Origin of the sequence: Brucella lupini (genome assembly GCF_002252535.1) — a bacterium.
GTDB classification, from domain to species: Bacteria; Pseudomonadota; Alphaproteobacteria; order Rhizobiales; family Rhizobiaceae; genus Brucella; species Brucella anthropi.
Genome location: NZ_NNRN01000006.1, coordinates 1 through 57,671, shown reverse-complemented (window position 1 = coordinate 57,671; position 57,671 = coordinate 1). Strand labels below are relative to the sequence as shown.

Below are 57,671 nucleotides of genomic sequence, written 5' to 3'. Positions count from 1 at the left end.
ATTCCTGTCATGCCGACCCTGCACCCGGCCTATCTTCTGCGAACGCCGGCACAAAAGCGTTTTGCATGGCGCGATTTTCTGGCTGTGAAGCTGAAATTGGCCGAATTGATGAGTTGAAATCTTTTTAGTTCAGTGGCATCGGCAGGCGACGCAGGCGGCATTGTCACCAACATGCCGCAAACTTGTTCTATTTCGCCGCTTGCCAAACCGCCTTTCGGCGACAAGTAGCCCTAAATTCAGTTTCCCCATGGGATTTCACTGTGGAGTTTTTCATGGCTGGCCAGCTCCTGCCCATAGCCGCTTTGCTTGCAAGCACCTTTCTGATGCTGCTCGCCGGTGGCCTCGCGGGTATTCTTCTGCCCCTGCGGGGCGGCATGGAAGGCTGGTCGACCACGACCATCGGCTGGATGGGTACGAGCTATTCCCTCGCCTTCACGATCGGCTGCATTGTGGTGCCGCATCTGGTGCGGCGCGTCGGGCATGTTCGCGTCTTCTCTTCGCTTGCGACGTTGCTTTCGATGGCGCTGCTTTTCCACGCACTGGTCGTCAATCCTGTCGCATGGATGATCTTCCGTGGCGTTGCGGGCTTTTCGCTCGCAGGCAGCTATATGATTATTGAAAGCTGGCTGAACGAGCGCGTAACCAATGAATCGCGCGGTCGCATCTTTTCGATCTATATGATCATCACTATGCTCGGCCTGCTCTGCGGGCAGTACATCCTGCCGTTCGGCGATGCGGGAACGCAGACGCTCTTCATCATTTGTGCCATCATCTATGCAAGCGCACTCCTTCCAACCGCCCTTTCAAGCGCGCAGTCACCCAATCCGCTGACGCAGGTTTCGCTCGATTTGAAGGGACTTTATCGACGGTCACCTGCTGCGGCTGTTGGCTCGCTGATTGCAGGTATCGTTGCGGGCACCTGGAACTTCCTCGCCGCGATTTACGGTGAGATGAATGGCCTCTCCACCTTCGGCATCGCCACAATGCTTGCCTGCGCCATGATCGGTGGCGCTATCTTCCAGTACCCGCTCGGACGAGGATCGGACTTTGTCGATCGTCGCTATGTCATGGTGATCGCCGGTGTCATCGGCTTTGCTTTGTCGATGGTGATGGTGCTGTTCCATCCCACCTCGCCCTATGCGCTTTACGCAATGATGTTTCTGTTCGGTTCGGTGATTTATCCGATCTACAGCCTCAACGTCGCTCACGCCAATGACTACGCAGATGCCAGCGAATTCGTGAAGGTCTCCGGCGGGTTGCTGATTATTTACGGCGTGGGCAGTGTCATCGGGCCTGCCCTTTCCGGCCCGTTGATGGATCTGATTGGCGCATCGGGCTTCTTCGTAACCATGGCCATCGCCTACGGCTTATACGGCCTGCATGCCTTTTGGCGCATCCGTCGCTTCGAGCGCCCGGCGATCAGCGACCAGAAGACCGAGTACAAATTCCATACGCCGGACGGCCAGTCCACGCCGGAGACCATGCAGCTCGATCCCCGTGCAGAAGGCACACCCGGTCAAAGCTGAATTCATTGCGTCTGCGGTGCGTTGACTTTGTGGGGCGCAATCGAAAGCTTGTGCTCGCGGTAAATGATGAAACCGCCTGCCGCCATGACGATGGCACTACCGGCCAGCATTTCGAAGGTCGGAATATCGCCGAACAGCAGAAAGCCGATGGCTAGTCCCAGCAGCATCGACGTGTATTCGAAGGGCGCGATCGTCGACATCGGCGCATGGCGATAGCACTCGGTCAGAAGAATCTGGCCGACGCCCCCGGCAAAACCAGCACCGACCAGCATGGCAAGCTGCGACCAGTTCGGCACGATCCAGCCAAAAGGAAAGCTCACCAAGGAAATGACGCTCGCGGATATGGAAAAGTAGATCACGATGGTCGAGGTGCGTTCCGTCTGCACGAGGCGACGTACAAGCATCATCGCCACCGCAGACAAGATAGCCGCACCAAGAGCGGCGAACGCACCCATGGCCTCGTCATGCCCCATACTACCGCCGGAAAAAACCGTCAGCCGCGGCCAGATGATAACCATCACGCCACCAAGCCCGATGAGAACCGCGCTCCAGCGATAAAACCGCACGACTTCATGCAGGATGACCGCGCCAAGAATGACGGTAATCAGTGGTGAAGCGTAGTTGATCGCGATTGCTTCGGGCAGCGGCAGCTTGGTGAGAGCGAAAAAGCTCATCGACATGGAACAGACACCCACCAGTCCGCGCCAGAAATGGCTGAAACCGTTCTGGGTGCGGAACACGCCAGAAAGCTGCCCGCGCCACCCCAGATAGAGCAATATAGCGAAGATTGCGAAGAACGACCGGAAGAAGATCAACTGTCCGACAGGCACGCCTTCAGCCGCCTTCAACAAGGTGGACATGGCGACAAAAACGGCAACAGAAGCGATTTTGAGACCGATGCCGAGCATCGGGTTGGTTTCAAGATGGGCAGCCTCGACAGGCGCGCTCGCATGAGCGTTCACAACGCAATTCCTTAAAAACACAAAGCGCAGGTTCGCCCAAAATATTCGAGCGCCTGTTTTCTTATTCCTGTTTGTGAGACAGCACCAGTAGCACAAAGGTCCCGCTGAAAATTATTTGGCAAAGCGCCTGTCGTTTGTTTGTCGCATTATCCGACGCATCGAAGCGGGAATAGAAATCAATCCAGTGAACTGATTTCCCCGCGCAGACGCTTCGCAGTTTTGCTGGAAATGCTCCGGTCATAAAAGGCCAGTTGGTTGTTCTGGAATTGAGTTTCCCTTGGCGACAATTTTAGGTACGAATCCAACATCGTGAGTTCAATGAGAGTTCAGGGAGAGAGTTTCGCTATGCGTACTGAAACCGGCCAGACATTCCGTCTCGAAGATTATCGTCCGACCCCATACGCCATACCCGAGACGAAACTGGACTTCTCCCTGGAACCGGAAAAAACCATCGTCCGTGCGACCCTCACGATTGAGCGTCGCGATGGCACTGCAGCTGGTACGCCATTGATTCTCGATGGTGACGAACTGAAACTTGTCAGCATCGCCATCGACGGGAAGCAGCTCACCGACAACAGCTATATCGCAACGCCCGATCAGCTCGAAATCAGCGACCTGCCAGAAGGCAAGCGCTTCACGCTTGAAGTCGTGACGGAAATCAATCCGACCACCAACCGCCAGCTATCCGGCCTCTATCGTTCAAGCGGCGTCTATTGCACGCAGTGCGAGGCAGAAGGCTTCCGCCGCATTACCTATTATTATGATCGCCCGGATGTTCTGTCAGTCTATACCGTGCGGGTTGACGCTAACGAACAAGCCGCTCCTATTCTTCTGTCCAACGGCAATCCGGTCGAGAGCGGATCGGTCGAAGGCACGCCGGACCGGCATTTCGCCATCTGGCATGACCCGCACCCAAAACCATCTTATCTCTTCGCGCTCGTTGCCGGATCGCTCGGCGTCGTGAAGGATCACTTCACCACGAAGTCAGGACAACCGGTCGATCTGGCGATCTATGTCGAGCATGGCAAGGAAGGCCGCGCACTCTACGCGATGGATGCATTGAAACGCTCCATGCGCTGGGATGAGGAGAAGTTTGGTCGCGAATATGATCTCGACGTCTTCAACATCGTTGCCGTTTCCGATTTCAACATGGGCGCGATGGAGAACAAGGGGCTCAACGTCTTCAACGACAAATATGTGCTGGCCGACCCTGAAACCGCTACCGACGTTGACTATGCGGGCATCGAGGCGGTGATTGCACATGAATACTTCCACAACTGGACCGGCAACCGCATCACCTGCCGCGACTGGTTCCAGCTCTGCCTCAAGGAAGGCCTGACGGTCTATCGCGATCACGAATTCTCCGCCGATGAGCGCTCGCGCCCGGTTAAGCGCATCGCCGAAGTGAAAATTCTCAAGGCGCAGCAATTCCCGGAAGATGCCGGGCCACTCGCCCATCCGGTACGCCCGCGCGAATATCGCGAGATCAACAATTTCTATACGGCGACCGTCTATGAAAAAGGTTCGGAAGTCGTGCGCATGATCCGCACAATCATTGGGCCTGAGCTATTCCGCAAGGGCATGGACCTCTATTTCGAGCGCCATGACGGGGAAGCCGCAACAATCGAGGATTTCATCAAGGTCTTCGCCGATGTTTCCGGTCAGGACTTTTCACAGTTTGCGCTCTGGTACGATCAGGCCGGAACCCCGAAGGTGGAAGCTGCTTTCTCCTACGATGCTGCGAAGGAAACCTTCTCGATTGAACTGGCACAGTCGCTGGGGGCAACGCCCGGACAATCGGTCAAGAAACCGATGCATATCCCGATCACCTACGGTCTTATTGGGTCAGACGGCGAGGATATGGTTCCAACATCCGTCGAAGGTGGGGACGTGCGCGGCGACGTCATTCATCTGCATCGTCCGTCCGAAACGATCGTCTTTCATGGCATCAAGGAACGCTCTGTTCCGTCGCTGTTGCGCGGGTTCTCGGCTCCCGTAAACCTGTCGGCGCCCCTATCGGACGATGATCGTGCATTCCTGGCCCTGAACGACAGCGATCCGGTCGCCCGCTGGCATGCATTGACCGGAATTTTCAACCAGGCTCTGCTTGAAGGCGCCAAGCGTATCCGCGGTGGTCATGCACCGGCAGTTGACGATAAAATCATCGAACTTGCCGGAAACGTTGCTTCCGACGAAACGCTTGATCCAGCCTTCCGCGCGCTCTGCCTCACGCTGCCGAGCGAAAGCGATATCGCGCGCGAAATGGGCAGCAATGTCGATCCGGATGCGATTCTCGCCAGCCGAAACCATTTCGTGGACGCCATTGCCGCCCGTTATGCTGGCGATTTCACCACGCTCTACGATGCCCTGAAACAGGACGGCGCCTTCTCGCCAGATGCAGGCGCGGCAGGCAAACGTGCCTTGCGGAACGTGCTGCTCGATTATCTGAGCCGTCACGAGAAAAGCCAGAAACGGGCCACCAGCCAGTTCGCCAATGCGGATAATATGACCGACCGCTTCGCGGCACTGGCCGTGCTGGTACACCGCTTTGGTGATACGAACGAGGCAAAGGACGCACTGGCAAGTTTCGAACGCCAGTTTGGTAAGGATGGTCTTGTGATGGACAAGTGGTTCAGTGTGCAGGCGAGCCGTCCCGGCGACGAAGCCTTGCAGGCCGTGCACGATCTTACGAAACACGCCCTCTTCTCGCTCGACAATCCAAACCGCGTCCGCTCGGTGATTGGTTCGTTCTCGGCATCCAATCCAACCGGCTTCAACCGCAAGGATGGTGCGGCCTACGAGTTCTTTGCAGATACGATCCTGTCCATCGATCCGGAAAATCCACAGCTTGCCGCACGGCTTCTGACGGCGCTTCGCTCCTGGCGTTCGCTTGAAGATACCCGCCGCGAACATGCAAGGGCAGCGCTGGCGCGTATTTCGGGCGCGGGCAAACTGTCTACCGACCTGCGCGATATCGTGGACCGCACTCTCGCCTGATTCGCGACCTATCCTGATCGTTGTGATGATTTGCTCGCTCCGACTGCTTAACCGGCAATCGGAACGAGCCTTTTCATGCTGATGAACGCAGAGGCGGTGGACAGTCAGCTTTCGTGAGTCTTTTCATGCCTTTAGGCGAATCAGATGCAATATCGATTCCACTTAAGAGCTTGAGATTCATGAATAAATCGGCTGATGAAAACCCTGATTTTTACGCCTCGTTAACGAATTCGCTGGACAGCGCGAATCACTTTTGATTCATTGATGACATTCGGAGGTGGCGTATTCCGAATCGCTTCACTCGCAGGGAATTCACGAGGGACCATTATATGGCGAGCACCGACGCGTATGGCGCGCCGGCGGGGACGCATTGCGAATCCGGTCGGAAAAGTAGGAAAGGCAAGCTTTCGGGCCATGTCAGTCTTCTTGCTGGTCCGGCCTATGGCAAGTTCATCTCAATCGAGCCTATCCTGCGACGCCTCGTTCCAGCGCTCATCATTATCTTTCTGATTATTCTCGGCGTAGCGCGCGTCTTTTCGATGCTGGCGTGGCGGGAAGATATCGAGCAACAGCATAAGGCATTTCTGTCGGCTGCAACCGCCAATCTTGCACAGATGATCGAACGTGTTGCCAACGGCACCGACGCGGGCGCACAGATCGCCGCGAAGGATATTCAGGACACAATAGCCGAGTTTCGTTCGCGTGGGCTGTCCTCGTCCGGCATGACGCTTGCCGTCATCGACCCGCAATCCTCCGTGGTCGCAATATCCGGCCCGATATCCGATCTGTCCGGCAAGCCGGTCGATACGATCCTTACCGAAGCGCAGCCGCTATTCCTGTTTGCAGAACGTGCAGGCGTGCTGAAAGTCATGCTGCAAGGCGAACCGGCTTTTGGCGCCTTGTCCAAGCCGATGACCCTGCCCTATTCCGTTATCGCCGTCGAACCGGAAAGCACGATCTTTGCGGAATGGCGCCGGGCAGTGTCGCTCAATGTGACGCTCTTCGCAGGCACAACCGGCGTGATGTTCGCCATCCTTTACGCCTATTTCAGCCAAGCGGCGCGAGCTCGCGAGGCCGACGACCTTTCCGGCCAGATCCAGCGCCGTATCGATCTGGCGCTGGGGCGCGGTCGCTGCGGCCTGTGGGATTGGGACATGGCACGCGGTCGCATTTACTGGTCGCGCTCCATGTATGAGATGCTGGGCTACGAAGCGCAGGATGCAGTGCTGCCTTTCGGCGATGTGGCTGCAATCATCAACACGGAAGATGGCGACCTCTATTCCATCGCCGAACAGGCTGCCGCGGGCGATATCTCGCACGTTGACCGCGTCTTCCGCATGCGCCATGCCGATGGTTCATGGGTGTGGATGCGCGTTCGCGCCGAAATCGCCAGCGAAGGCGATCTTCATCTGGTCGGCATTGCTTTCGACGTCAGCGAACAGCACCGCTTTGCGCAGCAGACGGCCGAAGCCGACATGCGCATCCGCGAAGCCATCGAGAACATTTCTGAAGCCTTCATCCTGTGGGATTCCAACAATCGCCTCGTCATGGCGAATTCCAAGTTCAGTGAATATGCTGGCCTTCCCGTCTGGACGTTGAAACCCGGCGTGCCGCGCAACGAGGTCGATGCCCATACGCGCCCGTTCACCTTCGAGCGCCGCATGGCCAATGAACACAATCGCGCCGGTGGCCAGACCTTCGAACGTCAGCTCAGCGACGGACGCTGGCTTCAGGTCAACGAACGCCGTACGCAAGATGGCGGTCTGGTTTCCATCGGCACCGACATTACCCAGCTCAAGCTGCATCAGGAACGTCTGGTCGACAGCGAACGCCGCCTGATGGCGACCATTCACGACCTGTCGATTGCGCGCAAAGGCGAACGTGACCGCGTGCGCGAGCTGTCCGAACTTGCCCGCAAATACGGTCAGGAAAAGGAACGCGCCGAGGCTGCGAACCGTGCCAAGTCAGAATTCCTCGCCAATATGTCTCACGAGCTGCGTACGCCGCTCAACGCGATCATCGGTTTCTCGGAAATGATTCAGGCAGGCACATTCGGTCCGCTCGGTTCCGACCGCTATGAGGAGTATATCAACGACATCCATACGAGCGGCAACTTCCTGCTCAACGTCATCAATGATATTCTTGACATGTCGAAGATCGAGGCCGGCCATTTCTCGCTGGACCGTGAGCAGATCGATCTCTGCCCGCTCATCAATGAAACGGTACGTATGATTTCGCTGCAGGCGGATGAGAAGAATATTGCGGTCAATACGCGCATTGAAGAAGCAATGCAGCTCTATGCCGACCGGCGCGCGATCAAGCAGGTGCTGATCAACCTTCTCTCCAATGCGGTGAAGTTCACATCCTATGGCGGACAGATCACGGTGCGGGCACGCAAGACCGGCTCGGCTCTTTTCATGACGATTCAGGATACCGGCGTCGGCATCCCGAAATCGGCAATCAAGAAGATCGGCCAGCCCTTCGAGCAGGTGGAAAACCAGTTCACCAAGACCCATACCGGCTCCGGCCTCGGACTTGCCATCACCCGTTCACTGGCTGAGCTTCACGGCGGCTGGCTTCGCATTCGCTCGACCGAAGGCGTTGGCACCGTGGTTTCGGTCTGCATCCCTGATCGCAAGCGTGGTCACGTTGGACATGGTGCGGAAATCCACGCGGCCTGATTAGAGCGGTTCCAGTTAAAACGGAGTCGCCGGAACTGCTCTAAATATTCAAAAGCTTCTCGAAACTTGTCCGCACTTCAACGGCGACTTCCGCCAGGTGATGCTCGACACGTTTTATATCGGGCATGTCAGCCGCACGGCATAGCAGGTCGATCATGCCAGGTATGAATTCTTCACGCTTGGCATCGCCTCCAAGACACAGACGGATCGTCTGGCTCAGATTGGTATAAAGGCGATGGGCGCCGACAAGATTATCGGCAAGCGCCGGATCAACAAAGGACGGGTCGAGGGCTGACAGGATTTCTTCTGTACCCAAGGGACGCGGCTTCCGGTCGAGTTTGTTGGCCAGCACGGCAAACTGAGCGATGAATTCCAGATCGACAATGCCACCGGGCTTCAACTTGAAATCCCAATCATCGGCAGGTGGCTTTTCCTGATAGATGAGGTCGCGCATCTCGCGCACATCCTTGGCAATCTTCTTCACATCGCGAGAGGCGACAAGAACCTCGTCAATCTCGCTTCTGATATGATCCATAAAGGCCTCGTCGCCATGGATCGGGCGCGCGCGTGTCAGGGCCATATGTTCCCATGTCCATGCTTCGCTGCGCTGATATTTGCCAAAGGATTCGATATGGGTCGCAACCGGCCCCTTGTTGCCGGAAGGGCGCAGCCGCATATCGACTTCGTAGAGCACGCCTTCCGCCGTTGGCGCGGAAAGTGCCGCAATGAGCCGCTGGGTCAAGCGGATATAATATTGCGAGGGAGCCAGTGGCTTTTCGCCATCGGATTCGTCCGTCTCCTTGTCGTGATCGTAAAGCAAGATCAGATCCACATCGGAACCCGCAGTGAGTTCACGACTGCCGAGCTTGCCCATAGCCAGAAGAGCCACCTTGGCGCCCTTAACCTTACCGTGGCGTCGCTCCAGTTCGGCTTCGACAACCTCGAATGCCCTACCGATCATCAGTTCGGCCAGATCGGAAAATGCGCGACCAGCGCGAACTCCGTCAATGGCGCTCGTCAGCAAGCGGATACCGATCAGGAAGCGATGCTCGGCAGCGAAGATGCGCAGCCGGTCCAGCACTTCCTCATAATCGGTCGCAGGTCCCAGAAACACGCGAAGGCGTTCTTCCAGATAGGCGCGTGTCGGCATTTCCGAGAAAATCGCCGGATCAAGCAAACCGTCAAAAACATGCGGGTTACGGGTGATGATTTCAGCAAGCCGAGGTGCGGCGCTCATGATCATAACCAGGAGGTTCAGGAGACGGGGATTGGATTGCAACAGGCTGAACAGCTGGATGCCCGCGGGCAAGCCCTTTAGAAACCCGTCGAAACGCAAGAGTGCTTCATCCGCACGCTTGGTTTCGGCAAAGGCTTTGAGCAGAGCGGGCGTAAGCTCGGTCAGACGCTCGCGCGCTTCTGCCGATTGTGTGGCACGATAACGCCCGAAGTGCCACGTGCGGATCACGCGACATATATCGCTCGGGCGTTCATAGCCCATGGATGCGAGCGTCTCCAGCGTGCCCGGATCATCCACATCGCCGGTAAAGACCAGATTGCCGGATGAGCTTCCAAGTTCGGGAGCCTGCTCGAACAGGGCCGCATAGTGCTTTTCAACGACCTTGAGCGCATCGAGAAAAACATCGGAAAAGGCCGCCGGATCAGCATAACCCATCATATGAGCGACACGCGCAAAGCCTTCATCGTCTTCCGGCAGAATATGCGTCTGCTCATCGGCAATCATCTGGATGCGATGCTCGACGTCACGAAGAAAATAATATTCCTTTGCCAAGGCATCGCGCGCCTTCTCGGTGATCCAGCCCCGCTCCGCCAGTCGTGCGAGCATCGGCACCGTCTGGTTGCCGCGCAATTCGGGAAATCGTCCGCCAGCGATGAGCTGCTGCGTCTGAACGAAGAATTCGATTTCGCGGATGCCGCCGCGTCCGAGCTTCACATTATGCCCGCGCACGGCAATATCGCCGTGGCCCTTGTGGGCGTGAATCTGGCGCTTGATCGAGTGCACGTCTGCAATGGCTGCATAGTCGAGATACTTGCGCCAGACATAGGGGGAGAGCTCCGCCAGCACCTGCTTTCCGGATTCGCGGTCCCCCGCAACGGGCCGGGCCTTGATCATGGCTGCGCGTTCCCAGTTCTGGCCGCGCCCTTCGTAATAATGAAGTGCTGCACCGACAGGAATGGCCAGCGGCGTGGAACCGGGGTCGGGACGCAGGCGAAGATCGACCCGGAAGACATAGCCATCACCGGTACGGTCCTGCAGGATGCGGACAAGGCGGCGCGTCAGCCGTGAAAAAGTTTCGACGCATTCATACGGATCACCGATAGCCGGTCTGGTTTCATCGATGAAGATGATCAGATCAATATCGGACGAGTAATTGAGTTCCCGCGCGCCGAACTTGCCCATGCCGAGAACAATCCAGCCACTGTCCTTGTCGGGCTGGTTTCGGTCAGGAAGTTTGATCTTGCCCGCACTATCAGCGTCAAGCAGCAGAAACCGGATGGCAGCGCCGGTGCAGGCCTCGGCCAGATCGGTGAGCCAGCCTGTCGTTGCTTCCGTATTGAAAATGCCAGCGAGATCACAAAGTGCGATCAGGACATGCGCCTCGCGTTTCAAAACGCGCAGGCTGGTCATGAGGGAGGCTTCCGTCACGTCCGCGCTTGCAGCACTGGCGGAGATTTCCGCCAGAATATCCTGTAGTGCAGCCTCCGGCGCTTTGGCGACGATGCGATCAAGAATACGCGGATGACGGATCAGCGCTTCGCGAATGAATGGAGAAAGATCGAGAACGGCGGAGAAGAAACTTACAGCTTCCGCCTTTTTCAACAAGGCAACGACACCTGTAAGTTCCTCTTCTCCGGCGCGCGCCGCAAGATCGGCCAGGAAGGTTTCCGCCCTTGCGGGATCGAGCGGCGTCAAAGCACGGATCTCTCTCTCGAAGAATCGTGCCGTTGCGTTATCTGCCGCCATGATCCCCTCTTATGTCATGCCATTATTCGACCTTGTCCGATGGCAACGGGAACTCCAGCACGGCGCGCAGGCCCGGATCATTGCCTTCAAGACGAAGTGCGCCACCGTGCAATTTCATCACAGCCTTGGCAAGACTTAAACCGAGTCCCGAGCCGGGCTGTGTGCGGCTTTCCTCAAGACGGACAAAACGTTCCGTTGCCTGTTCGCGTTTTTCTTCAGGAATACCGGGACCGTTATCGGCAACGATGATGCGGACCCAGTTCGGATCACGTTCCATCGAAAGACTCACGGTCGCGGTCCGCTCATCGCCACCGGCATATTTAATTGCATTGTCCACGAGATTGGAAATCGTCTGCCCGACCAGTTCGCGATTGATATGAAGCGCAACTTCATCGAGATCGCCAAGTGTCAGGTTCACGCCCACGTCCTCGGCAACGGGCTCATACATTTCGGCCACGTCGCGAAGGATCGGCGCTACCGGCATATTCTCCAGACTTTCGGACGAATAACCTGCTTCAAGACGCGAAATCATCAGGATCGCGTTGAAGGTCCGGATCAGTTGATCCGACTCGCCAATGATATCTTCAAGCGCTTCACGATATTCAGGCCCCGCCTTCTTGCCGGAAAGAGCTTCTTCCGCGCGGTTACGCAGACGCGTCAGCGGCGTTTTAAGATCATGTGCGATATTATCGGAGACCTGTTTCAGCCCCTCGTTCAGTTCCAGAATTTTGCCGAGCATGACATTGAGATTGCTTGACAGGCGATCGAACTCGTCACCAGAACCATTGACCGGAAGCCTCCCTGTCAAATCGCCATCCATAATGCGCTGCGACGCCCGCGAAACCTCATCAATGCGCTTCAATGCACGGCGCCCGACTACCAGCCAGATCAAGAGCGCGCCAACACCCATGATGCCCAGCGCCAGCATCAACGACTGGCGAATAACATCGCGGAACCGTTCTGGTTCACCCAGATCGCGACCGACCAGAAGCCGCATGCCGTTCGGCAAGGCAATCACGACTGCAATGGCGCGATGTTCCGTTTCCGTGCCCTGCTCGCCATAGCGCCGATATTTGAACCCGCGCTCGATAACGCCATCGGTGTCCAGAACACCGGGTTCTACGCTTTCAACATTGCCTGCAAGGATGCGGCCTGTCGGGTCGGCCACCAGATAGAGGTAAGCACCTGGCTGGCGTGAACGATAGTCGATTGTGCGCACGAGCTGCGGGATGCCGCCACGCGCATAGCTTTTGCCGATGCTGCCGACTTCTTCGCCCAGCGACTGCTGGGTCTGCGCTGCCAGCATGGAGGCAGATAAATTGGTCATGTAGAAAACCAACGCTATCGCACCCACGATGAAGAGCAGCAGATAGAGCGTTGATAGTCGAACAGCGGTTGTGCGCATGAGCGCTGAGAAGCGGCTCATCAATCCACCTTGGCGGCTGCAGATTGTTTCGCTCGCCCTGCCTTCAACATGTAACCGGCGCCACGCACAGTATGAAGCAGCGGACCGTCAAAGCCCTTCTCGATTTTCGAACGCAGCCGCGAGATATGCACGTCGATCACATTGGTCTGCGGATCGAAGTGATAATCCCAGACGTTTTCAAGCAACATCGTGCGCGTGACGACCTGTCCGGCATGGCGCATCAGATATTCGAGAAGACGAAACTCGCGGGGCTGAAGCGTGATATCTACATCCTGACGGCGCGCAGTATGCGCAAGCCGGTCAAGCTCCAGATCACCGACGCGGTAGATCGTGTCCGCCTCACGCGGGCTGGAACGACGCTGCAGGACCTCGACGCGAGCCAACAGTTCGGAAAATGCATAGGGTTTGGTCAGGTAGTCGTCACCACCGGCGCGCAAGCCCGTGACGCGGTCATCCACTTCGCCGAGCGCGGAAAGGATCAGGACCGGGGTTTCCATACCCCTGGCGCGCAGACCAGCCACGACGGACAAGCCATCGCGCTTTGGCAGCATACGGTCGACTACGAGGACATCGTAGCTTCCATTCTCGGCCAGCGTATAGCCGGTTTCGCCGTCTCCGGCGATATCGGCGGAATGTCCGGCCTCGGTGAAGGCCTTCTCCAGATAGCGGGCCGCTTCGCGGTCATCTTCAATAACGAGAATCTTCATGGCGCTACTTATAATACCGTTTGATGATAAGGCGATGCCAGGCGGAGAACCGCCTGGCATCGAATAGCTAAGAGCCTTAAGGGGCTGCCGGTCATCATCCCTGATCGATCGGCAGGGCCACAAAGCGGCTCTGATCGTTGCTCTGCAATTGCAGCAGCACTGCCTTGCGACCCGACTTGGCGGCTTCGCTGATGGCGTTGTTGATATCCTTGGCGCTCTTCACCGTCTGGTTATTGACGCTCATGATGATATCGCCGGAACGGATACCGCGATCGGAGGCATCGCTGTCGGGATCGACATCGGTTACCACTACGCCGTTACCGTCTTCGGACGGGGTCACGGTCAGGCCATAGGAGTCGAGGGCCTCGTTCTGACCACCGCCATTGTCGCCCAAGGCGCTGGCTGCCTTGCCGAGATCGCCCGGCATCGCTTCAATGGTGATATCGACTTCCTCGGCCTTGTTCTTGCGCCAGACGGTGAGTGCCGCCTTTTCGCCAGGAACAATGCCAGCAACCTTGCGTGCCAGATCGCGCGGATCCTGCACGGTTTCGCCATTGACAGCCGTGATCACATCACCGGACTGGATGCCCGCCTTGGCAGCAGGACCGTCCTTCTGCGGCGACGCAACGATTGCACCCTTCTCTTCGGCAAGGCCGAGCGAAGCAGCAATATCCTTCGTCACCGGCTGAATCTGAACACCGATCCAGCCACGTTCCACCGAGCCCTTCTTGATGAGCTGGTCAACAACCTGCTTAGCGGTCGAGGCTGGGATTGCGAAGGCAATGCCCACGCTGCCGCCCGAAGGCGAGAAGATGGCGGTGTTGATGCCGATCACCTGACCAGACAGGTTGAAGGCCGGACCACCGGAATTACCCTTGTTCACAGCCGCGTCGATCTGGATGAAGTCATCGTAAGGACCGGCGCCGATATCACGGCCACGAGCCGATACAATACCCGACGTCACCGTGCCGCCAAGGCCGAACGGGTTGCCGACAGCCACGACCCAGTCGCCGACGCGAATCTTGTTGTCATCGCCAAATGCAACATAGGTGAACTTCTGCTTCGGATCGTTGACCTTCAGCACCGCCAGATCTGTGCGCGGATCGGTGCCGATCAGCTTCGCGTCAAGTTCCGTGCCGTCATCCATGACAACGCTATATGCATCGCCATCGGAAACGACGTGATTGTTGGTTACGACATAGCCGTCTTCGGAAATGAAGAAGCCGGAACCCTGAGCGACCGGACGTTCATGACCGGGGCGCGGGCCACGCTTGCCGGGGCCGCGGCGATCCGGGCGAGCGTCGGGACGTGCATCGCCACGCGGGTCCATGCCGAAATCACGGAAGAAGCGCTTCAGCGGATGATCGTCCGGAAGCTGATCAAACCCGGGAGGGCCCGAGAACTGGCCACTGCCACCGCGATCAGCAGTTTGCTGCACGTCCTTCTTTACACGAACGCTGACGACAGCCGGACGAACCTTCTCAACAAGATCGGCAAAACCCGCAGCCTGCGGTGGTGGCGTTACCTGCACGGCTTCCGCGCGGGCGTCATTGAGCGCACCGAGCGGGCCGGTCGCGACAAAACCACCGGCGAGAACAGCCGATAGTGCAATCGCGGCAACGCCTTTGCGATAGTTGGAAATCCTGGCTCTGGACATTTATTTCTCCTTACGAGCAGCAATCCGGCCGTCCCTGATCCTTCAGGAAACGTGGACCTGTGAAACCTTTATAGAGCGTAAGATAGTCAGGGCTACCTTACCGCTCCGTTTCCACAACATGAAAGTTTCGTAAGGTTACGAATAACAACCGCAGGCGACCAGCGCTTATTTTCCGTCCAGCAGACGCGCGAGTTCCACCTTTTCGCTTTCGGTGAGCGGTTTAGGCGCTTCGCCTGCCTGTTTGCGTCCGCGAAAGGCAACAACCAGCGCGACCGCACCGATCAGAAGCACGGCGACAGGAAAGCCCCACAGAAGCACTGTGCGCGCATTGAGACGCGGCTTCAGAAGCACGAATTCGCCGTAACGGTCGACGATGAAATCCATGACCTGTTCGTCGCTATCGCCTTCTTTCAGCCGGTCACGGACGAGAACGCGAAGATCGCGGGCAAGCTCGGCATTGGAATCGTCGATGGATTCGTTCTGGCAGACCATGCAGCGCAGTTCGCCGGAAATGGTTCGCGCGCGCTTTTCAAGCGCCGGATCGGACAGGACTTCATCCGGATTGACTGCGAACGCCGCCGTCCCTTGAATAGCCAGAGCAGCACCGAGCAGGAGCGCCGCAAATGCCGAGCGCTTTCTCATGCTGTGGCCTCCGCTTCTTTCGACGCAGACTTGCGACTGCGCGAAGGTGCGCCAACCCGCAGGCGACGATCTGCAAGGGAAAACAGCGCACCCACCATCATCACGAGAGCGCCATACCAGATGAGTGTCACGTCAGGCTTCCACCAGATGCGAACGACGGCTGATCCATCGCCCGATTCATCGCCAAGCGCGACATAGACCTGACTGAACCACAGGGTTTTGATGCCCGATTCAGTTGTTGGCATCTGGCGTGCTGGGAAAAAGCGCTTGGACGGCTCAATCTGCCCGAGACTGCGCGAGCTGGAATCGAGCAGCGTGAAAGTGCCCCGGTTTTCGGTGAAATTCGAACCGGTCAGCGGGCGCAGGCCGTCGAAGCGAAGTGTGTAATTCTGCACCTTGGCCGTGTCGCCCGGACGCATGATCAACACATTCTCAGTGCCAAACGTGGTCACGCTCACAATACCGAGCAGCGTTACGCCAAGCCCGATATGGGCGAGCGCCGTGCCAAAGACCGAACGTGGCAAACCCTTGAAGCGCGCAACTGCCTTGCCAGCGGATACCTTGCCGATGCCAGACTTGAGAACAAGATCCGTCAGGCTGCCGAAAATCAGCCATACGGCAAGCCCGATACCGCAGGCAGCGAGAACCGATTTCGCCGATGTGCTCCACAGAACGATCGCCGCAGCCAGAAGCGAGAGCGCGAAAGCTGTCATCAGCCGCTGCGACACGCCGTAAAGATCACCGCGTTTCCAGGCGAGCAGCGGGCCGAAGGGAACCGCAAAAAGAAGCGGGATCATCAGCGGACCGAACGTCATGTTGAAGAACGGTGCGCCGACGGAAATCTTGTCGCCGGTCATCACTTCCAGCAGCAGCGGGTAGAGCGTACCGATCAGCACAGTTGCGGCAGCGGTCGTCAGAAACAGATTGTTGAAGACGAGCGCGCCTTCGCGCGAAATCGGGTGGAAGATGCCGCCTGCCGTCAGGCTCTGCACGCGAAATGCGAAAAGCGACAGCGATCCGCCAATGAAAATTGCAAGGATCGCCAGAATGAAAAGACCGCGCCCCGGATCGGTGGCGAAGCTGTGAACCGAGGTCAGAACACCGGAGCGGACAAGGAATGTACCAAGCAGCGACAGCGAGAAAGTGAGGATCGCAAGCAGCACGGTCCAGATTTTCAGCGCCGAGCGTTTTTCCATCACGAGAGCCGAATGAAGCAATGCGGTGCCGACCAGCCACGGCATGAACGAAGCGTTTTCGACCGGGTCCCAGAACCACCAGCCGCCCCAGCCAAGCTCGTAATAGGCCCAGTAAGAACCCATGGCGATGCCACCAGTCAGGAACATCCAGGCCACGAGGGCCCACGGACGTACCCAGCGCGCCCATGCAGCATCGAGACGCCCCTCGAGCAGTGCCGCTACGGCAAAGGAAAAGCATACCGAAAAACCGACATAGCCGAGATAGAGCAGCGGCGGATGGATCGCGAGACCGATATCCTGAAGGATCGGATTGAGATCACCGCCCTCCATCGGAGCCGGAAAAATGCGGGTGAACGGGTTCGAGGTGAACACAATGAATGCCAGAAATGCGACACCGATCCAGCCCTGCACGGCAAGGACATTGGCGCGCAATGTTTCAGGCAGATTGCCAGAAAATGCAGCGACCAGCGCACTGAAAAAGGTGAGAATGAACACCCACAGCAGCATTGAGCCTTCGTGATTGCCCCAGACGCCCGTGATTTTGTAGAGGAGCGGCTTTTGCGAATGCGAGTTCTCAACCACGTTCAGGACCGAGAAATCCGACACGACATAGGCATGGACAAGCACCGCCGATGCAAGGCAGATCAACGCGAAGACTGCAATTGCCGTCGGCGCCGCGACTGACATGAGCTGCGTATCCCGGCGATGCGCACCAACCACCGGCACGATCGATTGGACAATCGACAGGGCCAGTGCCAGAACCAGAGCGAAATGGCCGATCTCGACACTCATCTGCAGTCTCCATCAAGCATCTGCCGGACCACCGGTCCGATACGAAATGCCCTAGTTTTTATTTGCCTTCCCAGACGCCCTTTTCCTTCAGGCTGTCGGCAAGGTCCTTGGGAACGTAATTCTCATCGTGCTTCGCCAGCACATTATCGGCGCGGAACACGCCATCGTCTCCGAAGCGCCCTTCGGCGACAACGCCCTGTCCTTCGCGGAAGAGATCGGGCGGAATACCCTCGAACACGACCTTCACGGTCTTGATCGTATCGGTCACTGTAAAGCGCAGCTCGCTGCCCTCGCGGCTGACGGACCCTTCCTCGACGAGGCCACCGAGACGGAACCGCGAGCCGGAGGCCATATCCTGTTCCGTCAGGTCGGCAGGTGTACGGAAGAAGCGAATGTCCTGACTAAAGGCCATCAGCATCAATCCAACCGCTACGGCCAGAACCGCCAGTGCGCCGCCGATCAGGAACAGGCGCTTGCGCTTTCTTTGGCTGACGGTTCGGGCAAAATTACCCGCCGGTTTGGCACCACGTGCGTTGTCTTCTGCGGTCGCGCTCATTTTTGTGCGTTCCCTGTCTCCAGTCCAAGACCGGCTGCGAAACTCTGCAAGTTCGTCCGGCTTTCGCCCTGAAGGGCTGCCACGCCGCGATTGAGAGCGTCCAGCGCTGCATCGCGACGGTTGAGGATCATATAGGAGCGCACGAGACGCTTCCAGCCTTCGACATCCCCACTATTCTGGCGAAGACTTTCATCAAGACGTTGAACCATGCCTTCGATCATCGCCTGCCGGTCCTCCGGGCTGAGCGACGAAGCGGCATCGACATCATCCGCTGTCGGCCCTTTCGGCTGCTGTTCACCGCTGGAAGCAGGGTTACGAAGCCGGGCGATAGCCTGTTCGATCTGACCGCGCCACGGCGCATCGGCCGGCGCCTTGTCGAGGAACGCCTGCAGGCGATTGGCGGCTATATCCATACGACCGTCCTGCATCTCGCCCTGTGCGAGGTAGAACTGCGGGCGAACATCATTCGGTTCGAGATCGGCAGCTTTCTTGAAAAAGCCTTCAGCCTCGGCGGTCACGGTGCCGCCCGAAGCGGTTGCCAGTGCTTCACCCAATCCCAAAACGCGTGGGAAATTCTCACCGGCGATGCGAATGGAGCTGCGATAGGCATTGACGGCATCAGCGGCGCGACCAAGCCGCAGATAGATCGGCGCCAGCACGTCCCATCCACGCACATCGCCCGGATTTTGCGCCAGATGCGCTTCGGCACGCGCTACCAGTTCATCGACAGAGCCGCGATTCGCACTGGCCGAAAGCCGTTCGGCGAGCGGCATGGAAGGCATGTCCGGTTTGCCGAAAAGCGGATAGATGCCCCAGGCGATCAGCGGCACTGCAAGCACGGCGATGAAAGCCAGCATCCGGCCCGGCACTGCCTTGCCCGCGGCTTCCGCAGCTTCCTTGCCGGACTTTTCAGCATTCAAAATGCGACGCGAGATTTCGATGCGTGCCTGTTCGGCGCTCTGCGGGTCGATCATGCCGCGTGCAGCGTCGGCTTCGACCTCGCGCAACTGATCCCGATAGACCTCAAGATCGTTCTTTTCAGCGGGCAAGAATGCCTGCTTGCGCCGCGTGAGAGGCAACAAAACAGCCAGAGTGGCTGCCAATGTCAGTAATGCTGCAATAAGCCAGAATCCCATGGCTACGACTTAAGCGCAGCCAAGGGAAAAACCAACTACTACCTGCAGTAAGTTGCTACCTAGGGCAATTCGCCGCAAAGGTAGGACGCGAGAGTTAGGTCAGAGGAGTCCAGCTGCCGTCTGGATTGCGACATGCTGTTCCACGGGAAGTCTGCTGCGACCCGCCGATGTTGAAGCTGTGCGAATACTGGCGGCAATTCTGAGAGCCGACCTGATAAGGCTGCGCCGCCGTCACGTCGCCGGAATTCGACCCGCTCCCGCTCCAGGATACGGCCTTGCCTGCCGGTGAATATTCAAGCGCACGATATTCAGCCTCAAGGGCCTTCTTGCGGTCGGCTGCGTTCAGCTGATTTGCGGCGCTGCCAAGGAGACCGTTTCCAAGAGACGTCAACAGGCTGGTTTCGGGCTTCTGTTCCGTAGAACCACCGCCCAGCGAAGCAAGACCAGTGCCCTTGCCGGTCGTGCCACAGGCTGACAATGCGAGCGCCACGGCAAGCATCATCGAAGCGACTGAAACTGGGTGAGAAAACCTGGATACCATCATCATAACAACCGGCCTTCATAAACAATTAGCATGCACACTATATCGGCATGTGACTTTTTCAGTTTATCTTCTAGTTGGCTTTCGACCAAAAACAACCTTCAATCTTCCGTCAGCGGCAACACGATCCGAACACCCAATCCACCAAACGCACTCTTGCCCAGATGCAGGCTGCCGCCATATTCGCGAACGGTATCCTGCACGATTGCCAGCCCAAGCCCCGTTCCCGGTTTTGTTTCATCGACGCGGCTGCCGCGCTTCAGCGCTGCCTCGATATTGTCTGATGCCAGACCTGGACCGTCATCTTCTATCAGGACTTCAAACTGCCGTTGCTCCCCAGAAATAGGGGCAAGCCCGATATTGATACGTTTGCGGCCCCATTTGCCCGCATTCTCCAGCAGATTCCCGACGATCTCTTCCAGATCTTCCCTTTCGCCAGCAAAGACCGCATTGGGCAGTTCATTCCTGAAGTTAACGCTGAAAGCCGGATTGAGTTTCGCCGTGACGCGCTGCATGCGTTCGAGAACCGGCGTCACAGGTGTACGGAACACCACACTGTCACGCTGCGCGGCAATGCGCGCGCGCTGCAGATAGTGCTGTATCTGCACCTGCATCGCCTCGCTCTGTTCCTGAACAATGCGTCCATGTTCACCACCCATGCTCCGTGCTTCATTGACCAGCACGGAAAGCGGGGTTTTGAGAGAATGGGCGAGATTGCCGACCTGCGTTCGCGACCGTTCGACAATACGGCGATTGTTTTCGATCAGCGCATTCATTTCACTGGCGAGCGGCGCAATTTCGACAGGCAGCGACGCATCGAGCTTGGACGAACGTCCCTCGCGAATATCGGCCAGCGCTTGACGCACCTTGTCGAGCGGACGCAGGCCGAACAGGATCACAGCGGCATTGATGAGGATACTGCCGATGCCGAAAATCGCCAGATAGGTCGCGAGGCTGGTTCTGAAATCGGATATCTCCTTCAGAACCTCGCTGAGATTGCCCATGACACGAAAACGCGCAACGCGATTGGCAGTATCCAGAACCACTTCGGTTTCAACGATGAAGAGCTCCTCGCCGTTGAGGCCGGGCAAGGTGTAGCTACGCATGAAGGAACTGTCGAAGGGTGCCTGCGAGACCGGCATTTCCGGTACGATGCGCCCTATCAGCGATGGCGATTGCAATTTTCCGGTCAGGTTCGGCGTGACGGGATCGACGGACCAGTACCAACCGGAGAGCGGGCTGGAATAGCGTAATTCGCCCAGTTCCGGGCGCCCCTGCAAGGAGCCCTCGCCCGACGTGCTGACGGCACCGACCAGACTGAACAGGTGGGCGGTCAACAGGCGTTCAAAATTGCTGCGCGCAGCTTCGCCATAAAGTGAGCCGATGAAAGTCGCCACCACCACAAGTGCCACGATGACCCAGATCGTCGAAAGAGTAACGACGCGGACTGCGAGCGAACGTAGCGGAGGAAAGACGCTAAGAAGCTTCAGCTGTCATCGCCTTTCGTTTCGTCCCCGCCCTCTTCAGAGCGGATGCGATAGCCCATGCCGCGCACGGTCTCGACCAGGTCGACACCCATTTTCTTGCGCAAGCGACCGACAAAGACTTCAATCGTATTGGAATCGCGGTCAAAATCCTGATCGTAGAGATGTTCGACCAGTTCAGTACGCGAGACCACCTCATCCATATGGTGCATCAGATAGGACAGAAGCCGATATTCGTGCGAGGTAAGCTTGAGCGCAACGCCGTTGACACTTGCCTTCGACGTTTTCGTATCAAGATAGAGCGGCCCGCAGACGAGTTCCGACGAAGCATGTCCCGCAGCGCGGCGGATCAGCGCGCGCAACCGCGCAAGCACTTCCTCGATATGAAAGGGCTTGGCCACATAATCGTCGGCTCCGGCGTCAATACCGGCAACCTTGTCGCTCCAGCGATCGCGGGCCGTAAGCATGAGAACAGGCATTGTACGCCCGCTGCGCCGCCAACGCTCCACGACGCTGATGCCGTCCATACGCGGCAGGCCGATGTCGAGCACCACAGCATCATAGGGCTCCGTATCGCCGAGATAATGCCCTTCCTCGCCGTCATAGGCACGGTCGACCACATAACCGGCAGCAGCCATTGCTTCGGAAAGCTGCCGGTTCAGGTCCTTGTCGTCTTCAACGATCAGGATACGCAAGCGGACATTCTCCCTCAATCTACGAAAAACAGCGGCAAAAGCTGTAGTTATTGAGCGGGAACAGCCACTTCAACGCGGCGTGGACGCTCGCCATCGCGGCCTGGCACAAGCACCACGACCACGCACATGGGACGCCCGTTCTGAGTCGTGGCGGTGGCCTTGGCAAGCTGACCGCCCTGCTGGGCAGCCACCTGTTCGCCGACCGCCGCACAATCTCCGGCGGCAGCGACAATGAGATTGGATTTCTGCGGCGCAGTCATCGGCAAGGCACCGGCATCGACCGGCAGCAAGCCAATACTAACCGCTAGAAGCGCGAAAACTTTGAGTGCAGAATTTTGTTTCATCATGCCGCCTTATATAGCGCCCCACAGCTGAACGATGCATGAACAACCATTCCTCTTCCGGGCCCAAAGGAAAATTCAGCCCCTGACTATCACGCTTTGTGAAATTATGAAATGCGTGAAGTGCCTTCTATACGACCGATTACCGTAACAATTCCGACAATTGCGGTCGCCTGTTGTAGCAGAATATCCGTTAAAGCATCCTGATCGATCAAGACGGTTGCGGTTCCGGAAGCACTAGAGAATGATTAAAAAACGAAACGAAACGAAACCAGTTGAACCAGGATCGACCAAGGCCATCCTCTATCTCAACCAATGAGCCTTTCTTTCTGGGGAATTATTGTCGACATGCGGAGGACGACTGAACCTACATGTCCGTTCCTTGCCCAGACCCATACAACACTAAACAGGAATGCCATGGACGAGATCGGTCTGTCTTCTGACATATCGACAAGTGTCTAGGTCTGACTGCTTTTTGCTTCCTCTATAGCAAAACAGCTAGGGGGACACTTGATTCCCGAAAGGTGGCTGCCAAACTCTTCTTGAACACCGAGAACAGTATTTTACGATTTCATCCATCGTCAGGATTCGTCATCGTTTCTTTTTCTTCAGGAAGTAGCCCGGGTATAGGCGCATGTTTCAGTCGTTCGGACAAATGCTGAAAAACCCCGAGAACCGACCACGCCGCCAAGCTTGTAACCGCGGATCCTATCAACATCAGTTCCTCCCGGCCAAGCAATCCTCCAAGAACCAATACTTCTGAAATCTTGACGCCTGCTGCGCCACCGAAAACAATGCCACAGATCACGCCGACCGCGAAACGGATCGCAGCTTCTCGCTTTCCTCGCGGAGCCATATAGGCGAGCGACATAAAAGAGCCTGCCATTGCACCCGCCATCTTGGCGAACCAGATCCACGTAACCTCAGAGGTAAATATTGCATCCTTAAGGTCAATCATGATGGTTTCCTTTCATGTTGCAGACCCAGATGCCAACCGCATCGCATTTTTTCTGTCTATGAAAACTACTCCGCAAGTGTACTGCCCCACTGAACTCCGCCTCATGAGTTTAATCGGGAGTTTTGTTGCACTTGCGGCGCGGCGCGAGATCATCTTTTCGTTGTCCAAAGAGAAGAAGACCCAAATTGGCCAATGTCTCATTACGATTTTTGCGGCAAAAACTTTATCCTCGACCAGTGGCCTCAAAAGACATCACCCTGAAAAGCCTCCACAGCTTTTCAGGGTGATGTTTGCATGCGTCGAAGGGAGATAAACCTGATTAGTCAGAACTCTTTGATTGTATATGAAACCTAGCAAAGCAGCGTTACGCAATCAAGGATTGTTTTCCTATAATTGATTTTATTCCTGACGCCAAAAAGCTGCGAGCGCCTTAACCATTTCACATGAGGTGTGGCTTATTTATCTGCTATGATGGAACGGTAATTTCGCCTTTCTCCGAAACCAACCATGCCGAAGTCAGTGTTCATGCGTAAAACGGCAGATAAAGACCCCGAAAGCGAGAAGCGCAAACCCTTCAGGGCGTCGCGCCTGATCGGGCTTGACGCATGGATCGATTCCACTCTCTACAGCCTGCGCTACAATCTCGGCGAGTGGTGGGAAAATATCACCATTTTCTCACGGCGTTTTCGCGTGCGCGGCTTCCGGCGTTTCGTGGTCGAAGTTCTCGATGAAGGGTTTACGCTCGGCGTTGGCGGTGCGGTGTTGATGCTCGTCCTCGCCCTGCCTGCCTTCGAGGAAACCAAGAAGGATTGGCGCGCGCAGGACGATTATGCCGTTACCTTCCTCGATCGCTACGGCAATGAAATCGGCCAGCGCGGCATTCTGCATCGTCAGGCCGTGCCCATCGACGAATTGCCGGATCACGTCATCAAGGCTGTGCTCGGCACCGAGGACCGGCGCTTCTTCGACCACTACGGCATTGATTTCTGGGGCCTGACTCGCGCACTCAGCCAGAACATGCGCGCCAATGGTGTCGTGCAAGGCGGCTCGACCATCACGCAGCAGCTTGCCAAGAACCTTTTTCTCTCCAACGAGCGCACCATCGAACGCAAGATCAAGGAAGCCTTCCTCGCGCTCTGGCTGGAAAGCAATCTCAGCAAGAAGGAAATCCTGCAGCTTTACCTCGACCGCGCCTATATGGGCGGAGGAACCTTCGGTATTGCTGCCGCTTCGGAATTCTATTTCGGCAAAAGCGTGAAGGATGTCTCGCTGGCAGAAGCCGCGATGCTGGCCGGCCTTTTCAAGGCGCCCGCCAAGTTTGCGCCGCATGTCAATCTGCCCGCAGCGCGTGCGCGTGCCAATGTCGTGCTTTCCAACATGGTTGAAAGCGGCTTCCTGAGCGACGGACAAGTGGCCGTTGCACGCCGTCATCCGGCAAGCGTCATCGACCGCGCCAAGAATGAGAGCCCGGATTACTTCCTCGACTGGGCTTTCGAGGAGGTGAAAAAGGTCGCCGCCAAAATTCCACAGCACACATTGATCGTGCGCACGACGCTCGACCGCAACCTGCAGAAGGCGGCAGAGGAATCACTGGAGTATCATCTGCGCCAGTTCGGCAAGGATTATAATGCTGCAGAAGCTGCGACCGTGGTCATTGCCAATGACGGGTCCGTCCGTGCGCTTGTTGGCGGGCGGGACTACGGCGAAAGCCAGTTCAACCGCGCCACCAAGGCATTGCGGCAGGCCGGTTCGTCCTTCAAGCCCTATGTCTACGCGGCAGCGATGGAAAAGGGCCTGACGCCCAGCACCATCGTTTCGGATGGTCCGATCAGCTGGGGTAACTGGTCGCCTCGTAATTACGGCCGCAGTTTTGCCGGTCGTGTGGACCTGACGACCGCACTTGTCCGTTCATTGAACAGCGTACCGGTGCGGCTGGCGCGCGATTATCTGACCACAACCCCCATCGTAGCCCTCACCAAGGCGATGGGCGTGGAATCGCCGATCTCGTCACACAAGACCATGGTGCTCGGCACATCGGAAATGACGGTGATGGATCAGGCCACCGGCTTCAACGTGTTTCCGAATGCGGGCATGGCCGGTAACCGTCATGCATTTACGCAGATCGTTTCGTCGGAAGGCAAGGTTTTGTGGGACTTTGGTCGCGATGCACCGAAGCCGCACAGGGCGCTGTCGGAAAAGGCCGCACTCGAAATGAATTCCATGCTGGTGCAGGTGCCCGAACGCGGCACCGGACGCCGGGCGGCATTGCCGATGACGCGGGTGGGTGGCAAGACCGGCACAACACAGAACTATCGCGATGCATGGTTCGTCGGCTTCACCGGTAATTTCACGGCGGCTGTCTGGTTCGGCAATGATAATTTCACGCCGATGAAAGACCTGACCGGCGGCATCCTGCCAGCCATGGCCTGGCAGCGCATGATGGCCTATGCGCACCAGAATATCGAGTTGAAGCCAATACCCGGCGTTACTCCGCCTTTCCCGGCGCCGCCCAAGAAGAGCGAGCCGCAAGTGGCAAATGCCAAGCCGGAAGAAACCATGGCAGCACCGCCGCGCATACTCTCGCCCATGTCGACAAAAGTTATCAAAGAACTGCATGACCGCTTCCTTGCGGCTCCGCCTCTGCCTAAGATCGCCGAACGCACGAAAATATCGGTACTCTGAGGGGCGATGTTCAAAAGGATATTCAACTCGGCGATTGTGCTTGTGCTGGCGCTTGGCGGCGGCATCTGGAGCGTCGACAAGGTTCTCGACCGGTTTGAAGGTTTCGGAGAACTTCGTGTCGGGGTCTGGAGCGCCTATCCGGCGGCAGGCACACCCGATGCCGACCCCTATTCCAAGGCCCGCGCGGCCCGCAAAGCCTATCTGGCGCTTGGAACGGCGGAAGGTCTTCCATTCTATGCGCGCAGCGACAATAGCGGGCGCACCCTCAGGCGCGGCTGCACCTATCGCCTGAGCGGCTTGACGCCACCGGCCCGATTCTGGACCGTCTTTCCCGCCTCGCCCGATCTCGAACCGATCACGCCGCGCGAAGGATTGCAGGGAGCGCTGCATTCCCGCGAAGTCCTGTACGACGATGACGGCAGCGTCACGATCACCATCGGCCCCGATGCAGCGCCGGGCAATTGGCTGCCAGTGGAAGGAAGCGGCGATTTCGTTCTCGTCATGACGCTTTACGACACGCCAGCGGCATCATCTTCCGGTCTCTCCGATCTGGTGATGCCAGGCCTCGCCCATATCGCGGGTGCAAGCAAGGGGGCGTGCCGTGGCTAGAATTTTGCGCCTCGTTCTCCTCGGCATCGTGGGCGCTGCGATTGTTCATATCGCGGTTCTCTTCCTCGTCCCCTTTTATTCAGACAAGAATGCATGGTCGCGGATCGAAGCTGGAAGCGAGCCATATCGTTTCCACAGGCTGGACAAAAAGACCGGTCCGGTCAGCGACAGTGACCCGCTGGTGCAGCAAGCCACCTGCCGCTTCGATCTTGCCGATGGTCCCGTGCACATCACGACCGGGGCAAATGTGCCCTATTGGTCGCTCTCGATCTATGCGCCCAACGGAGACAATCTCTATAGCCTCAACGACAGCGTTTCCAACGAACGCAAGCTCGATCTGATCCTTGCCGATCCCATCGGCATGGCAAGTCTGCGCTCGGATGGTTCGCATGCCGATGCACGTTCCATCCTGATTGAGCAGAATATCGGCGAAGGTGCCGCCGTGCTGCGCGTTTTCGTGCCTGACGCGACGTGGAACACGGAAGTGCGGCGCTTCTTTGCGGAGGCGGAATGCGCGCCGTTTGAAGGGCTCTAGATACCCGACCCAAATGCTGTTTCTTTATGGCACGGTTAATGAGTTGCTAAGGCTTCAACGCTACTATCCGGAATACCGACCCATGCGGGGTGCATTTGCGCATCAACCGGCTGCCGCCGGATGCGTGATCTGCAATTTGGGGCGGGTGAGTTGTGTGCCTACCGGAGTATTCTGCGTGACAAATGAACAGTTCCGCGCCCTGGAGGATATTTCAGGCCACCGGAGCCCGTCGAATTCAAAAGCGGGGAGCAGCAAGGCGGACGACCTTCTGGCGGCCGCGATTTCGGCGTTTGCGGGTATCACGCGCCCCGGACGGCAGGATATGCAGCAGCTTGAAGATCTTGCCATGCCGCTTCTCCAATGCGCTTCCACTCGCGGCAAGCGCCATGCGGCCAATGCGCTGGCACAATTGGAGGACGCACCGCGCCGCCTTATTCTGACGCTGGCCGACGACCCCGTCGAAATCTCCGCACCGATCCTGTTGCGCTCTCCCCTTCTGCGCCCTTCCGACCTCATCGAGATCATCGGCAAGAACGGTCTTGCCCATGCGCGCGCCATTGCGCGACGCCAGTCCGGTGACGTTCTTTTGCAAGGCGTGCTGCGCAGTTTCGCCGATCCGGTCATCGATCGCACGCTGACCCTTCAGGAAAATCTCGCCAATATCGAGGCCGAACCGCTCGAAAGGCCGGATGTACCTGACCTTTCTGCGGCCAGAGCGCCGCTGATGAAGGAAGACAGTTCCGAACGACTGGCGCGCGCGCTGCAACAGCCTTTCTTCGAGGCTGGCGCAACTACCGGCTCACAGCATCTCATCGATACCGCACTGCTGATCGACAGCCAGTTTTTCCGCAATGCGCTGGCCGATACGCTCGACCTGTCCTTTGAACGGTCCGACGCGATCATCGGACAGTGGCCGGATTCGCATCTGCCGATTGCACTCAAGGCGCTCGGATTGTCGCCTGCAGAATGCTATCTCGTCATGACTGCCATTCTGGGGCCTATCGACACCAACCGCGACAGCCTGCGTGAGTTTGTGCATATTTATCGCTCCATCGACCGCGAAAAAGCGATGGCGCTCGTGCGGCGCTGGAAGGCGGAAGACATGTCGGCCATGCTGCGTGGGAAATTGCGTGAAATGGCCGAGGACGACACGCCACTCGCCGACGCCGCCAATTCCGATCACCCGTCGCTTCAGCGATTGGTGAAATAGAGTTCATCAGGAAGAAGTTTTAGAAGGCTTCTCCGTCCTGCGAAATCGAGAACAGTGCCGACGCATCGGCTATATCTTCCAGTTCGACCAGCCACAGGTCGGGGTCGAAGCGGGTTTCCCGCGCCATACGGTCACTTGCCGCCATGTCATCGGCATCGTGCAGAATGCGCAGAAACATGCGCTCGCCGTCATTATCCTCTTCATAAGAAGTTTGCGGCGCAGGCGAATATAGATCGCAGGTGCCGAAGCGTGAGCTTACCTTGATGAAGATTGCGCCCGCCTCCGGCGATCCGCGACGGGCAAGATAGGCAAAGCCGCCCTCGCCCTGAACCTTGCGGATCAAAGCCGAAACCCAGAAGTCGGATGTCAGGCGCATCGGAAACCCATCAGCTTATCAGGCCGATCTCGCGCATCTTGGTGATGAGCGTCGCATCGATTTCGCCGGTTACCGGCATACTGAACAGTTTCTGGAATTCGCGCACCGCTTCCTGTGTCGTCTTGCCCGGCTGTCCGTTCACCGGCACGGTGTCATTGCCGAATGCTTTCAACCCGGCCTGTACGCGGATGATATCCTGCGAACTCACTTTCACCGATTGCACGGCGGGCGTTGCCGCCACCTGCTTTTTCGGTACGGGCTTTTCATAGGAAGCGAGAGCGGGTTTCGGTTTTGAAACCGTTTCCGTCTTCAAAACGGCGGGCTGCGGGCGCGGCGTCGGAACCGCTACCTCGATGACTTTTGCCACATCGTCCTGAGCCGGGGCACTGTTTTGGGCATCGGCCTGCAACTGCGCCGGAATATTTGCTTCCTGCACGCCGAGCTTCTGCTGCAAAGCGCGCCAGCGTTCCACCGCTTCGCGGGTCTGCGGCCCGGTGAAACCATCCACCGGTCCCTTGTAAATTCCAAGCGTCGAAAGACGTTGCTGCAGCCGTGCGATTTCGAGATCGGCGTTGGGCGCAAGTGCCGGCAGCATGTCATCAACCGATGCGCTCATGTTCAGCCGGTCCGCCGACAGGCTGGCGGCTTCCAGCGGCTGGGCAGTCTCATTGTTTGCAGGTTCGGCAGAGGCGGTCTCGGTGGGCTTCGGGGCATTGTCACTTGCCGCCGCCGTGCCCGGCAGGACTGCACGTGGAGTCGGCTTGAACACAAAGTCCGGTCTTGTGCTGAAGAATACGGCCTTGTGCGCCTCCGGCTGATACCAGAGCGCGTTAGCCGAGACGAAACTCATCACCACCAGAAACGCAGTTGCCCCGCCAGTCAGGACGGGGTTGCGCACGATGAAATCTCCGGCAGCAATTGCAAGTGCCGAAGCCGATGTGAAGAAAAAGTGGAGGAGCCGCGAGCCGAGACTACGCCGTTTTGCGGGTTTGCGCATCTTTCTGCTCCCGGATTTGGCTGTTGTCTTCGTCGTTCTGCCAGTCATTACGCCTTTCCCCCTGGTGACGGTGCATGTCGATCACCATGCCAAGCTCTGGGCCAAGTTCCTGATATTCGTCTTCTCCCATGACAACCTGCGGGCCTGCCACCGGAAGGCGGATCGTGACGATCGTGCCTTCGCCGGGGCAACTCTTGAGTTGCATGCTACCCTGATGCAGTTCCACCAGCCCCTTGACCACAGAAAGTCCGAGGCCACTTCCCTCCTGCGCGCGCGTATAGTTATTGTCGGCGCGCACGAATGGCGTGCCGATGCGCTGCATATCTTCCGGCTGGATGCCGATGCCCGTATCCGACACGCTGATTTCCAGCATCGCGCGTCCGCTCGCCATCACGCGGGTTGCATCGATGGTGACGCAGCCGCCGCTTTGTGTGAACTTCACCGCATTACCGGCCAGATTGAGCAGAATTTGCTGGATGGCGCGGCGATCCGCCACCAGCTCACCAATGCCTGCGCCGACGCGGTGGCAGAAGGCAACGCCTTTCTTTTCAGCCTGCGGCAGCATGACAGCGGTGCACATTTCAGCCGCGTCACGGAAAGCGAAGTTCTGCGGGTCGATGCTGTAATTGCCGGTTTCCAGACGCGAATTGTCGAGAACAGCATTCACGAGTTCCAGCAGATAATGACCGGACTGGTGAATGAGGCCCGCATATTCGCGCTGCTTCTCATTGGCCAGCGTGCCGCCCATTTCATGCGACAGCATATCGGAAAAGCCGATGATCGAATTGAGCGGCGTGCGCAGCTCATGGCTGACGGCTGCAAGCAGACGGCCCTTGCCGATGCGCTCCGATTCCAGCTCCGCTTTCAATGTTGCAATCTCGTCCAGAAGCTTCTGCTCGCCTTCGAGCGAGCGGCCAACGAGCGTGATAGCGCGAGCGCTTGCGGCACCTTCGAGACGATAAGTGCGGAAGACCGTATCGCCATTTTCGATGGAACGCAGGCGCACATCGATCTTGCTGGAAGCGGAACCGGCGCGAAGATCGGCCAGAAGCGAAAGATATTCTACACGGTCGGCGACATGAACACGGTCGATGAGCGCCGTGCCTTCCAGCATTTTGGACTGTACGCCCAGAAGCTTTGCCGAATTCATATCGACCGAGGCAACCACGCCATCCGAATCGAGGCTGAACTGCAGGTCACCCGCAGCAACTGCGACTTGCGGCGCGGTGACCTTGATCTGCGCGGGCCTGGCGGCGCTCGCGTAACCACGTGCAACAAGGCTTGCTGCATAAAGTACCAGAACAGCGACGGACACATAGCTGCCGCCGGAAATGGCGCCACCGCTTGCCGTCGCAAAATAGCCGAGAATCATGGCCGCGAATGCAGCGCCTGCTACTGCGGCGGCAGGCTTGCGGGTCGCAAACCAGACTTCAAGCGGCAGACCAGCCGCCATCAACCACAAAACCGCATTGCCACGAGAAAAAGCGCCAATGGCAGCAAGACCCACGCCATAGGCAGCGAAGTTCAGGCCAGCCAGAACAGGTGCGGCGACGCCCATCAGCGACAGCGCGCAAAGGATCATGGCGACGCCTGCAAAACTTGCTGCAAGAATCGCAAATTCCGTAAAGCCCGGCGTTACGCCAGAGGCGAGCACGGCCGCACAAAGCAGGACCGGCGCGGTGATGACCGAACCGATAACACGTATGGAGGCCGCATCGGGACTGGATACCCAGCGGCGGCAGAAACGTTCGTAAAAACGGCTGATCGCCTGCACATTCGTGCGGACGGTCTCGGCTGTTTTCAAAAGAATGGCGTTCAACGTGCCGTACTCACTCAATACTCTTGCATGGTCTAAACCGGAAAACCGTTCGCCGTGACGACGCTCTCCCAGCCAGCAACAGATTGCAGCCGAGGCTTTAAAGAAACGATAAAGCGGGACCGCCCAAAGCGGATAAGTGACGCGTCGGGTCTGCTTTTCTGCCTATGGTAAACAGAGAGTAGCGATCAGGTGGCGAAACCACAGCCGCGGCACAATTTTGACGTTCAAATGCTTTACCATGACACGCATCTTGTCCGAAAACCGTTTCACACTTTTCGGGATGCGCTCCAATAAACCGAACAGTTACGGAATCTTTTCCAATTCATCGGACATTGACGCAAACCGAGAGCACGCAACCGCAAGAAGGCAATGATCCGTTTTCTCCTCAAATCCGTATTCTGGCTGTCGTTGGCATTCATCGTGATGCCGCGCTTCTTTCCTGTGGATGAGCAAAACAAGCCGCAGGAGAAGCCCGCTATTGCCGAGACGAAGCGGGAGCCGGATTCAATCGACCAGCTTCTCGCCAATGGCAAAACCGCCGTGGAACTGGGCAAGCTGTGCATCGACAACCCTTCCTTCTGCCAGAACGGCACCTCACTTGTCTCCAGCGCCGGAAGCGGCCTTCTGGAAGGAAGCCGCGCTGCCCTCGAATATCTGAGTGATCGTTTCGGCACAAAACCGCAACCGCCTGCGAGTGTGGAACCGGTTGCCACCGCACCTATGCAGGCCGCAATCGGCATTCCCATCCCGACCTCGCGGGAAGAAGCCCTGCGTACACTGGACCGTCGCCCGACTGGTTCTATTCAACGCTAAAGCTTTTTTAGACACGCAGCTGGGTGCGCTCGAGTTTTCCGTGACCTTGCAGCGTTTCATGACTATATAAGCGGCAAGAAACTTCTTTCAGGCGAGTATCATGACCACGACCATCGATAGCATCATGTCCGATTTCGAATTTCTCGACGATTGGGAAGACCGCTATCGCTATGTCATCGACCTCGGCAAGGAACTGCCGCCCTATCCCGACGATGCACGCGACGCTGCACACAAGGTTCAGGGCTGCGTCAGCCAAGTCTGGCTGAAGACGCTGCCACAAGACGGCAACGATCCGGTCATCGAGTTTCTTGGCGATTCCGATGCGCATATCGTGCGTGGTCTGGTGGCCATCGTGCTGGCACTTTATTCCGGCCACAAGGCTTCAGAAATTCTCGCGGTGGACCCGGAAGCCATTCTGAAAAAGCTCGGCCTCGATGAACATCTGACACCGCAGCGCTCCAACGGACTGCGCGCCATGGTGGCACGCATCCGTCGTGAAGCAGAGCTGGCGAAAGAATCAGCCTAAGAACCCGTTCCAAAAGTCGCCCTGTGCGGCTGCAAATGGCAATTTACCTGCGTTCCGGTGCTCATGTGCCAAAAAGTACATTGCGCTCCGGTACTCGAAAATCACCATTTTCGCACTCACATGCCGCTTTTTGATTCAGGCTCTAAGAGTTTCTCAACCGACAAGGCTGCGGCGAGCAGCCTTTTATCCGTGCCGCCGCGCGCGCTGAGCATGAAGCCGGTCGGCAGTGTCATGCCCGGCATGGGCACGGTGATGCTGCACAGGTCGAACTGGTTTCCGACCTGCGTATCACGCAGCAGCAGCCCTTCCACACGGTCATATTCAGCCTCGTCATTGCTGACCGAAGCAATCGTCGGCGCAACAATCGGCGTAGCGGGCGTTGCGAACATATCGAAGCCGCTCAGGCGCTCGTCCATTTGCCGAACCAGCGTTGCACGTGTTTCCATGATCCCGCGATAGGTTTCCATCGGAACCTTGACGCGGACGGACAGCGGGTGCTTCACACGAATATCGACATTGGCGTCAGGATCGCTAAGCCAGGTCGATGCGTGGATATGACTTGCCTCGATCCCGGCGATTGAGCCAACGCGGGTTGCCTCACGCAGGCGCTGGATCAGATCGTCGACTTCCAGATCGGCGATGATCGCTCCTGCCTTTTCAAGAAGCGCAACCGTTGCTTCGAAGTGCTTTGCGACGTCGGGCTCCATATCGGCCAGAAGATAGCCTTTCGGCAGTGCAATGCGCAGACCCTTCAGCGGCAAGGCGTTCGGCAACACGGGCGTTTCGCCTGCCATAATCGCATCGCTTATAATGGCGTCGGCTACTGTCCTGGTCAGCGGACCAACGGAATCGAGCGACGGCGCCAGCGGAAACGCACCGTCGAGCGGAATGCGCCGGGCGGTCGGCTTGAAGCCGACAATGCCGTTCAGCGCTGCCGGAATGCGCACCGATCCCCCAGTATCCGAACCGATAGCGATCTCGCTTGTTCCTTCCGCTGCCGAAACTGCCGCACCCGACGACGATCCGCCCGGAACGCGCGTCGGATCAATCGCATTGCCCGGCTCGCCGTAATGCGGATTGAGGCCGACCGGCGTGAAGGCGAACTCCGTCATCTGGGTCTTGCCGACAATGACCGCACCCGCATCGCGCAGACGGCTGACAATCTTGGCATCCTGTGTCGCCGGGGCAGCATCGCGGCGAATAACCGAACCGGCAAGCGTCGGCTCTCCGGCAACATCGAAGAGATCCTTGATCGAAACAATGCGCCCGTCGAGCGGCCCAAGGGCGCGCCCATCACGAAGACGCGCATCGGCGGCGTCAGCCTCAGCGCGCGCTTGCTGTGCATAGACCTTGCTGAAAACGTGTTCGCTTGCTGTCCGCGCTTCCAGACGCGACAGGATGCTTTCCAGCCGATCCCGTACCGAATTCATGTGATTTCTCCCCACTTCCCCAACGGACACAAAGTCCCTTTGAGAAAGAGGCGATAGCCCCGCCCCGGAAAGGTGTCAATGAGTGCGCCACCTCACATATTCTGCGGACGCATTTGCGGCCGGTAGTCGTCTGCTCCCCAATGCAGGACAGCGCCTCTGCCCCGCTCCTTTTCGAGTTGAGGATTGTAGTGCCGGTGCAGCGCGGCCAGACCGACCTTGAGCAGCATCTTGGCAGAACGAACGGGCCATTGCCGCTCACGTTCCACGGTTTCAAGCCCTTTCAGGAAGCAGCAGACATCAACCAGAACGCCGTTCAGTTCCGGCCCGACTGCTTCCAGCGCCCGCTCGACGCGGATGCGGCTGGCCAGCGCGATATCGGTCAGCTCTGCCATGCCGCCCGGCCCGCTGCGCCCGCCGCCAACACTGGTGTCCCAGCGCATGGTGACGGACGGCATCAGCGATCCGCGTGTGAAGTCGGCCCGCAGCCTTTCACCGGCAAGGAACTCGCTCTCCAAGATAAAGGAAGAACCATTCGCATTCTTGCGCCTGTAGAGCATCGCAAGAGGCGATTCCTCTGGATTGATCTCAATCTTTTCGCCCTGCTCATAGTCAATCGTCTGCAAGGTTCTTGCCGGGTTGCGCAACGGCTTGCCGCCTTCCTTTGCGCGCTTGATAGTGGGCTGCGATGAAACAAGCCGTTCCTCATTCCAATACAGCAATCCCTTTTTCTGCATGGCCTCCAATTCGGCGCGGGAAGCAGCGATGGTCCCCTGATCCGTTGCAAGCAAGACATGCGAAGCGCGAATGGAATCCTGAACCTCGCAGCCGCCATTTTTCAGAAAGCGCATAATTCTCGCTTCGGACGCTAACAATTGGGTGGTCATGCCGCCAACCTCCAGGCCGTGAAAGCACTTTGCGCAATGCGTTCGAATGTCGAGACGATCGCATCGAACTCCGTATCGTCGCGCATGTCCTCCACCAGATGGCAGGCATGCATTACGGTTGTCCGGTCTCGCGCAAATCCGGCAGCCACTTCACGCATGGCCAGCCCGAAAGCCGTGTGCGCGACATACATGCCGATCTGCCGCACACGCGCCACCTCTCGCCTGCACCGCAGTGGTGACCGCAATTCCGCGCCGGAAACACCGAACATAGTCACCAGCAGATCAATAAGGGCATCGCACAGCGCTATGTTCTGCTGCTCCCGCGACCGGTCGGCGACACCCTCTACCCTTCCAAGGTTAAGGCTTCGCCCATGCCGCACCGCAAGCAACTTCAATGCTTCGAAAGCTTCCGCCCGTGTATGAATGACATCCGATAGTTCCAAAGACATTCATCTTTCCTCGCCAAAATAGGAATATCTTCTTATACGGAGAAAATTGCAAGTGTGGATAAGTTTCCGAGAAGGAATTGCTGTCTGCGGTTAGTTTCGACAGCTCTAACATAGGCTAAAGCCTTGCCAAAACGGCATTAACGCGTTTGAATCCATCGCGTTTGATGGCCATCTTACAGAAAAATCAGAAAGAATCTAGGAATATTATCCAACGACATTTCGCGTGGCTCATGCTCATTCGCATCAAGAAATGAGGAATGATCGCCATGGACGCGGATCTGAAGCAAGCCCGCACACTATTTTTTGCCCGGCAAAAACAGAATCAACTGACCGCAATGCAACGCATTGCCTTGCAGATCATCGCCGGCATCGATCTCGATGAAGTTCTCAAGGCCCCGCTGGAAGAGAAGGAACGGACCAAACGGCGTCTGACGCGTCTCATGGAAAGGGAGCGCCTGAAAGGAATGTGCGGCAACTGGAATTATGACCTGAACAGGCACATTGCACTAAAACAAGCATTCGACCGGATTGGTTGAAAAGACCATGCGCTTCCGGACGTGCTCAAATCCAAAACAAAATGGCCAGCATCTAGGAGCGTAAGCTCAACGATACTGGCCATTTCTATAAAGCTCTCAGAACAGACACTGCAAAGCGCGGTCCGCTCGACAGTCGGAGCGATTAAGCGTCCTTAGGCTTGCGGCCCAGGCCCATCTTCTTAGCCAGGCGCGAGCGAGCAGCAGCGTAGTTCGGAGCGACCATCGGATAGTTCGGGTCGAGATCCCACTTTTCGCGGTACTGTTCCGGCGTCATGTTGTAATGGGTCATCAGGTGACGCTTCAGCGACTTGAACTTCTTGCCGTCTTCGAGGCAGATGATGTAGTCGTCGTGAACCGACTTCTTCGGATTGACGGCAGGCTTCGGCTTCTCGACAACGACAGGCGCTTCTTCGCGTTCGACGTGACGCTTGAAAGCAGCGTGTACTTCAGCGATCAGCAGCGGCAGTTCACCAGCGCGAATCGAATTATTGCCGACATATGCGGCGACAACATCTGCAGTAAGGCTCAGAAGCAGTTCCGCGCTTTCGTCGTGGGTGTCCAGATTTTCCATTGTATTTCCTTTTTACTTCTTATTGTTGCGTAATCGACGACTGGGGATCCCCGCCTGCCATCGTCGTTACGTATTCCTAAACCCTGCCCCATCCGTTCCCGGCTGCGAATACCAGTTGATAATGTCATTTGCAATAGAATTGTCAAACCACATTACATTAACAACAAGTCTTTCTTCTTGAATCATCAAATAGAAAAACTCGAACTCAACCTTACTAAGATGGGGAAACTTTGAATCGCGATGTGTTCGCGTTGCCGCCCCTGCCGTTTATTGAAGGATATGGATGAAGCTGCAGTTCACAGCCGTGCTTCCTTTAATTTGCTCGAACTGCGTTAGCAATAGTTTTCTCCCTCAAGTTTTCTTGTACGAAGTCCAAGACTAACATGTTTCCGCTAGGTAGCTTTTGGCGACAGAATCGGGCCTCAAAAAGGCATTGCTCAAATATATTTCAACGAAATCAACTCGCTTTCGCCACTTCGGCCAACTATATAAATATCACTATCACCCGCTAGTGGTCCGATTCCAACATTTGCATCCCTCGGTTCAAGCGCTGAGCAAATGTTGGTATCCAAAAGACCACTAGGAAGTATATGTATCTGGTGGATTTTTCGAATTTGACGTTTGAAACAGCATCTATGTCAGCCGGGATTCAAACGTCAAATTCAATCCACTAGAGCATGTCTCCCGAATGTGGGAACCGGTTTCGGGATAAAGACATGCGTAAAAACAAACAGATAGAGCATTTCCAATGATTCAATCAAAACAGGAAATGCTCTAGAAGGCACGGCTTACCGGCCTTGCAGCAAATCGAAACAGTTTTCATCGGAATTGTGGATGTCTCAAAGCTCCCCCCAACTTCAACCACCGCATGCAGCCAAACATCCGGTCAATGACACCCGCCACGGGATCACACGCACCGACGACTATGCTTGGTCGCGTGCGGACAATTGGCAGGAAGTATTCAAGGACCCGTCGGTTCTGTCCCCTGAAATTCGCACGCATCTGGAAGCAGAGAATGCATATCAGGCAGCGCTGATGAAGGACACGGAAGCGCTACAGAAAAGCCTGTTCGCAGAAATGCGAGGACGCATCAAGGAAGACGACTCCTCCGTCCCCGCGAAGGATGGGCCTTTCGCCTATGGCGTGTCCTATCGCACCGGCGGCGAGCAGCCCTATTTCATTCGCACGCCACGCGATGGCGGCGCGGAAACCATCCTCCTCGACGGTGACGTCGAAGGCAAGGACAAGGCCTATTTCCGCCTTGCATCAGCCGATCATGCGCCGGATCACCAGCTTTTGATCTGGGGTTACGATGACAAGGGTTCGGAATTCTACAAGCTGAAAGTCCGCGACCTGTCGTCCATGAAAGACCTTGAAGACATCGTCACCGACACGAATGGCGGCGGTGCGTGGGATGCGGAGAGCAAGGGCTTTTTCTATACGCGCCTTGATGAGAACCATCGACCGTCCAAGGTTTTCTATCACAAGGTGGGCACGGACCAGTCTGAGGACCATCTGATCTACGAAGAGAAAGATCCAGGCTTCTTCCTCGGTGTCGGCGGCTCGGCGCTGGACGACTATATCTTCATCGACATTCATGACCATGAAACGTCGGAATGCTGGCTCCTTCCAGCCAGCGATCCGGCGGCAAAGCCGCAGCTCGTCATGGAGCGCAAGACCGGTACGGAATATGACATCGCACCGGGTGGCGATGTGTTCTACATCCTGACCAATGCGGATGGCGCCAAGGATTTCAAGATATGCCAGGCGCCTGCTGCCACACCGCAGCCGGAAAACTGGGTCGAGGTCGTGGCGGAAAAGCCGGGGCGGCTGATCCTGTCACACTCCGCCTACAAGCATCATCTTGTCTGGATGGAACGCGATAACGGCCTGCCGCGCATCGTGATCCGTGATCGCGAAACCGGCGAGGAACATGCCATCGCCTTCGACGAGGAGGCCTATTCGCTCGGCCTTCACGGCAGCGCCGAATATGATACGGATGTGATCCGCTTCTCCTATTCGTCCATGACGACGCCGGAACAGCTCTTCGACTACAATATGCGGACGCGCGAGCGGAAGCTCTTGAAGACGCAGGAAGTTCCTTCCGGTCACAATGCGCATGACTATGTCACGCGCCGGGTGTTCGCCAAGGCTTCGGATGGTGAACTGGTGCCGGTGTCCCTGCTCTATCACAAGGATACAAAGCTCGACGGCTCCGCGCCCTGCCTGCTTTATGGCTACGGCTCCTATGGCATCACCATTCCGGCAAGCTTCAGCACGTCGCGGCTCTCGCTCGTGGATCGCGGCTTCGTCTACGCCATCGCGCATATCCGCGGCGGCAAGGACAAGGGTTTTGCCTGGTATGAAAACGGCAAGCGCGACAAGAAGGTGAACACGTTCACCGATTTCATCGCTGCCGCAAGGCACCTCGTTGCCGAAGGCTTCACCAGTCATGACCGCATCGTTGCGCATGGCGGTTCGGCAGGCGGCATGCTGATGGGCGCGATTGCCAATATGGCCCCCGACGCATTCGGCGGCATCATTGCCGAAGTGCCATTCGTTGACGTGCTGAACACGATGCTGGACGACACTCTTCCGTTGACCCCGCCGGAATGGCCCGAATGGGGCAATCCGATCACATCGGAAACGGATTACCGGATCATTGCCGGCTATTCGCCCTACGACAATGTCAGCCGTCAGGCCTATCCCGCCATTCTGGCCGTGGCAGGCCTTACCGATCCGCGCGTCACGTATTGGGAGCCTGCAAAGTGGGTCGCCAGACTGCGTGAGCTCAAGACCGACGACCATCCCGTCCTGTTCCGTATCAATATGGATGCGGGCCATGCCGGGGCGTCGGGTCGCTTCTCGCGACTGGAGGAAGTCGCCTATACCTATGCCTTCGCGCTCAAGGTGACAGGCAAGGCGGGCGACACGCTCTGATCCGCGAAAACAAGCATCGCGTCCGGCTTTTTTAGGATGCGATGCTTCCTTCATTTTTTGCATGTCTTGATCCCGAAACCGGTTCCCACTTACGGGAGACATGCTCTGAAAAAACGCGCTACTTCGCTTATGATCTTATAGTATTGTTCAATAGCTATTCTTTTTAGGGAAAAACCGATGTTGCGTCAGGTCATTGCCGTTTGCCTCACTTCCGCATCGCTTGCGGTTTCCGGCCTTGTCGCGTTGCCGATGTCGGCTGAAGCGCAGGTGCGCAAGGATGTCAGCGAATATGCGGGCCAGCGTTGCAGCGTGCCGAGAAAAGGCAGCGGCATCATCGTCGGCCAGTTCAGCGGCGTGGACGACTCGCCCTTCATCACAGGCGGCGACGGACTCGTTTCGATCGACCGTGTCCGGTGCTTCAGCAGCATGTCTGAATGCAAGGGCTGGCTCTATACGATGCAGAGCAAATATACCAATGCTGGCGCCGCTACTCTGGTGCGTTGCACCAAGCGCTGAAGCTGAACATAAAAACTGCGGTTTTCACGAAGCCTCGCGAATGGCATCCTCCCAACACTTGATGCATCGCCTTCGGGCGTCATCTTCGGTTTGGGAGGATCGGAAATGCAGCAGGCCAGTTATGTACACGGTGCGAGCGACAAGCTTCTCATCGGCAATACGATCGGTCGGCATCTCGACCAGATCGCGGAAAAATATCCCGACCGTCCTGCCGTGATCGTCCGGCACCAGAATATCCGGCTGACCTATTCCGAACTCAAACAACTGACCGATCGGCTTGCCGAAGGCTTCCTCGCCATCGGGCTTCGCCCCGGCGAACGTCTCGGCATATGGTCGCCGAACAATCTCGAATGGATTCTCACCCAGTTTGCGAGCGCAAAGGCGGGTCTGATCCTCGTCAACATCAACCCGGCCTATCGGGCGCATGAGCTGGAATATGTGCTGGGGAAAGTCGAATGCGCAGCACTCATCCTCGCGCCGTCACTGAAAACCAGCAACTATATCGATATCCTGCGCAGCATCGTGCCTGAACTGGATGAAGCCCGCCCCGGCCACGTGATGTCTGAGCGACTTCCCAATCTAAGGTGCGTCATCCGGATCGGCGCGGAACAGACGCCGGGCATGCTGAATTTCGACGATGTCGCCCAATCCGGCGATGAAGTCACCGGGCAAGAACTGGCGCAGCTTGCCGAAGAACTGCAATTTGACGATCCCATCAATATCCAGTTCACCAGCGGCACGACCGGCAGCCCGAAGGGCGCAACGCTCTCGCATCACAATATCCTCAATAACGGGTTTTTCGTCGGCGAGGCGATGCAGCTTTCCGAACAGGACCGGCTCTGCATCCCGGTGCCGTTCTATCATTGCTTCGGCATGGTGCTCGGCAATCTTGCCTGCGTGACCCATGGTTCCTGCATGGTGATCCCGAACGAGAGTTTCGATCCGCTCCTGACGCTCCAGACCGTTGAAGAGGAGCAATGCACCGGCCTTCATGGCGTGCCGACAATGTTCATTGCGATGCTGGATCACCCGGATTTCAGCCGTTTCAACCTCACCAGCCTGCGCACCGGCATCATGGCCGGATCGCCCTGCCCCATCGAAGTGATGCGGCGTGTGGTGAGCGAGATGCACCAGAGCGAAATCACCATCGCCTATGGCATGACGGAAACCAGCCCGGTCAGCTTTCAGAGTTCGACGACCGATCCACTGGAACGGCGCGTTTCCACCGTCGGGCGCATCCATCCGCATCTGGAGGTGAAGATCGTCGATGCGGATGGCAAGGTGGTGCCGCGTGGCGAAAAGGGCGAATTGCTGACGCGGGGCTACAGCGTCATGCGCGGCTACTGGAACGATGCGGAAAGTTCAGCCGGCGCCATAGATGATGCGGGCTGGATGCACACGGGAGACCTCGCGACGATAGACGAGGAAGGCTATTGCAACATCGTCGGGCGCATCAAGGATCTCATCATTCGCGGCGGCGAGAACATCTACCCGCGCGAGATTGAAGAGTTCCTCTTCAGCCATCCCGCGATCAGCGACGTCCAGATATTCGGCATTCCCGATCGAAAGTTCGGCGAAATCATCTGCGCCTGGGTCAAGCTGCACAAGGATGGCCAGCTTTCCGAAGAGGAACTGGCCGAATATTGCCGACAGCGCATCGCGCATTACAAGGTTCCAGCCCATATCCGATTCGTGGATCAGTTTCCGATGACCGTAACGGGCAAGATCCAGAAATTCGTCATGCGGCAGGTCATGATCGAGGAACTCGAATTGCAGGAAATTCGAACAGCGTAATTATCTCGTCACATCACGAGACATATTCTCCTAGAGCGGGATGTTTGTAAGTGTATCGTCGTTTCGCTCCAAGTTTTTGTTTGAGCATGATTTTATCCGAAAACCGGTTCCCACTTTTCGGAATCATGCTCTAATATTTTCGCTCATGGCGGCTTGCAAAGCGAAGGCGAGAATGCATATTACGTAAACGTAAGATTTTTGGGAGAGTTTCCATGGAAGAACTGATCGCACGCATCACCTCCAAAGTTGGCATCGATGCGGCAACGGCAGAAAAGGCAGTCGGCATGATCCTCGCCTTCCTGCAGAAGGAAGGCCCGGCAGCGGAAGTCCAGAAGCTTCTGGCAGCATTCCCCGGCGCTGAAGAAGCAATCGCGCAGGTCAAGGGCGGCGGCTTCCTGTCCGGCCTGATGGGCGGCGTGATGGGTCTCGGCTCCCAGCTCATGGGCGCTGGTCTGGGCATGGGTGAAATTTCCGGCGTTGCCAAGGAAACCATCCGCTTTGCCAAGGAAAAGGCTGGTGACGAACCAGTTGATGCCGTCATCGGTGCAATTCCGGGCCTCGGCCAGTTCGTCTGATCAAACTTTACATGCTCGAAAAGGCCCCGGGTTCCGGGGCCTTTTTGTTTTGGGCTGCCCAACCGAGTATACCGGCACAAATAATGACACCGATCAGTATAAAACAATAGTATTTAAGTCATGTTTTTCACGATAACGTGAAGCCTATGTAATAATCCCTATAAATTCAGGATGATACTTGCTGCACTGGGGATTTAACCGACGCAATGATTGCAATGCCCCGGATTGTATCGGATATTTGAACCAAGGGACGAAGTCTGTTCAATTTTTAAATGCGGAGGATCGCATGCGTTTGTTTTTCCTGACTATCAGCTCTGCAGCTGTATTGATCGCCGGCGCAGCACAGGCTGACGTCACCGCAGATCGTCAGGCAATCATGAAGGACCTTGGACGCTCAGTCGGGTCAATTGCTCCGATGATCAAGGGTGAGAAGCCATTCGACGCCACCACAGCACTTGCTGCGCTGGAAAAGATCGATGCCGATGCCAAGAAGCTGGATGTGGATGCGTTGTTCCCGGCCGGTTCGGATCAGGGCGATACTGAAGCTTCGCCGAAAATCTGGGAAACCAAAGACGACTTCGTCAAGCACGTCGAAAAATTCCGGACCGACGCCGCTACGGCACTGGCTGCCAAACCGCAGGATCTTGATGCGCTGAAGCCAGCCTTCCAGCAGGTCGCCGCCAATTGTGGTTCCTGCCATCAAGCCTATCGCGTCAAGAAGAACTGATCTTCGCTGTTGACAGAGAGCACACCGAACGGAAACACTCTGTGTGCAAAAAATTTGCAGCAAAAGTGCGGTGCAATTCCAGTGCATCTGTACTTTGGAACTGTCACGCTGAATAACGGTCATAAGAGCGGTCTGGCTCGTCCTGGAACCGCCTCACGGGAACAGATGGAATGGTCCGAAAACTGGCATATGCCGCAGGCGCCGTGGTCGTCCTTGGAGCCGCTGCCTTCTGGATTCTGACCGCTCCGCAGAAGGTGGACGCGACCGTGTTGGACGCGATGAAGCCGGGCGATCCCATCAAGGGCGAACAGGTTTTCTGGGCAGGCGGCTGTGCCTCCTGCCATGCCGCGCCAGGTGCCTCCGGCGATGCACGCAAGGTTCTGGCAGGCGGACATGAACTGGTTTCAGATTTCGGGACATTCATCGCTCCCAATATTTCCCCGTCAGAGCAAGGTATCGGCACATGGACCATACAGGACTTTGCCAATGCGATGCTGAAGGGGGTCGGCAAGCAGGACGAACATCTTTATCCATCGTTCCCCTACACTTCTTATACCAAAATGCAGCCCCAGGATGTGGCCGATCTCTTTGCGTTTATGAAAACATTGCCGCCCTCCGATAATGTCGCAGCGCCGCACAAGCTTTCCTTCCCCTTCACGGTCCGACGGGGGCTCGGCCTCTGGAAACAGCTTTACCTGTCCGACCAGCCTGCGGTGGAAATCGCAAATGCTTCCGACCAGGTGAAGCGCGGCCAGTATCTGACTGAAGCCCTTGGCCATTGCGGCGAATGTCACACACCGCGCAATGCGATTGGGGGGGTAGACACAAGCAAGTGGCTCGCCGGAGCATTGTCGCCTGAAACCGGCAGTGACGGGAAAAAAGGCGTCGTGCCGAACATCACGCCGGATGAAGCGGGCATCGGCGGCTGGAGCGGGAAAGACATCTCCTACGCCCTGCAAAGCGGCTTTACCCCGGATTTCGATTCGCTTGGCGGATCGATGACCGATGTGGTTGCGAACATGGCTCACCTTGCCGAAGCCGACCGCAATGCCATTGCTGCCTACCTGGAAGCTATTCCGTCGCACCCAAACGGCTATCCTGCGCGTTGAGGGCCGCGATCCGGCATAATCTTACCGATCCTCGTTTCACTCCGGCCGGATTTTGCTCTATATCATAAGTTATAGTTGAACAGAGGGAGCAAGCTGCCTGATGACTGCCGAAGACGCTATTTTTCTTGGCGCGAGCCGCAAGCCTGACGACTCCTACCAGCAGCCGGAATATCTAGCGCTGAAATACGGCAACCGGCACGGTCTCGTCACCGGCGCGACCGGCACGGGTAAAACGGTCACGCTGCAGGTTCTGGCCGAAAGCTTTTCAGCGGCTGGCGTTCCGGTTTTCTGCGCCGACATCAAAGGCGATCTTTCCGGCATTGGCGCGATCGGCGTTCAAAATGACGGCCTCCTCAAGCGTGCAGCGGAAGTGAAGCTCGATCCGTACGAAATGCGCGCGGCGCCTGTGATCTTCTGGGATATTTTCGGCGAACAGGGACACCCTGTCCGCGCCACCATTTCCGAAATGGGGCCGCTCCTCCTGTCGCGCCTGATGAATCTGACCGAGGCGCAGGAAGGTGTGCTGAACATCGCCTTCCGCCTGGCGGACGAAGAAGGCTTGCTGCTACTGGACCTGAAGGACTTGCAAGCCATCCTCGCCGAAATGGCGGAGCGCTCGGCAGAACTTTCGGGCAAGTACGGCAATGTGAACAAGGCTTCGGTGGGTGCAATCCAGCGTTCGCTTCTGGTCCTCGACCAGCAGGGCGGCTCGAAATTCTTCGGGGAACCAGCGCTCAAGATTTCAGACCTGATGCGCACCACGACCGACGGGCGCGGTGTAGTGAGCGTGCTTGCTGCCGACAAGCTGATGATGAGCCCGCGGCTCTATTCCACTTTCCTGCTTTGGCTGATGTCGGAACTCTTCGAGGAACTGCCGGAAGTCGGCGATCCCGATAAGCCGCGGCTCGTCTTCTTCTTCGATGAAGCCCATCTTCTCTTCGATGAAGCGCCGAAGGCTCTGGTCGACCGTGTCGAACAGGTGGTGCGCCTGATCCGCTCCAAGGGTGTCGGCGTTTATTTCGTGACGCAGAATCCGCTCGATGTGCCGGAAACCGTTCTGGCGCAGCTCGGCAATCGCGTGCAGCACGCGCTTCGCGCCTATACGCCGCGCGAAACCAATGCCGTGAAGACGGCAGCCGATACATTCCGTCCGAACCCGGATTTCAACACGTTTCAGGCGATCACCAAACTCGCCACTGGCGAAGCACTGGTGTCGACGCTGCAAGCCAAGGGGGTGCCTTCAATCGTGCAGCGCACGCTTATGCGCCCGCCTTCATCGCGTATCGGCCCGCTGACGCCGGAAGAACGCGCGAAGATCATCGCCGCAAGCCCGGTTGCCGGGCAGTACGATCAGGTACTGGATCGCGATTCCGCTTTCGAAATGCTGGCCCGCAAGGCGCAGAATGCTGCAGCAGCCCAGCAAAAGACCAAGGAAGAGGAAGAAGGCGGCGGTAGTATCCTTGGCGACCTCGTCGGCACCGCACTTGGTACTGGTCGCCGCTCCGGTCGCCAGACGGTCGCGGAAACGGCCATGAAGTCCGTTGTCCGCTCGGTCGGCAATTCGCTTGGCCGCGCACTTGTGCGCGGCATTCTCGGCGGCTTCAAACGGTAGAAGGTGCCAGTGTCACGCCTTCGCCGGTTTGGCGAGGGCGTAGGCGACAAGGGCATTGGCATGGCCATGCCCCATCTCGAATTCCGACTTCAGCCAGTTGACGATTTCCATATGCTTGTCGCCCTTTCGCTGCTCGATCAGCGAAAGCCAATGCTGGACAGGCTGCCCGTATTTTTTCTCGATGGACGGGAAATAGGATGCAGGGCCTTTCACGACTTCCTTGGCGACTTTTTCCTCGGACATGACTTCCCTCCCCTTGTTCCGACGATTTGTCCGCGCGGAAAGTGACTTATTTTCAAGGCGGCGGCAAGTTGGCGCGCGGCACAATGGAAAAAGCCCCGGACAGCTGGCTATCCGGGGCTTTTGCAATCTGTCGTTCAGACAATCGCTATTACATCACGAGAATCGGCGATTTCGCCGGAACGCGATCATAGAGGTCGATGATGTCCTGGTTCAGGAAGCGTACGCAGCCCGAAGAGACTGCCTTGCCGATGGACCACCATTCCGGATTGCCGTGCAGGCGGTACAGCGTGTCCTTGCCGTCCTGGAAAATATAGAGAGCGCGGGCGCCGAGCGGGTTCTTGAGGCCCGGAGCCATGCCGCCGTTCCTGGCGCTGTACTGCACCAGTTCCGGCTGACGGGCGACCATTTCATCCGGTGGGGTCCAGCGCGGCCACTGGCGCTTGTACTGGATCACAGCGCGACCCGACCACGCGAAACCTTCGCGGCCAATGCCCACGCCGTAGCGCATTGCTTGTCCGTTTTCGAGGACCAGATAGCAGAAGCGGTTGGCCGTATCGATGACCAATGTACCGGGCAGTTCGCCGGTTGGATCCTGCACAACCTGACGCAGGAAGCGCTTGTCCATCTTCTGGATCGGAATTGCCGGAAGCTGGAAGCCGCCATCCTCGACGGCAGCATACATCTGCGTCCATCCGCCATAGGAGGAATCGACATTAGCCTGCGGGGTGCGGTTGATCGGGTTGCCCGACTGATCCACATCAATGATTGGAACATTCTGCCCCAACTGAGCGCAACCGGCCAGACCGGCGGCCGCTGTTGCTGTCATTGCCGTCAGAAAGGAACGGCGGGTAAGGGTCGTTTGCATATGAAAACCAGTTTAGTGACGGGAGGAGTTACAGATACACATTCAGGGTTAACGAATTGCGACCCGGCCAATTGTGGCAGATACGCAGTGAGCCATCGAAAAGGCCGTAAACGGCTGTTTCCGGTGTTTGGTTGCACGGAAAACGCCCGAAAAATGTGGCGTACGCCCGTTCGTAATGCGGCCTAAACGTGGCGAAAGCCCACCAGCATGGCTCGTGTTGCAGCCGCGACACAATTTTGGGTGCAGGAGCCAGCTTTCCATAAACCCGGCGAGTTCAAATTTTAGTGAGAACTCAATCAAGCAACTGAAGGCTTGGCAGAATCAGTGCCGGAGCAAACTGTTTATATTCGTCGGGCTGGTTGGTCCGATTGATCCAGACCCCGCGCATGCCGAACCGCACCGCCCCTGCCACGTCCCAGCGGTTCGAGGACTGGAACGAGATTGCGGAAGGATAAAGCCGCCATTGCAGAGTGATGAGCTCATAGACCGCCGGGGCAGTCTTGTATTTCCTGACTTCATCAACCGAAATCACGTCGTCCAGCAGGACGTCGAGCGCTGCCGAACGCACTGCGGATTCGAGCATGGCGGGCGAACCATTGGAAAGGATCGCAAGCCGTGCGCCCTTCTCCTTCAGGCTTTTGAGAGCAGCGGGCACTTCCGGATAGCAATCGAGCTTCCAATAGGCATCGAGCAAATCATTGCGCAGTGCCGGATCTACGGACGGGTAACGCGCGAATGCGAAATCGAGCGACTCCTCGGTGAGTTTCCAGAAATCGCTATAGGCACCCATCAGGCTGAGCACCCAGGAATATTCGAGCTGCTTGGCCCGCCACAGTTCGGAAAATGCCCGGCCGTCCGGCCCGGCTTTGTCTGCATGTCGCCGCACCGCCGAATGGACATCGAATAATGTGCCATAAGCGTCGAAGACATAAGAACTGTGGGACACCGTTTCCTCCTGTGAGGGTCCGCCACGCATGGCGAAGCATAAAATCTAGAATTGCGCCATCCTACTGTGATTTCAATAATAATTCATTGTCTTGAAGCTGAATTGCTCATTCACGCCATTGCCGCCCGCACCGATGCGGCCTATGTAGATTCTGCACGCAAGTTTTGAGGCAGCATCTGCTCGGCCCGCCGCAAGCTGCCCATGTAAGCTCAAAGAAAAGAGGAGAGTTTCCAATGGCTTTCGAACTGCCCGCCCTGCCGTATGACTATGACGCCCTTGCGCCTTTCATGTCGCGCGAGACGCTTGAACTTCATCACGACAAGCACCATCAGGCCTATGTCACCAACGGCAACAAGCTGCTCGAAGGCTCCGGCCTCGAAGGCAAGAGCCTAGAAGAGATCGTCAAGGAAAGCTACGGCAAGAACCAGGGCCTCTTCAACAATGCCGGCCAGCACTACAACCACATCCTGTTCTGGAAGTGGATGAAGAAGAACGGTGGCGGCAAGAAGCTGCCGGGCAAGCTTGAAAAGGCAATCGAGTCCGATCTTGGCGGCTATGACAAGTTCCGGGCGGATTTCATCGCTGCCGGCGTCGGCCAGTTCGGTTCAGGCTGGGCCTGGCTGTCAGTCAAGGACGGCAAGCTTGAAATCTCCAAGACCCCGAACGGCGAAAACCCGCTGGTTCATGGCGCAACGCCGATCCTCGGCGTCGACGTGTGGGAACATTCCTACTATGTCGATTATCGAAATCTGCGTCCGAAGTACCTCGAGGCCTTCGTCGATAGCCTCATCAATTGGGAATTCGTCGAAGAACTGTACGAAAAGGCCTGAGCCTTCATACAACAATAAAGAAAAACCCCGGTTTTGCCGGGGTTTTTTGTTGCTGCTATTCCTTGATTACCTGCACACCTACATGTTGCGCGCGCCCGGCTCCCCATCCGGCGATGGCAGCCCCCAGCCCCAACACAGCGAAGAAAAGACCACAGGCGGTAAAGCTGCCCGTTGCGCTGTGGATCAGCCCGACGATGAGCGGGCCGATTGCGGCAAGCGTATAGCCGACGCACTGCGCCATGCCGGACAGATGCGCCGCCGTGTGTGAGTCCGGCGCCCGCAGCACGATCACCATCATGGCGGCGGCGATCAGACCGCCCTGCCCGATGCCCTGAATGACCGCCAGTCCCCAATAGGTCCATAGCGGCAGATAGAGAAAGCCGATCAGCGGCAAGGCCGCACAAGCGCAGAGAATGACATTGAGCAGGCTCTGGTTCTTCTGGCGGGTAGCAATCGACGGTACCGCGAGACAGGTGATGACCTGAGCCAGGATCGAAAAAGAGACCAGACCGCCGGCCGCTGCCGGGCTCAGGCCCTGTTCGCGCAGGATCGGCGCCAGCCATCCGAAAACGATGTAGGCGGTGGAGGATTGCAGACCCATGAACAGGGTTACCTGCCAGGCCAGCTTATCCTTCCACAAGCCGATCACCTTGAAACCCGAATGGGCGACATTGTGTTTCGCACGCATGGCCTGCGGCAGCCACAACAGCAGAACGACTGCCGCCGGAACAGCCCAGAATGCCAGAGCAAGATTCCAGGAACCGCCGAGCATCCCCTTGATGGGAATGGTGAATCCGGCCGCGGAGGCAGCGCCGCCGCATAGCGCCATCGTATAAAGACCGGTCATGATGGCCGCAGTTTTCGGGAAATCACGCTTGACGACGCCCGGAAGCAGCACGTTGCCAGTAGCAATTGCGGCACCGGCCAATGCTGCGCCAATATAAAGCGAATAGAACGAACCGAAGCCGCGAATGGCGGTGCCGACAGTCAGCACGACCAGCACGAAAAGCAGAACGCGTTCGGCGCCGAAACGCTGCGCCAGCCGTGGTGCGAATGGCGCAAAGACGCCAAGGCAGACAACCGGCAACGTGGTCAGGATACCGGCTGCAACGGATGACATGCCGGTGGCATCGATGATTTCCGGCAAAAGCACGGAAACGCTGGAAAATACCGGTCGCAGATTGGCGGCGATCAGCACGAGGCTCAGACCCAGCAAAATGCGCATCGCCTTGCTTGGCGGTTGCTGGACTGGCGGCGGCGGAACGCTGTCCGCCTCAGCGTCGACCAGCGCCTCGGGCTGAAATATCGCCTCGCTTTCTGCCGCTTCCGACAGGCCTGTGTTCGTGTGGCTCATGATGCCAGCAACCTTTCAAGTTCTTCAATCAGGGGCGCCATGAAGCGGCGAACCGTTGCACCGGCCTGGTCAGGATCGCCCGAAGCGATAGCTTCAACGATCTGGCGGTGCGCCTCATGGTTTGGCTCGGGCAGTTCGCCGTCGAGCGTAGCTTCTATGGATTCGCGAATGGAGGCGGAGAAAAAGGCATAGACCTCGATCAGTGCGCTGTTGCCCGAGGCAGCGACGATGGCCTCATGAAAGGCAAAGTCTCGGGCCACGAACGTTGCCCGGTCGAGTTCATCGCGATTGCCGCGTTGTGCCAGCATTTTCTCCAGATGCACAATCCCCTTCGGCTTGATGCGTAAGGCGGCCAGACGTGCGGCTTCCGTTTCGAGAACTGCCCGGGTCTCAAAGCGGTCGCGCAGGCTGGTATGGCGGATGCGGTCGAGGCTGCGTGCCGTGTCGGTAGTGGAACGGACATATGTTCCCGAACCCTGCCGGGTTTCCAGCATTCCCTGTGCCACCAGCGCCCGCACAGCTTCCCGCACCGTGCCGCGACTGACATCGAGCGTTGCGGAAAGTGCTGCTTCATTTGGCAACTGGTCGCCTATCGTCCAGCGTCCCGACGTGATTTCTCCGCGCAATGCCTGCGTGGCCGAATCCGTCAATGTCTTGCGGGATATTGCCTTCATACCTTCACCAAAGTCATCTGATGACTTGATGAATTAGACCTGCGTAATGAAGCTGTCAACCGTCATGAAGAAAGCTGATTGCGGGCTGGTGAGGCGGATTTGATAATCCTGTTGTCACACTGGTATCCACTGCCGCATTCCGTTAACAATTTTCGCGCAAAGTGCCCCATAATCCAGCCGCTCGAGATTTCGGGCCAGACTTCAGGTGCCAGTATGATCACACTTTACAGCCTTTCCGGAGACCACCTCGAACAAGTGGAAGTAGAGCCCGGTACTCCGTTGCCCGAGAATGTGATCTGGATCGATCTGTTTGCTCCCGGCGTCAACGAAGACAGTATTGTCGAGGCATGGATGGGCATTTCAATCCCGACCCGCGAAGACATGACGGAGATCGAGGAATCGAGCCGCTTCTATATGGAAACCGGCGCACAATATCTCACCGTGCCTATCCTGCACGCGGTCGATCTCGACCATCGCGAGCTTGCTCCGGTCACCTTCATTCTGCACGGATCACGGCTGATAACCGTGCGCTATGCCAATCCGAAATCGTTCAGCACCTATATCCTCCGTTCGACCAAGCCGGGCAACGGGCTGATATCAGCCAAGTGCTCGGGCCTGTCGATCATGCTTGGCATCACCGAAGCCACCACGAACCGGCTTGCCGATATTCTGGAAGGCGTGGCGGGCAAAATCGATGCGGCCTCGCACTCCATCTATCGCCGCCAGCCGAAAGCCCGCCCGATGACGACGGAGGATTTCCGTCACATACTGACCCAGATCGGTGGACAGGGAACATTTCTCTCGCGAATGCGCGAAAGTCTGGCGGGGATCAGCCGCATGCTGGTCTATCTGTCGGCCATCAACAATCCCGCAGCCGGCAAGAAGGAAACGCGCAGCTGGATCAAGTCGCTGGAACGCGACACGCAATCCCTGACCGCCTATGTGGATTTTCTGTCCAACAAGGTCACATTCCTTCTCGATACGATCGTTGGTCTGATTTCGGTAGAACAGAACGCCATCATCAAGATTTTCTCTGTGGCGGCGGTCGGTTTCATGCCGCCGACGCTAGTGGCTTCCATCTACGGCATGAACTTTTCCTTCATGCCGGAGCTGCAATCGCCATGGGGTTATCCGATGGCGCTTGGTCTGATGATCGCCTCCGCCCTGCTGCCGCTTTACTATTTCCGCCGAAAGGGTTGGCTGTAGCTTGTGGTGACAACGCAGGCGCACCATGTTATATCATGCGTTATAACATAGGAGAGCAGCCATGAACGTAACCCTGCGCAAGATCGGCAATTCCGACGGTGTGATCATCCCAAAGGAAGTGCTGGAGCAGTTGAACGTGCAAACTGGCGACACTCTGGTCCTGACCGCAGACAAGGATGGACTGAGACTGACCAGGAGCACGGAAGATCCGGAGGTCTTCGAGAAGAAAATGAAGATTGCCCGAGAGCGGATGAAAAAATATGAGACCGCTTATCGCGTGCTCGCTCAATGATCGACTTTCATTCGCGGGCTTTCATAGAAGCGCTGCATCAGGAGCAGTTGCGTCTGCATGGTGGTGCAGCGGGTATTCGCGATTCCGGTTTGCATGATTCAGCGCTTGCGCGTCCGTTGCAAAAGGAAGCCTATGGCGATCCGGATATCTTCGATCTGGCGGCGGCCTATCTGTTCGGTGTGCTGAAGAACCACCCTTTCGTGGACGGCAACAAGAGAACTGGACTGGCTGCCGCTGACTTGTTTCTTTATTTCAACGGCTTCAGTCTTGAAGCCGTACAGGAAGACATTATTCAGCTCGTCCTGATGGTTTCGACGAGTGAAATCGATGAAGCCGGCGCAGCAGCGTTTTTCCGTGACCATACTGTCGCTATAGACGAAGACTAAACAATCTTCAGCGACACGATTTCCCACTCGACATTATTGATTTTCACGACATCGCCGACCGGCTTGCCGAACAGCAGAATGGCAACGGGTGCGACATGGGAAATCTTGCCGTTTGATGGGTCGGCCTCGTCCTCGCCCACGATGGTCCAGCGGCGAACCTTGCCGTCGTCCAGATTTTCCAGTTCCACCGTCATGCCGAAACGCACGACATCACTGTCGGGAACAGGCACGGAAAGTTCTGCATTTTCGCGCCGTGTCGTCCAGTAACGCAGATCGCGCGAGATACGTGCGATCGCTGAACGTTCACCCTCCACATTGGCATCCGCCAGTTCGCGCTGCAGCCGTGCGATTTCATCCTCGATCATCTTCAGGCCAGCTGGCGTGACGAGATTGCGATGCGGGCTGACCGGACGCTCGCCGAGGTCGGTCGGCGCATCGTCCTGTTCTTTGGTGAAAGCTCTGCTCATCAGTTGAATGTAAGCAGTCGGCACCTCCCCGACAAGCCTCCCCGTCATACAAGCTGCCCGCTGTTGCGCCGGCAAATGCATGATTTGCATATCGGTTTCTATTGATTGATGAGTCAATCAACGTTAAACTGGCCGCTCAGTTAGACTGAGAACGGACCAGGATTATGCCCAAGATCGGGATGGAGCCCTTGCGGCGGCGCGAGTTGATCGATGCCGCCATTCGTACCATCGGCCAGCGTGGTTCGCTGGACGTGACCGTCGCGCAGATCGCGCATGAGGCGGGCGTTTCACCTGCGCTTGCGCATCATTATTTCGGCGGCAAGGACAAGCTCATTCTCGCCACCATGCGGCATTTGCTGCGTGAACTGGGGCAGGATCTCAACGCCGCCATCGGACGAACCGAGACGCCGCGGGAACGTATCGCGGCCATCATTGCGGTCAATTTTTCCGCATCGCAGTTCGCGCAGGAAACCATTGCCGCCTGGCTTACCTTCTATGTGCATGCGCAACAGTCGGAGGACACCCGCCGGCTCTTGCGCATCTACGCGCGCCGCCTGCATTCAAACCTCGTTTTCGCACTTGAACAACTGACCTCGCGCGAGCGGGCCAGCCGCATTGCCGAGGGTGCAGGTGCCATGATCGACGGGCTCTACATTCGTCACGCACTTGGCGCCGATGCGCCCAATGCTGCCTCAGCCATTGCGTTGGTGGAAGACTACATCGCGGTTCAGCTTATGGGGGAGAAATGAGTATGGAAGCGGATTTCGTCATCATCGGCTCCGGATCTGCCGGATCCGCCATGGCCTATCGCCTGTCTGAAGACGGTCGCTATTCGGTGATCGTCATCGAATATGGCGTGCCCGATGTCGGTCCGTTGATCCAAATGCCAGCCGCCCTTTCTTTCCCCATGAATATGGAAACCTATGACTGGGGTTTTTCGACCGAACCGGAGCCGCATATTGGCGGGCGCAGCCTTGTAACGCCGCGGGGCAAGGTGCTTGGTGGTTCATCTTCAATTAACGGCATGGTCTACGTGCGCGGCCATGCACGCGACTACGACCACTGGTCGGAAAGCGGTGCGCGCGGCTGGGCCTATGCAGATGTACTGCCCTATTTCAAGCGGATGGAAAATTCGAGCGGTGGCCAGGAAGGCTGGCGCGGCACCAATGGCCCGCTTTATATCCAGCGCGGCAAACGCGACAATCCGCTGTTCCATGCCTTTGTAGAGGCTGGCCACGAAGCGGGCTTTGAAATCACCGAAGACTATAATGGCGAGAAACAGGAAGGCTTCGGCCCGATGGAGCAGACGATCCACAACGGTCGTCGCTGGTCTGCCGCCAACGCCTATCTGAAACCCGCCCTCAAGCGCCCGAATGTCAAGCTGGTCAAGGGGCTTGCGCGCAAGATCGTGCTTGAGGGAAAGCGCGCGGTTGGTGTTGAGATCGAGGCAGGCCGTAGCTTCTCGACCATTCGTGCGCGGCGTGAAGTCATCATTGCCGCCTCGTCGATCAACTCGCCGAAGCTCCTGATGCTCTCTGGCATCGGCCCTGCCGCACAACTGAAAGAACACGGAATTGAAGTGGTCGCCGATCGCCCCGGCGTCGGCCAGAACCTGCAGGACCATCTGGAAGTCTATATCCAGCAGGAATGCACGCAACCGATCACGCTTTACTCCAAGCTAAACCTGTTTTCGAAAGCGAAGATCGGCGCGGAATGGCTGTTCTTCAAGACTGGCGACGGCGCAACCAACCATTTCGAATCCGCAGCATTCCTGCGCTCGAAAGCTGGTGTGGAATATCCAGATATCCAGTATCACTTCCTACCGGTCGCCATCCGCTATGACGGCAAGGCGGCAGCGCAGTCGCACGGCTTTCAGGCCCATGTCGGGCCGATGCGGTCGAAATCGCGTGGCAGCGTAACGCTTCGCTCGGCCAATCCACGTGAAAAGCCTGTCATCAAGTTCAATTATATGTCGCAAGAAGACGACTGGGCCGACTTCCGCCATTGTGTGCGGCTGACCCGTGAAATCTTCGGACAGGCCGCATTTGATGCTTATCGTGGCGCGGAAATCCAGCCCGGTGCGCATGTTCAGAGCGACGATGAAATCGACAATTTCATCCGCGAGCATGTCGAGAGCGCCTTCCATCCATGCGGCACGTGCAAGATGGGTGCGGTTGACGATCCAATGGCAGTGGTCGATGCTGAATGCCGGGTGATCGGTGTCGAAGGCCTGCGCGTTGCGGATTCATCCATCTTCCCGCGCATCACCAACGGCAATCTCAACGGCCCGTCGATCATGGTCGGCGAAAAGGCTTCCGATCATATTCTCGGCCGTACGCCGCTGGCGTGCTCCAATCAGGAGCCTTGGATCAATCCGCGCTGGCAAGTTTCCGACCGCTGATATAATTTAAGGGATAACAATGAAAGCACAACCCAAAGCCTCGCATTTCATCGGCGGCGCATTCATGGAAGACAAGGCGGGCAAGCCGTTGCCGGTCATCTATCCAGCAACCGGCGAGGAAATTGCCAAGCTATATTCGGCGACACCCGATGTGATCGAGGCGGCTTATGCAGCAGCGCTGAAAGCGCAAGGCGAATGGGCTGCGCTTAAGCCCGTCGAACGCGGACGCATCCTGCGCCGCACTGCAGAAATCCTGCGCGAAAAGAACAAGAAGCTGTCGAAGCTCGAAACGCTTGATACCGGCAAGGCGCTTCAGGAAACGCTGGTGGCGGATGCAGCTTCGGCCGCGGATGCACTGGAATTTTTCGGCGGCATCATTTCGGGCTTCAACGGCGAGTTCGTGGAGCTTGGCGGTTCGTTCGCCTATACGCGCCGCGAAGCGCTCGGCATCTGCGTCGGTATCGGCGCATGGAATTATCCGATCCAGATCGCCGCGTGGAAATCCGCGCCTGCACTCGCGATGGGGAATGCCTTCATCTTCAAGCCGTCCGAAAACACGCCGCTTTCAGCGCTTGCATTGGCGGAAGCATACAAGGAAGCGGGCCTTCCCGATGGCTTATTCAATGTCGTGCAGGGCTTCGGCGATGTCGGCGCCGCACTCGTCAATCATCGCTTGACGGCCAAAGTTTCACTGACTGGTTCTGTGCCGACAGGCCAGCGCATCATGGCGCAGGCAGGCGAACACCTGAAGCACGTCACCATGGAGCTTGGTGGCAAGTCGCCGATCATCGTGTTCGATGACGCCGACCTTGAAAGCGCTATCGGCGGCGCGATGCTCGGTAACTTCTATTCGACCGGGCAGGTCTGTTCGAACGGCACCCGCGTCTTCGTTCACAAGAAGGTGCGCGAACGTTTTGTCGAACGGCTGGTCGAACGTACACGCAAGATTCGCATTGGCGATCCGCTGGATGAAGCAACCCAGATGGGGCCACTAGTCAACAGTGCACAGCGCGACAAGGTGCTGTCCTATATCGAAAAGGGTAAGGCAGAAGGGGCGAGGCTTGCCTGCGGCGGTGGCGTGCCGAAACTGCAAGGCTTCGACAAAGGCTTTTTCATCGAGCCTACCGTCTTCACGGATGTGACCGACGGCATGACCATCGCTCGCGAGGAAATCTTCGGGCCGGTGATGAGCGTCCTGGAATTTTCCGACGAGGATGAAGTGATTGCGCGCGCCAACGATACCGAATTCGGTCTGGCGGCAGGCGTGTTCACCGCCGATATCGCACGCGGCCATCGCGTAATTGGCCAGATCAAGGCCGGCACATGCTGGATCAATGCCTATAATCTGACACCGGTGGAAGTGCCCTTCGGCGGTTACAAACAATCCGGCATTGGACGCGAGAACGGCATTGCCGCCCTCGCTCATTACAGCCAGATCAAGACCGTCTATGTCGAGATGGGAAAAGTCGACAGCCCTTACTGACCGCTGAAATCAGCCCGCGGAACCGCATTCGGTTCTGCGGGCGTCGGCGTACAATCATAACGGTAAAGCTGCGGCGACGGCACCGCCTGCGGATAGACAATAGCACGCTGCGACCGTTGACTGGCGGGAACTGACGGTGAATTCCAGAGAGGCATGGCCCAGGACGGCCTCGTCACTGTACCGGAAGAGCCGGTCCCCTGAATGGGGGTGCGTCGGCACTCGGTCCCGAGCGTACCGTTCAATCCCGCAGCTGTCGCAACACTCGTGCAGCTAACCAAGGCAAGCGCCATAGCGGTAAAAAACAGTTTCATATCGAAACACTTTCAAAATAACACTGCCAAATGCCCCAGGTTGACGGGGCTCAAGACTTTAAGGGGCCTCCTTAACCCGGCTCTATGGGTATCAGCAAGGCCATTCGGGACAGCTTCAGACCTGAAACCAAAGATAGAAGATTTATCCAAGCGTTCAACAGCGAGCCCTGTACGAGACGTTCGTGAGCGCTACGAACAGCCCACCTTTTCTTTTGTGAATGAT

The 57,671-nt window shown here is 57.2% G+C and carries 54 protein-coding genes (1 of these 54 running past the window's edge); 26 read left to right on the top strand and 28 right to left on the bottom strand.

The annotated features are described in order from the left end of the window. A protein-coding gene (locus CES86_RS00760) for a uracil-DNA glycosylase (RefSeq protein WP_094513285.1) crosses the window boundary here: on the top strand, positions 1–117 show its final stretch. 741 nt of this gene lie to the left of the window's left edge; 117 of the gene's 858 nt are visible here — the last part of the coding sequence; the start codon falls outside the window, past its left edge; the stop codon is at positions 115–117. Positions 118–272: 155 nt separating this feature from the next. Beyond that, positions 273–1,526 (top strand): MFS transporter, encoded by a 1,254-nt coding sequence (locus tag CES86_RS00755; protein ID WP_010661607.1) that lies wholly within the window; start codon positions 273–275, stop codon positions 1,524–1,526. A 2-nt stretch (positions 1,527–1,528) separates the two neighbouring features. Here the strand turns inward: CES86_RS00755 and CES86_RS00750 are convergent, their stop codons facing one another. After that, complete coding sequence (locus CES86_RS00750; RefSeq protein ID WP_275982702.1) at positions 1,529–2,434, bottom strand: DMT family transporter; 906 nt, start codon at positions 2,432–2,434, stop codon at positions 1,529–1,531. Positions 2,435–2,833: 399 nt separating this feature from the next. Here CES86_RS00750 and pepN point away from each other — a divergent pair, with 399 nt between their 5' ends. Then, the gene (gene pepN, locus CES86_RS00745) at positions 2,834–5,485 is read left to right on the top strand and encodes an aminopeptidase N (protein ID WP_094513283.1); all 2,652 of its coding nucleotides are present in this window, start codon (positions 2,834–2,836) and stop codon (positions 5,483–5,485) included. A 329-nt stretch (positions 5,486–5,814) separates the two neighbouring features. Beyond that, on the top strand, positions 5,815–8,166 hold the full coding sequence (locus CES86_RS00740) for a PAS domain-containing sensor histidine kinase (RefSeq protein WP_094513281.1): 2,352 nt from the start codon (positions 5,815–5,817) through the stop codon (positions 8,164–8,166). A 40-nt stretch (positions 8,167–8,206) separates the two neighbouring features. Here CES86_RS00740 and CES86_RS00735 read toward each other — a convergent pair whose 3' ends face one another. From CES86_RS00735 to CES86_RS00675, 13 genes are all read right to left on the bottom strand, one after another. Next, a complete protein-coding gene (locus CES86_RS00735; protein ID WP_094513280.1) occupies positions 8,207–11,149 on the bottom strand; it encodes a bifunctional [glutamine synthetase] adenylyltransferase/[glutamine synthetase]-adenylyl-L-tyrosine phosphorylase in 2,943 nt (980 codons plus the stop codon). Between the two features lie 22 nt (positions 11,150–11,171). Continuing rightward, on the bottom strand, positions 11,172–12,578 hold the full coding sequence (locus CES86_RS00730) for a sensor histidine kinase (RefSeq protein ID WP_029376305.1): 1,407 nt from the start codon (positions 12,576–12,578) through the stop codon (positions 11,172–11,174). Next, positions 12,575–13,282, bottom strand: a complete 708-nt coding sequence (locus CES86_RS00725) for a response regulator transcription factor (protein WP_010661601.1) — start codon at positions 13,280–13,282, stop codon at positions 12,575–12,577. The genes CES86_RS00730 and CES86_RS00725 overlap by 4 nt, the downstream gene beginning before the upstream one ends. Positions 13,283–13,376: 94 nt before the next feature. Then, positions 13,377–14,939, bottom strand: coding sequence for a Do family serine endopeptidase (locus CES86_RS00720; RefSeq protein ID WP_012092440.1), 1,563 nt, complete (start codon positions 14,937–14,939; stop codon positions 13,377–13,379). 165 nt (positions 14,940–15,104) lie between these two features. After that, positions 15,105–15,581: a cytochrome c-type biogenesis protein gene (locus CES86_RS00715; protein ID WP_012092441.1), complete on the bottom strand. Its 477-nt coding sequence runs from the start codon at positions 15,579–15,581 to the stop codon at positions 15,105–15,107. After that, on the bottom strand, positions 15,578–17,569 hold the full coding sequence (locus tag CES86_RS00710) for a heme lyase CcmF/NrfE family subunit (RefSeq protein WP_094513278.1): 1,992 nt from the start codon (positions 17,567–17,569) through the stop codon (positions 15,578–15,580). The genes CES86_RS00715 and CES86_RS00710 overlap by 4 nt, the downstream gene beginning before the upstream one ends. Positions 17,570–17,627: 58 nt before the next feature. Continuing rightward, positions 17,628–18,125 (bottom strand): cytochrome c maturation protein CcmE, encoded by a 498-nt coding sequence (gene ccmE / locus CES86_RS00705; protein WP_010661597.1) that lies wholly within the window; start codon positions 18,123–18,125, stop codon positions 17,628–17,630. Next, positions 18,122–19,261, bottom strand: a complete 1,140-nt coding sequence (gene ccmI, locus CES86_RS00700; protein ID WP_094513276.1) for a c-type cytochrome biogenesis protein CcmI — start codon at positions 19,259–19,261, stop codon at positions 18,122–18,124. Before ccmI ends, ccmE begins: the two co-directional genes overlap by 4 nt. Before the next feature lie 94 nt (positions 19,262–19,355). After that, a complete protein-coding gene (locus tag CES86_RS00695) occupies positions 19,356–19,808 on the bottom strand; it encodes a membrane protein (RefSeq protein ID WP_012092444.1) in 453 nt (150 codons plus the stop codon). 95 nt (positions 19,809–19,903) lie between these two features. After that, positions 19,904–21,214, bottom strand: a complete 1,311-nt coding sequence (locus tag CES86_RS00690; RefSeq protein WP_029925309.1) for an ATP-binding protein — start codon at positions 21,212–21,214, stop codon at positions 19,904–19,906. Between the two features lie 74 nt (positions 21,215–21,288). Then, complete coding sequence (locus CES86_RS00685; RefSeq protein WP_094513274.1) at positions 21,289–21,981, bottom strand: response regulator transcription factor; 693 nt, start codon at positions 21,979–21,981, stop codon at positions 21,289–21,291. Positions 21,982–22,028: 47 nt separating this feature from the next. Beyond that, a complete protein-coding gene (locus tag CES86_RS00680; RefSeq protein ID WP_010661592.1) occupies positions 22,029–22,325 on the bottom strand; it encodes a hypothetical protein in 297 nt (98 codons plus the stop codon). A gap of 568 nt (positions 22,326–22,893) precedes the next feature. Continuing rightward, positions 22,894–23,280 carry a DUF6107 family protein gene (locus tag CES86_RS00675; protein ID WP_012092448.1) on the bottom strand — a complete coding sequence of 129 codons (387 nt, stop codon included), beginning with the start codon at positions 23,278–23,280 and terminating at the stop codon, positions 22,894–22,896. Here CES86_RS00675 and CES86_RS27365 point away from each other — a divergent pair. The 5 genes from CES86_RS27365 to CES86_RS00650 all read left to right on the top strand — a co-directional run bounded on the left by CES86_RS27365 (position 23,279) and on the right by CES86_RS00650 (position 28,316). Beyond that, positions 23,279–23,593 carry a hypothetical protein gene (locus CES86_RS27365; RefSeq protein WP_029925312.1) on the top strand — a complete coding sequence of 105 codons (315 nt, stop codon included), beginning with the start codon at positions 23,279–23,281 and terminating at the stop codon, positions 23,591–23,593. The genes CES86_RS00675 and CES86_RS27365 overlap by 2 nt on opposite strands. A gap of 194 nt (positions 23,594–23,787) precedes the next feature. Beyond that, entirely contained in the window at positions 23,788–25,962 is a 2,175-nt protein-coding gene (locus tag CES86_RS00665; protein WP_029925314.1) for a penicillin-binding protein 1A, read from the top strand. Positions 25,963–25,968: 6 nt separating this feature from the next. Further along, complete coding sequence (locus tag CES86_RS00660; RefSeq protein WP_040129562.1) at positions 25,969–26,571, top strand: DUF1214 domain-containing protein; 603 nt, start codon at positions 25,969–25,971, stop codon at positions 26,569–26,571. Beyond that, a complete protein-coding gene (locus tag CES86_RS00655) occupies positions 26,564–27,106 on the top strand; it encodes a DUF1254 domain-containing protein (RefSeq protein WP_094513272.1) in 543 nt (180 codons plus the stop codon). The genes CES86_RS00660 and CES86_RS00655 overlap by 8 nt, the downstream gene beginning before the upstream one ends. A 175-nt stretch (positions 27,107–27,281) precedes the next feature. Then, entirely contained in the window at positions 27,282–28,316 is a 1,035-nt protein-coding gene (locus CES86_RS00650) for a DUF2336 domain-containing protein (protein ID WP_012092452.1), read from the top strand. 19 nt (positions 28,317–28,335) lie between these two features. Here CES86_RS00650 and CES86_RS00645 read toward each other — a convergent pair whose 3' ends face one another. The 3 genes from CES86_RS00645 to CES86_RS00635 are packed head-to-tail and all read right to left on the bottom strand — an operon-like array spanning position 28,336 to position 31,508. After that, positions 28,336–28,692, bottom strand: a complete 357-nt coding sequence (locus tag CES86_RS00645) for a DUF1491 family protein (protein WP_006472705.1) — start codon at positions 28,690–28,692, stop codon at positions 28,336–28,338. A 10-nt stretch (positions 28,693–28,702) separates the two neighbouring features. Continuing rightward, positions 28,703–29,689, bottom strand: coding sequence for a peptidoglycan-binding domain-containing protein (locus CES86_RS00640; protein WP_012092453.1), 987 nt, complete (start codon positions 29,687–29,689; stop codon positions 28,703–28,705). Further along, positions 29,664–31,508 carry an ATP-binding protein gene (locus CES86_RS00635; RefSeq protein WP_094513271.1) on the bottom strand — a complete coding sequence of 615 codons (1,845 nt, stop codon included), beginning with the start codon at positions 31,506–31,508 and terminating at the stop codon, positions 29,664–29,666. Before CES86_RS00635 ends, CES86_RS00640 begins: the two co-directional genes overlap by 26 nt. Before the next feature lie 369 nt (positions 31,509–31,877). Here CES86_RS00635 and CES86_RS00630 point away from each other — a divergent pair, with 369 nt between their 5' ends. After that, complete coding sequence (locus CES86_RS00630) at positions 31,878–32,321, top strand: hypothetical protein (protein WP_094513269.1); 444 nt, start codon at positions 31,878–31,880, stop codon at positions 32,319–32,321. Positions 32,322–32,421: 100 nt separating this feature from the next. Beyond that, positions 32,422–32,847 carry a SufE family protein gene (locus CES86_RS00625; protein WP_012092456.1) on the top strand — a complete coding sequence of 142 codons (426 nt, stop codon included), beginning with the start codon at positions 32,422–32,424 and terminating at the stop codon, positions 32,845–32,847. Between the two features lie 116 nt (positions 32,848–32,963). Here CES86_RS00625 and CES86_RS00620 read toward each other — a convergent pair whose 3' ends face one another. From CES86_RS00620 to CES86_RS00610, 3 genes are all read right to left on the bottom strand, one after another. Beyond that, complete coding sequence (locus CES86_RS00620; RefSeq protein WP_094513268.1) at positions 32,964–34,277, bottom strand: amidase; 1,314 nt, start codon at positions 34,275–34,277, stop codon at positions 32,964–32,966. A 92-nt stretch (positions 34,278–34,369) separates the two neighbouring features. Next, positions 34,370–35,161, bottom strand: coding sequence for a DUF6456 domain-containing protein (locus CES86_RS00615; RefSeq protein ID WP_040129568.1), 792 nt, complete (start codon positions 35,159–35,161; stop codon positions 34,370–34,372). Beyond that, positions 35,158–35,604: a helix-turn-helix domain-containing protein gene (locus tag CES86_RS00610; protein ID WP_029925331.1), complete on the bottom strand. Its 447-nt coding sequence runs from the start codon at positions 35,602–35,604 to the stop codon at positions 35,158–35,160. Before CES86_RS00610 ends, CES86_RS00615 begins: the two co-directional genes overlap by 4 nt. Positions 35,605–35,876: 272 nt before the next feature. Between CES86_RS00610 and CES86_RS00605 the strand changes: the two genes are divergently transcribed. Further along, positions 35,877–36,146, top strand: a complete 270-nt coding sequence (locus tag CES86_RS00605) for a hypothetical protein (RefSeq protein WP_012092460.1) — start codon at positions 35,877–35,879, stop codon at positions 36,144–36,146. A 142-nt stretch (positions 36,147–36,288) separates the two neighbouring features. Here the strand turns inward: CES86_RS00605 and CES86_RS00600 are convergent, their stop codons facing one another. After that, positions 36,289–36,717: a MucR family transcriptional regulator gene (locus CES86_RS00600; protein WP_010661576.1), complete on the bottom strand. Its 429-nt coding sequence runs from the start codon at positions 36,715–36,717 to the stop codon at positions 36,289–36,291. Positions 36,718–37,551: 834 nt separating this feature from the next. Here CES86_RS00600 and CES86_RS00590 point away from each other — a divergent pair. The 7 genes from CES86_RS00590 (at position 37,552) to CES86_RS00560 (ending at position 45,990) form a co-directional block, all read left to right on the top strand. Next, a complete protein-coding gene (locus CES86_RS00590; protein ID WP_094513266.1) occupies positions 37,552–39,657 on the top strand; it encodes a S9 family peptidase in 2,106 nt (701 codons plus the stop codon). Positions 39,658–39,834: 177 nt separating this feature from the next. Then, complete coding sequence (locus CES86_RS00585; protein ID WP_040129572.1) at positions 39,835–40,173, top strand: hypothetical protein; 339 nt, start codon at positions 39,835–39,837, stop codon at positions 40,171–40,173. Positions 40,174–40,278: 105 nt separating this feature from the next. Further along, complete coding sequence (locus tag CES86_RS00580) at positions 40,279–41,967, top strand: AMP-binding protein (protein ID WP_012092463.1); 1,689 nt, start codon at positions 40,279–40,281, stop codon at positions 41,965–41,967. Between the two features lie 212 nt (positions 41,968–42,179). Beyond that, entirely contained in the window at positions 42,180–42,542 is a 363-nt protein-coding gene (locus CES86_RS00575) for a DUF2267 domain-containing protein (protein WP_010661572.1), read from the top strand. Positions 42,543–42,828: 286 nt separating this feature from the next. Next, a complete protein-coding gene (locus CES86_RS00570) occupies positions 42,829–43,269 on the top strand; it encodes a c-type cytochrome (RefSeq protein ID WP_010661571.1) in 441 nt (146 codons plus the stop codon). A 170-nt stretch (positions 43,270–43,439) separates the two neighbouring features. Continuing rightward, positions 43,440–44,378 carry a c-type cytochrome gene (locus CES86_RS00565; protein WP_012092464.1) on the top strand — a complete coding sequence of 313 codons (939 nt, stop codon included), beginning with the start codon at positions 43,440–43,442 and terminating at the stop codon, positions 44,376–44,378. A gap of 100 nt (positions 44,379–44,478) precedes the next feature. Then, positions 44,479–45,990: a helicase HerA-like C-terminal domain-containing protein gene (locus CES86_RS00560; RefSeq protein ID WP_094513265.1), complete on the top strand. Its 1,512-nt coding sequence runs from the start codon at positions 44,479–44,481 to the stop codon at positions 45,988–45,990. A 12-nt stretch (positions 45,991–46,002) separates the two neighbouring features. Here the strand turns inward: CES86_RS00560 and CES86_RS00555 are convergent, their stop codons facing one another. The 3 genes from CES86_RS00555 to CES86_RS00545 form a co-directional block, all read right to left on the bottom strand. Then, positions 46,003–46,233 carry a DUF4287 domain-containing protein gene (locus CES86_RS00555; protein WP_012092466.1) on the bottom strand — a complete coding sequence of 77 codons (231 nt, stop codon included), beginning with the start codon at positions 46,231–46,233 and terminating at the stop codon, positions 46,003–46,005. 148 nt (positions 46,234–46,381) lie between these two features. Next, positions 46,382–47,098 carry a L,D-transpeptidase gene (locus tag CES86_RS00550; protein WP_012092467.1) on the bottom strand — a complete coding sequence of 239 codons (717 nt, stop codon included), beginning with the start codon at positions 47,096–47,098 and terminating at the stop codon, positions 46,382–46,384. A 292-nt stretch (positions 47,099–47,390) separates the two neighbouring features. Continuing rightward, positions 47,391–48,044, bottom strand: coding sequence for a haloacid dehalogenase type II (locus tag CES86_RS00545; RefSeq protein ID WP_010661566.1), 654 nt, complete (start codon positions 48,042–48,044; stop codon positions 47,391–47,393). 233 nt (positions 48,045–48,277) lie between these two features. Between CES86_RS00545 and CES86_RS00540 the strand changes: the two genes are divergently transcribed. Further along, the gene (locus CES86_RS00540; protein WP_012092469.1) at positions 48,278–48,874 is read left to right on the top strand and encodes a superoxide dismutase; all 597 of its coding nucleotides are present in this window, start codon (positions 48,278–48,280) and stop codon (positions 48,872–48,874) included. A 55-nt stretch (positions 48,875–48,929) separates the two neighbouring features. Here the strand turns inward: CES86_RS00540 and CES86_RS00535 are convergent, their stop codons facing one another. Then, positions 48,930–50,228 (bottom strand): CynX/NimT family MFS transporter, encoded by a 1,299-nt coding sequence (locus CES86_RS00535; protein ID WP_012092470.1) that lies wholly within the window; start codon positions 50,226–50,228, stop codon positions 48,930–48,932. Then, positions 50,225–50,902 carry a FadR/GntR family transcriptional regulator gene (locus tag CES86_RS00530; RefSeq protein ID WP_012092471.1) on the bottom strand — a complete coding sequence of 226 codons (678 nt, stop codon included), beginning with the start codon at positions 50,900–50,902 and terminating at the stop codon, positions 50,225–50,227. Before CES86_RS00530 ends, CES86_RS00535 begins: the two co-directional genes overlap by 4 nt. A gap of 213 nt (positions 50,903–51,115) precedes the next feature. Here CES86_RS00530 and CES86_RS00525 point away from each other — a divergent pair, with 213 nt between their 5' ends. The 3 genes from CES86_RS00525 to CES86_RS00515 all read left to right on the top strand — a co-directional run bounded on the left by CES86_RS00525 (position 51,116) and on the right by CES86_RS00515 (position 52,786). Continuing rightward, a complete protein-coding gene (locus CES86_RS00525; protein WP_094513264.1) occupies positions 51,116–52,108 on the top strand; it encodes a magnesium transporter CorA family protein in 993 nt (330 codons plus the stop codon). Between the two features lie 61 nt (positions 52,109–52,169). Next, positions 52,170–52,400 carry an AbrB/MazE/SpoVT family DNA-binding domain-containing protein gene (locus CES86_RS00520; protein WP_094513262.1) on the top strand — a complete coding sequence of 77 codons (231 nt, stop codon included), beginning with the start codon at positions 52,170–52,172 and terminating at the stop codon, positions 52,398–52,400. Continuing rightward, positions 52,397–52,786 (top strand): type II toxin-antitoxin system death-on-curing family toxin, encoded by a 390-nt coding sequence (locus CES86_RS00515; protein ID WP_012092474.1) that lies wholly within the window; start codon positions 52,397–52,399, stop codon positions 52,784–52,786. Before CES86_RS00520 ends, CES86_RS00515 begins: the two co-directional genes overlap by 4 nt. Here CES86_RS00515 and CES86_RS00510 read toward each other — a convergent pair. Further along, positions 52,783–53,253, bottom strand: coding sequence for a GreA/GreB family elongation factor (locus CES86_RS00510; RefSeq protein WP_094513261.1), 471 nt, complete (start codon positions 53,251–53,253; stop codon positions 52,783–52,785). The genes CES86_RS00515 and CES86_RS00510 overlap by 4 nt on opposite strands. A gap of 164 nt (positions 53,254–53,417) precedes the next feature. On the opposite strand from CES86_RS00510, the gene betI reads away from it, so the two are divergent. From betI to betB, 3 genes are read left to right on the top strand one after another with little or no spacing between them, the layout of a single operon-like run. Continuing rightward, complete coding sequence (betI, locus tag CES86_RS00505) at positions 53,418–54,002, top strand: transcriptional regulator BetI (RefSeq protein ID WP_012092476.1); 585 nt, start codon at positions 53,418–53,420, stop codon at positions 54,000–54,002. A gap of 2 nt (positions 54,003–54,004) precedes the next feature. Next, a complete protein-coding gene (gene betA / locus CES86_RS00500) occupies positions 54,005–55,654 on the top strand; it encodes a choline dehydrogenase (RefSeq protein WP_094513259.1) in 1,650 nt (549 codons plus the stop codon). A gap of 19 nt (positions 55,655–55,673) precedes the next feature. Next, positions 55,674–57,137, top strand: coding sequence for a betaine-aldehyde dehydrogenase (gene betB, locus CES86_RS00495; RefSeq protein WP_094513258.1), 1,464 nt, complete (start codon positions 55,674–55,676; stop codon positions 57,135–57,137). On the opposite strand, the gene CES86_RS27025 is transcribed toward betB, so the two are convergent. Beyond that, positions 57,131–57,448, bottom strand: coding sequence for a hypothetical protein (locus CES86_RS27025; RefSeq protein WP_143851051.1), 318 nt, complete (start codon positions 57,446–57,448; stop codon positions 57,131–57,133). The genes betB and CES86_RS27025 overlap by 7 nt on opposite strands. Positions 57,449–57,671: the final 223 nt, after the last annotated feature.

Coding starts and splice junctions, on each gene's coding strand:
- CES86_RS00755 (WP_010661607.1), top strand. CDS start 273: ATGGCTGGCCAGCTCCTGCCCATAGCCGCTTTGCTTGCAAGCACCTTT.
- CES86_RS00750 (WP_275982702.1), bottom strand. CDS start 2,434: ATGCTCGGCATCGGTCTCAAAATCGCTTCTGTTGCCGTTTTTGTCGCC.
- pepN (WP_094513283.1), top strand. CDS start 2,834: ATGCGTACTGAAACCGGCCAGACATTCCGTCTCGAAGATTATCGTCCG.
- CES86_RS00740 (WP_094513281.1), top strand. CDS start 5,815: ATGGCGAGCACCGACGCGTATGGCGCGCCGGCGGGGACGCATTGCGAA.
- CES86_RS00735 (WP_094513280.1), bottom strand. CDS start 11,149: ATGGCGGCAGATAACGCAACGGCACGATTCTTCGAGAGAGAGATCCGT.
- CES86_RS00725 (WP_010661601.1), bottom strand. CDS start 13,282: ATGAAGATTCTCGTTATTGAAGATGACCGCGAAGCGGCCCGCTATCTG.
- CES86_RS00720 (WP_012092440.1), bottom strand. CDS start 14,939: ATGTCCAGAGCCAGGATTTCCAACTATCGCAAAGGCGTTGCCGCGATT.
- CES86_RS00715 (WP_012092441.1), bottom strand. CDS start 15,581: ATGAGAAAGCGCTCGGCATTTGCGGCGCTCCTGCTCGGTGCTGCTCTG.
- CES86_RS00710 (WP_094513278.1), bottom strand. CDS start 17,569: ATGAGTGTCGAGATCGGCCATTTCGCTCTGGTTCTGGCACTGGCCCTG.
- ccmE (WP_010661597.1), bottom strand. CDS start 18,125: ATGAGCGCGACCGCAGAAGACAACGCACGTGGTGCCAAACCGGCGGGT.
- ccmI (WP_094513276.1), bottom strand. CDS start 19,261: ATGGGATTCTGGCTTATTGCAGCATTACTGACATTGGCAGCCACTCTG.
- CES86_RS00695 (WP_012092444.1), bottom strand. CDS start 19,808: ATGATGATGGTATCCAGGTTTTCTCACCCAGTTTCAGTCGCTTCGATG.
- CES86_RS00680 (WP_010661592.1), bottom strand. CDS start 22,325: ATGAAACAAAATTCTGCACTCAAAGTTTTCGCGCTTCTAGCGGTTAGT.
- CES86_RS27365 (WP_029925312.1), top strand. CDS start 23,279: ATGATGGTTTCCTTTCATGTTGCAGACCCAGATGCCAACCGCATCGCA.
- CES86_RS00675 (WP_012092448.1), bottom strand. CDS start 23,280: ATGATTGACCTTAAGGATGCAATATTTACCTCTGAGGTTACGTGGATC.
- CES86_RS00665 (WP_029925314.1), top strand. CDS start 23,788: ATGCCGAAGTCAGTGTTCATGCGTAAAACGGCAGATAAAGACCCCGAA.
- CES86_RS00660 (WP_040129562.1), top strand. CDS start 25,969: ATGTTCAAAAGGATATTCAACTCGGCGATTGTGCTTGTGCTGGCGCTT.
- CES86_RS00645 (WP_006472705.1), bottom strand. CDS start 28,692: ATGCGCCTGACATCCGACTTCTGGGTTTCGGCTTTGATCCGCAAGGTT.
- CES86_RS00640 (WP_012092453.1), bottom strand. CDS start 29,689: ATGCGCAAACCCGCAAAACGGCGTAGTCTCGGCTCGCGGCTCCTCCAC.
- CES86_RS00630 (WP_094513269.1), top strand. CDS start 31,878: ATGATCCGTTTTCTCCTCAAATCCGTATTCTGGCTGTCGTTGGCATTC.
- CES86_RS00625 (WP_012092456.1), top strand. CDS start 32,422: ATGACCACGACCATCGATAGCATCATGTCCGATTTCGAATTTCTCGAC.
- CES86_RS00620 (WP_094513268.1), bottom strand. CDS start 34,277: ATGAATTCGGTACGGGATCGGCTGGAAAGCATCCTGTCGCGTCTGGAA.
- CES86_RS00615 (WP_040129568.1), bottom strand. CDS start 35,161: ATGACCACCCAATTGTTAGCGTCCGAAGCGAGAATTATGCGCTTTCTG.
- CES86_RS00605 (WP_012092460.1), top strand. CDS start 35,877: ATGGACGCGGATCTGAAGCAAGCCCGCACACTATTTTTTGCCCGGCAA.
- CES86_RS00600 (WP_010661576.1), bottom strand. CDS start 36,717: ATGGAAAATCTGGACACCCACGACGAAAGCGCGGAACTGCTTCTGAGC.
- CES86_RS00590 (WP_094513266.1), top strand. CDS start 37,552: ATGTCTCAAAGCTCCCCCCAACTTCAACCACCGCATGCAGCCAAACAT.
- CES86_RS00585 (WP_040129572.1), top strand. CDS start 39,835: ATGTTGCGTCAGGTCATTGCCGTTTGCCTCACTTCCGCATCGCTTGCG.
- CES86_RS00580 (WP_012092463.1), top strand. CDS start 40,279: ATGCAGCAGGCCAGTTATGTACACGGTGCGAGCGACAAGCTTCTCATC.
- CES86_RS00575 (WP_010661572.1), top strand. CDS start 42,180: ATGGAAGAACTGATCGCACGCATCACCTCCAAAGTTGGCATCGATGCG.
- CES86_RS00570 (WP_010661571.1), top strand. CDS start 42,829: ATGCGTTTGTTTTTCCTGACTATCAGCTCTGCAGCTGTATTGATCGCC.
- CES86_RS00565 (WP_012092464.1), top strand. CDS start 43,440: ATGGTCCGAAAACTGGCATATGCCGCAGGCGCCGTGGTCGTCCTTGGA.
- CES86_RS00560 (WP_094513265.1), top strand. CDS start 44,479: ATGACTGCCGAAGACGCTATTTTTCTTGGCGCGAGCCGCAAGCCTGAC.
- CES86_RS00555 (WP_012092466.1), bottom strand. CDS start 46,233: ATGTCCGAGGAAAAAGTCGCCAAGGAAGTCGTGAAAGGCCCTGCATCC.
- CES86_RS00550 (WP_012092467.1), bottom strand. CDS start 47,098: ATGCAAACGACCCTTACCCGCCGTTCCTTTCTGACGGCAATGACAGCA.
- CES86_RS00540 (WP_012092469.1), top strand. CDS start 48,278: ATGGCTTTCGAACTGCCCGCCCTGCCGTATGACTATGACGCCCTTGCG.
- CES86_RS00535 (WP_012092470.1), bottom strand. CDS start 50,228: ATGAGCCACACGAACACAGGCCTGTCGGAAGCGGCAGAAAGCGAGGCG.
- CES86_RS00530 (WP_012092471.1), bottom strand. CDS start 50,902: ATGAAGGCAATATCCCGCAAGACATTGACGGATTCGGCCACGCAGGCA.
- CES86_RS00525 (WP_094513264.1), top strand. CDS start 51,116: ATGATCACACTTTACAGCCTTTCCGGAGACCACCTCGAACAAGTGGAA.
- CES86_RS00520 (WP_094513262.1), top strand. CDS start 52,170: ATGAACGTAACCCTGCGCAAGATCGGCAATTCCGACGGTGTGATCATC.
- CES86_RS00515 (WP_012092474.1), top strand. CDS start 52,397: ATGATCGACTTTCATTCGCGGGCTTTCATAGAAGCGCTGCATCAGGAG.
- CES86_RS00510 (WP_094513261.1), bottom strand. CDS start 53,253: ATGAGCAGAGCTTTCACCAAAGAACAGGACGATGCGCCGACCGACCTC.
- betI (WP_012092476.1), top strand. CDS start 53,418: ATGCCCAAGATCGGGATGGAGCCCTTGCGGCGGCGCGAGTTGATCGAT.
- betA (WP_094513259.1), top strand. CDS start 54,005: ATGGAAGCGGATTTCGTCATCATCGGCTCCGGATCTGCCGGATCCGCC.
- betB (WP_094513258.1), top strand. CDS start 55,674: ATGAAAGCACAACCCAAAGCCTCGCATTTCATCGGCGGCGCATTCATG.
- CES86_RS27025 (WP_143851051.1), bottom strand. CDS start 57,448: ATGAAACTGTTTTTTACCGCTATGGCGCTTGCCTTGGTTAGCTGCACG.